The organism is Lelliottia sp. AC1, from assembly GCF_023278595.1.
Classification (GTDB): domain Bacteria; phylum Pseudomonadota; class Gammaproteobacteria; order Enterobacterales; family Enterobacteriaceae; genus Enterobacter; species Enterobacter nimipressuralis.
The window spans coordinates 1766187-1821991 of record NZ_CP025699.1 but is presented as its reverse complement, the minus strand read 5'-3'; the positions used below and the strand labels follow the sequence as shown (position 1 = coordinate 1821991).

Genomic DNA, 55805 nt, shown 5'->3' with positions numbered 1-55805 from the left:
GCTTGACGATCAGCGGCTCGATATTCGCCCGGTTGAAAAACGCGGGATCGGCATTTTGTTCCAGGACGCGCTCTTGTTCGATCACTTTAGCGTCGGACAGAACCTGATGCTGGCGCTTCCCGCGCAGATCCGCACGGCGCGCCGCGAGCGGGTTGAACAGGCGCTTGCCAGCGCCGGTCTGGCCGGATTTTATGCCAGCGATCCGGCCACGCTGTCGGGCGGTGAACGCAGTCGCGTCAGTTTGCTGCGCGCCCTGCTGGCGCAGCCGCGCGCGCTGTTGCTGGATGAGCCTTTTAGTCGTCTGGATAAATCCCTGCGCGTGACGTTTCGGGAGTGGGTATTCGCTGAGGTTCGTGCCCTGAATATTCCGGTAGTGCTGGTTACGCACGATGAAGAGGACATTCCGGCGGGCGGACGTGTGATTCAGCTGTCCGACTGGCAGTAAACCCTGTGCTAACGCAAAGAATTCTGTTTAGGGGAAGACGAAAATGACGCACCTTTTATATGATGTCAGGTTTTTCGATGAAACGTGTTTCTCAACTGACCGTGCTGGCGCTCTGTCTTGCCAGTGTTTCCACTTTTGCCGCTAATATGGCCCCTTCTCTGACGCTTGCACAGCTGCAACAGCAGCACGGCGCGGTGATCGATACCCGCGCCAGCGCATTTTTTAACGGCTGGCCGCAAACCCTGTCTGGCACCTCCGGGCATGAGCCCGCCGCGCTGAATCTGTCAGCCAGCTGGCTGAAGGTGATGAGCGATGAGCAGCTCAGTGACTGGGCAAAACAGCATAACCTCACCCCGACATCCGCTATCGCCCTGTACGGCAGCGATAACGACAACCAGGCCGTGAAAGCGCGCCTTGCCAAAGCCGGTTATCAACACATTTCAGTGCTTGGCGATGCGCTGCAAAGTGCCGAACGTCTGCAACGTCTTCCTCATTTCGAGCAACTGGTTTATCCCGAATGGCTGCATCAGATGATGCAGGGAAAAAAGGTCGCGGCGGCGCCTGCGGGCGATTATAAAATTATCGAAGCCGCCTGGGGCGCACCGAAATTTTATCTGTTGAATCACATTCCGGGTGCGGGTTATATCGATACCAACGACGTCGAAAGCGAGCCGCTGTGGAATAAAGTCTCCGACGACAAACTGAAAGCGCTGCTGGCAAAACAGGGCATTCGCCACGACACCACCGTGATCCTCTACGGTCGCGACGTCTATGCGGCGGCGCGCGTCGCGCAGATCATGCTCTACGCAGGTGTGAAAGCTGTGCGTCTGCTGAATGGCGGCTGGAAAACCTGGTCCGACGCCGGTCTGCCGGTCGAGCGCGGATTGCCTGCGAAAGTGACGCCTGCGGATGATTTCGGCGCACCGATCCCGGGGCAGCCGCAGCTGATGGTGGATATGGAACAGGCGCGCGGGATGGTGCATCGCCAGGATGCCTCGCTGGTGAGTATTCGTTCCTGGCCGGAATTCACCGGCGAAACCAGCGGCTACAGCTACATCAAGCCAAAAGGTGAAATCGCAGGCGCGCGCTGGGGCCATGCGGGCAGCGATGCGACGCATATGGAAGATTTCCACAACCCGGACGGCACCATGCGCAGCGCCGAGGATATCGCTGCGATGTGGAAAGCCTGGAACATCCTGCCGGATCAGCACGTCGCCTTTTACTGCGGCACCGGCTGGCGCGCGTCAGAAACCTTTATGTACGCCCGCGCCATGGGCTGGAAAAACGTCTCGGTTTACGACGGCGGCTGGTACGAGTGGAGCAGCCATCCACAAAATCCGATCACCACGGGTCCGCTGACGCCGGAAAGCACGCTTTAAGATTTCAGGGTTTTCAGCGTCTGATACCCGCTCCAGATGCGCGTTGTGGTGGTGAGCCAGCACAACGCGCCAAAGATCCAGGCAAACAGCGCAAAGTGCGCCGGGAACAGGCAGCAGAGCACAAACAGCGCGATGGTCTCCGTCCCCTCCGTTAATCCCCCGATGTAATAAAACGACTTGTGCGCATAGCCTGGGTTGTCGATATTGTGTTTCGCCGCCAGCGCCGCAAACGCCAGAAAACTGCTCCCGGTGCCGATAAACGCAAACAGCAGCCAGGCGGCGGCGAGCGCGTTTTCCATCGGTGCCGCCAGCGCAAAGCCAAAAGGGACCAGGGCATAGAACAGAAAATCGAGGGCGATATCGAGAAAACCGCCCGCGTCCGTCAGGCCGCGACGCCGCGCCAGTGCGCCGTCCAGCCCGTCGAACAGGCGGTTCAGCACAATTGCGACCAGCGCCGCCGGGTACCAGCCGAGGGCCAGAAATGGCAGTGCCAGTACGCCGAGGGCAAAGCCCGCAAGCGTCACGCCATCCGGCGTGATAAAAGGCTTATCGATGACCGCCACCAGGCGGTTGAGCGCAGGTTTAACGCGCGGATGCAGATGTCTGTCAAGCATGAGGCTGACCTTTGAAGGCGTCACAAAGCCCTTGTGACGGGATCTCCAGCGCAGCGTTAAAACGCGCCGAGAGATTCTGAAACGCAATCAGGGCCGTCATTTCGGTAATGGTTTCGTCGTTGTAAAAGCGCTTTAGTTCGGATTTTATCGCTTCCGTCACCTGCGGCGGCGTGGCCGTCGTCGCCTCGGCATAGTCCAGCGCGGCACGCTCTTCTGCCGTGAATAACGCGGATGTACGCCACTCGCTGACCGCCTGGACTTTATCCAGCGCGCCGCAGCGCTCGGCGAGGCGCAGGCTGTTAGCGTCGATACAAAATGCGCAGTGGCAGAGCTGCGAAATGCGGGTCATCAGCAGCGCGCGCAGGGCTGGGTTCAGGCGCGCTTTTTTTCTCTCCAGAAAACCGACAAACAGCGCCACCAGCCAGAAAAGACGCGGCATTCTTCCCCACCAGCGGGTGGGATTGAGCACCACGCCAAAATGTTTTTTTTGCATGGCGGCGATGGGTTTCAGACTGGCGGGAAGGGATTCTACGGGCTGGACCCAGGCGGATGTTTCTTTCACCGGACTCTCCTGATGGCTGGACTCTTTGAAAGGCGACGATAATATGTCGTTTTTCAACTGTAATTATTGACGACCATGCTGAAAACTCTCGATGTTGTTGCCGCTATCCTTGAAAAGGATGGCAAAATTCTCCTCGCGCAACGCCCCGCGCAGGCCGATCAAGCGGGAATGTGGGAGTTCGCCGGAGGTAAAGTCGAAGCCGGTGAGACGCAGCCCGAGGCGCTGATCCGCGAGCTGCGCGAAGAGCTGGGGATTGAGGCACTCCCTGTGCAGTATGTTGCCAGCCACCAGCGCGAAGTGTCCGGGCGGCTGATTCATCTCCACGCGTGGCACGTTCCGTCCTTTAGGGGCGACGTGGTCGCGCACTATCACAGCCGTCTGGTGTGGTGTACGCCGCAGGAGGCGTTCGCCTATGATTTAGCGCCCGCCGATATTCCCCTGCTGGAAGCCTTTATCCTTTTACGCGCCGCCACACCAGCGGGTTCGTGCTGATGGTTTTTTCATCGCGCTGACACTGCAGCAGCACGCCGTCGGCCTTCACCACCGCACCTTCCGAATAGTTTTGATCCTGATAGATGCAGCACTGATTGCAGGGCTGCGCGCGCTGACCGCCGGAGCTGAACACCTCTGGCGGCACATTGACCTCCACGTCCGGGCGAATACGATCAGCCTGGGCCCCTGTGGATAACAGAGCAAACAGAGCGGTTACTAGGTAGCGGTTCATAAAGATTCCTTTTATCTGCTGATCATGACTATACACAAAATCATTCAAGTTGCATCAAGCCAGCAAACCGGAGCATACCCAGGGCTGACTCGTGTAGGTGCCTGAAGGATGATCTGTATATAACGGTTGTTTGCCGCTGAATCTTTAGCGCATCATCGTTTTTAGTTATGACACAAGGCCGCTGATTAATTTCACTTTCCCGGTAAATTTTCCCTTGCCACGCAAAGCGGTACGGGTGGTATAGTCGAAAACGACCACAAATCACCCACACAACACACAAAATTAAAAAAATCGTCATAAGAGGCTCTTATCGCTATGGAACAGACACGCTCTCTGGAATCATTTCTTACCCATGTTCAACAACGCGACCCGCATCAGAGCGAGTTTGCACAGGCCGTTCGTGAAGTCATGACCACCCTGTGGCCATTCCTCGAAGAAAACCCGCGTTACCGTCAGATGTCTCTGCTCGAGCGTCTGGTTGAACCTGAACGTGTGATTCAGTTCCGCGTGGTGTGGGTGGATGACAAAAATCAGGTGCAGGTGAACCGCGCGTGGCGCGTACAGTTCAACTCCGCCATCGGCCCGTTCAAAGGCGGAATGCGTTTCCACCCTTCCGTGAACCTGTCGATCCTGAAGTTCCTCGGCTTTGAGCAGACCTTCAAAAACGCCCTCACCACCTTGCCGATGGGCGGTGGCAAAGGCGGCAGCGATTTTGATCCGAAAGGCAAAAGCGAAGGCGAAGTGATGCGTTTCTGCCAGGCGCTGATGACGGAACTGTATCGTCACCTTGGCCCTGATACGGATGTGCCTGCGGGCGATATCGGTGTGGGCGGGCGCGAAGTGGGCTTTATGGCCGGGATGATGAAAAAACTGTCCAACAACAGCGCCTGCGTGTTTACCGGCAAAGGGCTGTCCTTTGGCGGGAGTTTGATTCGCCCGGAAGCGACGGGTTACGGGCTGGTTTACTTCACTGAAGCGATGCTCAAACGCCACGGTCTGAGCTTTGAAGGGATGCGCGTGGCGGTGTCCGGCTCCGGTAACGTCGCGCAGTATGCCATTGAAAAAGCGATGCAGTTTGGCGCGCGCGTGGTGACAGCCTCGGACTCAAGCGGCACGGTGGTGGATGAAGCCGGTTTCACGGCGGAAAAACTGGCGCGTCTATGCGAAATTAAAGCCAGCCGCGACGGTCGCGTCGCCGATTACGCCCGCGAGTTTGGCCTGACCTATCTGGAAGGCAAGCAGCCGTGGTCGGTGCCGGTGGACATTGCCCTGCCGTGCGCCACGCAGAACGAACTGGATGTGGACGCCGCCCGCACGCTTATCAAAAACGGCGTGAAAGCCGTGGCGGAAGGCGCGAATATGCCGACGACCATCGAAGCGACCGATCTGTTCCTGGAAGCCGGTGTGCTGTTTGCGCCAGGTAAAGCGGCCAACGCCGGTGGCGTGGCGACGTCTGGCCTGGAGATGGCGCAGAACGCCGCGCGTATGGGCTGGAAAGCCGAAAAAGTGGACGCCCGTCTGCATCACATCATGCTGGATATTCACCACGCCTGCGTGGAGTATGGCGGAGAAGCGGAGCAGACCAACTATGTACGCGGCGCGAATATCGCCGGGTTTGTGAAGGTCGCCGATGCAATGATCGGGCAAGGGGTGATTTAAACCGTTACTGGTCTGGTTGATAAAAGCAAAACGGCAACAGAGTTGCCGTTTTTTATATCTTCGCCCGCGCCTTGTGAGAGGGCGTCAGGCCGCACTCTTCTTCTTAAACTTTTTCTTCGCGTCCCCACCGCCCGGCGCCACCATTCCTCTGAAAGATTTCACCGGCGTATTGCGCGCCTGATTGATCAGCTCAAACAGCGTGCCGACCAGCGGCTGCATAAAGTCCTGATAGCGGCACTGCTTCTCGCTGATTTGGGTCAGGATAGATTCCCAGTGCGCCGTCATATCCGGTCGCGCAGCCAGCTCAGGCAGCGAGTGAATCAGCGCCCGGCCCGGATCCGTCGAGTGGATATAGCGCCCTTTTTTGACTAGGAAACCGCGCTTGAACAGCAGCTCAATAATCCCAGCGCGCGTCGCTTCTGTGCCTAATCCATCGGTCGCACGCAGGATCTTTTTCAGATCTTTATCCTGCACAAAGCGGGCAATCCCGGTCATAGCAGAGAGCAGCGTGGCGTCCGTAAAGTGGCGCGGCGGCTGCGTTTGTCGCTCAATCACTTCGCCCTTTTCGCACAGCAGTTCGTCGTCTTTTGCGACCACGGGCAGCGGCGTGCCGTCGTTCTCTTCATCGCGCTCTTTATTGCCGAGCAGTGTGCGCCAGCCCGCTTCCGCCAGAAAACGCGCTTTGGCGACGAACTTACCTTTGGCGATCTCCAGCTCAATTACGCATTTGCGGAACACCGCGTCCGGGCAAAATTGCATCAGATACTGGCGCGCCACGAGGTTATACACCTTCGCTTCGTTCTCGCTCAGATTGACGTTGCTGGCGCGCGCCGTCGGGATAATCGCGTGGTGCGCGTCGACTTTTTTATCATCCCAGCAGCGGTTGCGCGTTTCCGGGTTCACGGCGGGTTGCGGGAGCAGATCCGGGGCGTGAACGCCGATGGCATTCAGCACCGCATGTCGCCCGGCAAAATGCTCTTCCGGCAGGTAGCGGCTGTCTGAACGCGGATAGGTAATCAGCTTGTGGGTTTCATACAGCTTCTGGCAGATATCGAGCACGTTCTGCGCGCTCATACCAAAGCGTTTAGCCGCTTCAATCTGTAACGACGACAGCGAAAACGGCAGCGGCGCGGGTTCTGATTCCCGTTTATCGTTATAGCTGGTGACCATCGCTGGCTGGCCGCTGATGCGGTTGACCACGTGATCCGCCAGCGGACGATGCAGTAACCGCCCCTCTTCGTCCTGGTAAGATTCACAGGCGTCGCTCGGCTGCCAGGTCGCGGTAAAACGTTCATCCTTCGGGGTGACAATATGCGCTTTCACCTCGAAGAAATCTTTGGCGACGAAGTTTTCGATCTCTTCATCGCGACGCACCACCAGGCCCAGCACCGGCGTCTGAACGCGCCCGACTGAGAGCACGCCCTGATACCCGGCGTTACGCCCGAGAATGGTGTAGGCGCGCGTCATGTTGATCCCATACAGCCAGTCGGCGCGGGCACGCGCCAGGGCAGATACGCACAGCGGGATGAACTCGCTGTTGGCGCGCAGACGCGTAATGGCGCGCTCCACCGCCTGCGGGTTAAGATCGTTAATCAGACAACGCTGCACCTGCTGACGTTTTTCCGGCGCCAGCTCAAGGTAGTCGAGCACTTCGTCCACCAGCAGTTGCCCTTCCCTGTCCGGGTCACCCGCGTGAACCACTTCTTCTGCGTCATGCAGAAAACGTTTGATGACGTTAAGCTGTTTGGTGACCGAAGGACGTGGCTGCAGTTTCCACTTCTCCGGCACGATCGGCAGATCGTTGAGATTCCAGCGCGCATAGCGGCTGTCGTAGACATCCGGCTGCGCTTGTTCCAGCAGGTGACCGATACACCAGGTGACCACCTGCCCGTTACCGCATTCGATAAAGCCGTCGCCCTTGCGATGCGGCTTGGGCAGCACATCGGCAATGGCTCGGGCGAGACTCGGCTTTTCCGCAATAAACAAACGCATCGAATTAACGGATCTCAATCATCGGACGGCCGCCGCGCGCGCTGACCAGCTCGCCGATGGCGCTCAGGGTAATGCCAAACTCTGCGGCGGTAGCTTTGACCTCGGCTTCCGCCTCAGGCGTGACTGCCAGCAGCAGGCCGCCGGAGGTTTGTGGATCGCACAGCAGATCGCGCCACTCCGTCGGCATATCGCCCATCAGATGACCGTAGCTGGCAAAGTTACGCTGCGTACCGCCCGGCACCGCCCCCTGTGCGATGTACTCCTCCACACCAGGCAGTTTTGGAATGTCCTGATACCAGAGCTGCGCCTGCACGCCCGCGCCCTGGCAAACTTCGCTCAGGTGGCCGAGCAGGCCAAAACCGGTGACGTCGGTCATCGCTTTTACGCCGTCGATATTCGCGAACGCCGCACCCGCCAGGTTCATCTGACACATCACGTCGGTGGCAAGACCGATATGCTCGGGCTTGAGCAGGGATTTTTTCTCAGCGGTGGTGAGCACGCCAATGCCCAACGGCTTAGTGAGGAACAGTTTGCACCCTTCCTGCGCGGTGCTGTTGCGCTTCACGCGTTCGGTCGGTACGACGCCGGTGACGGCGAGGCCGAAGATCGGTTCTGGCGCATCGATGGAGTGCCCACCCGCCAAAGCGATCCCCGCCTGCTGGCAGGCAAAGCGGCCACCCTCGATGACGTCGCGGGCAATTTCCGGCGCCAGGGTGTTGATCGGCCAGCCGAGAATAGCAATCGCCATGATCGGTTTACCGCCCATCGCGAAGATGTCGCTGATGGCGTTGGTCGCCGCGATGCGCCCGAAATCAAACGGGTTATCGACAATCGGCATAAAGAAGTCGGTGGTGCTAATAATGCTGGTGCCGTTTCCTAAATCGTATACCGCTGCATCGTCACGCGTTTCGTTGCCGACAAGCAGGTTCGGGTCGACAAACTTCGCCTGTTCGCTGTGCAGAATGGTTTCCAGCACTTTCGGGGAAATTTTACAACCGCAACCCGCTCCGTGGCTGTATTGCGTTAAACGAATGGTTTGCTCGCTCATGGACATCTCCTGTCATTGCAATCGCGCTATGGTAGCGCTCATTCCGTGATGAGGTAAGTATGACTGTCTGAATTATGCGACGCTTGCTCATAATCCAGACAGTTTAGTGCGATTATCAGAAACGGGTGACGAACGGGGCGGTATCGGGTGCTGTAATGGTGGTCGAGGCTTTCAGCTGCGGCGTACCTAAGTAGAGGAAGCCAACGATTTTATCGTGCTGGGCGCAGGAGAGCCCTTCGCGCACCACCGGACTGTCGGTCAGCGGGCCGGTGCGCCAGATGCCGTTAAAGCCCTGTGCCACAGCCGCCATTTGCATCGCCATCACCGCGCAGCCTGCAGACATCTCCTGCTCCCAGACCGGCACTTTATGTTCCGGCTGACATTTCGCCACCACCGCGATGATCATCGGCGCGCGAAACGGCGCATTGCGCGCTTTATCAATCGCTTTTTCATCCTGCTCGGCGGCCATCGCCCCATTCTCAAGCAAGGTGCTGAAACGGTCGCGCCCTTCGCCTTCAATGATGAAGAAGTGCCACGGCGAGAGCGTACCGTGATCCGGGGCGCGCATACCGGCGCGCAGAATGTTTTCCAGCTGTTCGCCCGCAGGCGCAGGTTCCGCCAGGCGAGAAGCGCTACGACGGTTAACCAGCAGTTCAAGTGCGTCCATTGATTCACTCCTGTCTTCAAATTTGCTCACAAAATTAACACGACAGCAGAATTTGTTACAGCGCAGTGGGCGATTCCTGCTGACAAGTGACGGTTGGGTCATTACGATAACCTCACATTGCCGTCCAGTCGCGACGGAAACGGTCATTATCTGGTTTGGGAGAATACATGCGAACCCTTTGGCGAATTTTTGCCGGTTTCTTTAAATGGACGTGGCGGTTGCTCAATTTTGTCCGCGAACTGGTGATGAATATCTTCTTCATCTTCCTGATTCTGGTGTGTGTGGGCCTGTGGATGCACATCAGCAGCAGTAACCAGGCGCAGCATTCCGAGCGCGGCGCCCTGCTGCTCGACATCACCGGTGTGATTGTCGATAAGCCGTCCACCAGCAATCGTCTGGGCGTGATTGGCCGCCAGCTGCTTGGCTCCACCTCCGATCGTATGCAGGAAAACTCCCTGTTTGATATCGTCGACGCTATTCGTCAGGCGAAAGACGATCGCAATATTACCGGCATCGTGCTGGACCTGAAAAACTTCGCCGGGGGCGACCAGCCGTCGATGCAGTACATCGGTAAAGCGCTGCGTGAATTCCGCGACAGCGGTAAACCGGTGATTGCCGTGGGCGACAGCTACAGCCAGGGGCAATATTATCTGGCGAGCTTTGCCAACAAGATTTGGCTCTCCCCGCAGGGCACCGTCGATCTGCACGGTTTTGCCACCAACGGGCTGTACTACAAATCGCTGCTGGATAAGCTGAAAGTCACCACGCACGTGTTCCGCGTCGGGACCTATAAATCGGCCGTTGAGCCGTTTATTCGCGATGATATGTCCCCTGCCGCCCGTGAAGCGGACAGCCGCTGGATCGGTGAGCTGTGGCAGAACTATCTCGCCACCGTCGCTGCGAACCGTCAGATTACCCCTGAGCAGGTCTTCCCGGGTGCTCAGGCGATGCTGGATGGCCTGACTAAGGTCGGCGGCGATACGGCGAAATACGCGCTCGATAACAAACTGGTCGACACCCTCGGCTCCAGCGCAGAGATCGAAAAAGCGCTGACCAAACAGTTTGGCTGGAGCAAAGAAGACAAGAACTACAGCGCCATCAGCCTCTACGATTACACGCCGAAAAAACCGAGCGAGACGGGTGACAGCGTGGCCGTGGTCTTTGCCAACGGTGCGATCATGGACGGTGAAGAGACGCCGGGGAACGTGGGCGGTGACACGACCGCGTCGCAGATCCGCGATGCGCGTCTGGACCCGAAAGTGAAAGCCATTGTCCTGCGCGTCAACAGCCCTGGCGGCAGCGTCAGCGCTTCGGAAGTGATCCGTGCGGAACTGGCCGCCGCGCGTGCTGCAGGCAAACCGGTGGTGGTGTCGATGGGCGGTATGGCGGCATCCGGCGGTTACTGGATCTCCACACCAGCGAACTACATCGTGGCGAACCCGAGTACGTTAACCGGCTCTATCGGTATCTTCGGCGTCATTAATACCGTTGAAAACAGCCTTGATTATCTGGGTGTGCATACGGATGGCGTTGCGACGTCACCACTCGCGGATGTGGCCGTGACCAAATCCCTGCCACCGGAAGTGTCGCAGATGATGCAGCTCAGCATTGAGAACGGTTATAAGCGCTTTATCACGCTGGTGGCGGATTCCCGTAAATCCACGCCGGAGCAGGTGGATAAAATCGCGCAGGGCCATGTCTGGACCGGCCAGGATGCGAAGAACAATGGGCTGGTCGACAGCCTGGGCGACTTTGATGACGCCGTCGCGAAAGCCGCCGAACTGGCAAAACTGAAACAGTGGCACATTGCGTATTATCAGGATGAGCCGACGTTTGTGGATATGGTGATGAACAGCATGTCCGGCTCGGTGCGCGCGATGCTGCCTGCTGCGATTCAGGCCTATCTGCCTGCACCAGTGACGAGCGCTGCAAGCGTTGTAAAAGCCGAGAGCGATAAGCTCGCCGCCTTTAACGATCCGCAAAACCGTTACGCGTTCTGCCTCACCTGCGCTAACGTTCGCTAAAAACCCTGTCCCCTCTTCTCGCGAAGGGGGGATTTTTCTTTGAAGCACAAGAACACACTATCATGCAGAAGAAATCGATTTATGTGGCGTATACCGGCGGGACCATCGGTATGCAGCGCTCTGAAAATGGCTATATTCCTGTCTCCGGTCATCTTCAGCGCCAGCTCGCGCTGATGCCCGAGTTCCACCGCCAGGAGATGCCAGACTTCACCATCCACGAGTACGATCCGCTGATGGACTCCTCAGATATGACGCCGGAAGACTGGCAGCATATCGCAGAAGATATCAAAGCCCATTACGACGAGTACGATGGCTTTGTGATCCTGCACGGCACCGACACCATGGCGTTTACGGCCTCTGCGCTCTCCTTCATGCTGGAGAACCTCGGCAAGCCGGTGATCGTGACCGGCTCGCAGATCCCGCTGGCGGAGCTGCGCTCCGACGGGCAGATCAATCTGCTCAACTCCCTGTATGTCGCCGCCAATTACCCGATCAATGAAGTGTCGCTGTTCTTCAACAACCGACTTTATCGCGGGAACCGTACCACCAAAGCACATGCCGACGGTTTTGATGCCTTTGCGTCGCCAAACCTGCAGCCGTTGCTGGAGGCGGGTATTCATATTCGTCGTCTGGGCACACCACCGGCACCGCACACCGCGGGCGAGCTGATTGTTCACCCGATCACCCCACAGCCGATTGGCGTGGTGACGATTTATCCGGGGATTTCTGCCGACGTGGTGCGCAACTTCCTGCGACAGCCGGTGAAAGCGCTGATCCTGCGCTCCTACGGCGTGGGCAATGCGCCGCAGAACGGCGAGTTCCTGAAAGAGCTGCAGGAAGCGAGCGATCGCGGCATTCTGGTGGTTAACCTCACCCAGTGCATGTCCGGCAAAGTGAATATGGGGGGGTATGCCACGGGCAACGCGCTGGCGCATGCCGGGGTGATCAGCGGGTTCGATATGACGGTCGAGGCCACCCTGACTAAACTTCATTACTTACTCAGTCAGGATCTGGACGTGCAGTCGATGCGTACCGCGATGATGCAAAACCTGCGCGGCGAACTGACGCCGGACGAATAAGGAGAGTGTTATGAAGCAACGTGCCCTGCTGCTGGTCGATCTGCAAAATGATTTTTGCGCCGGTGGCGCGCTGGCGGTAGCCGGTGGTGATAGCACCGTGGATGTTGCCAATACGCTGATTGCGTGGTGTAAAGCGCGCGGTGAGGCGGTGGTGGCAAGCCAGGACTGGCATCCGGCGGATCACGGCAGCTTTGCCAGCCAGCACAATGTCGAGCCGTTTACCCAGGGCGAGCTGGACGGTCTGGCGCAAACCTTTTGGCCCGATCACTGCATTCAGCAGACCGAAGGGGCTGAATTGCATCCGCTGCTAAATCAAGCGGCCATCGACGCGGTGTTTCATAAAGGCGAAAATCCGAATATCGACAGTTACAGCGCCTTTTTCGACAACGGTCATCGGCAGAAAACCGCGCTCGATGAGTGGCTGCGCCATCATGAGATCGGCGAGCTGATCGTGATGGGGCTGGCGACGGATTACTGTGTGAAGTTCACCGTCCTCGATGCGCTAAAACTGGGGTATAACGTCAGCGTCATCACCGATGGCTGTCGCGGCGTGAATATTCAGGCGCAGGATAGCGCGCTGGCGTTTATGGAGATGTCGACTGCTGGTGCGACGCTGTACACCCTCTCCGACTGGCAAGAGACGCAGGCGTAAGCGCGGTTCCCATTTTTTATCTTATTCAGGAGGGCCACTCTTATGGCTTTTATCCCAAAAAACTATGCCCGGCTTGAAGTCGGTTACCGTGAAAAGGCACTGAAGCTTTTTCCGTGGGTATGCGGTCGCTGTAGCCGCGAATTTGTCTATTCCAACCTGCGTGAGCTGACGGTTCACCATATCGATCACGATCACTCCAATAACCCGGAAGACGGCAGCAACTGGGAGATGTTATGCCTGTTCTGCCACGATCATGAGCATTCCAAATACACGGAAGCCGACCTGTACGGTTCCACCGTCGTCGCGGGTGAAGATGCGCAGAAGAGCGTCGGGGAAGCGAAATACAACCCGTTTGCCAATCTGAAAGCGATGATTGATAAGAAGTAATCCTGCATTCCTGGCCGGGTATGACAATGCTGCCCGGCCAAATTTTTGACGCCTCACCGTTTTTCCCAAGCCTCACTCTAGCTTTGGGCTCGCCATTTCCGCTTCCGGACAGTTACGCGCTGCGTTTCCTGTCGTTAACAGCCTTTTGTTTCCGGTATAACAAAAATTCAACCTCTCTCGCAGATTCAACGAAGCGGCACTGCTATCCTCATTTGGCTATTTTTTGTCACATCCCTGATGTGACGTACTTTTTTTTAGTCAAAGAGGATACGTTATGAATCTATTGCCTGTGATGGCAGCCTTACCCCTGCTCTGCGCTCCTGCCCTTTTTGCGGCTGACCTGATGTCCGTCGGCTACTTCAACGGTGGCGGCGATGTGACTGCCGGGCCGGGAGGTGACATCGATAAGCTGGATGTTCGCCAGATTACCCACCTCAATTACTCGTTTGGTCTTATCTATAACAACGAAGCGGGTGAAACCAACGCCGCGCTGAAAGACGCCAGTAAGCTGCACCAAATCTGGCTCTCGCCGAAGGTAACCGCCGATCTGCATAAAATCCCTGAACTGCGTAAGCAAAACCCACAGCTTAAAGTCTTGCTCTCTGTTGGCGGCTGGGGCGCGCGCGGATTCTCCGGCGCCGCGGATAGTAAAGAGAGCCGTGCCGTGTTTATTCGCTCCGTGCAGGCGATCGTCACGACCTACGGACTTGATGGCATCGATCTCGACTGGGAGTACCCGGTGAACGGTGCGTGGGGTCTGGTAGATAAGCAGCCCGCCGATAAAGACAACTTCACTGCCCTGCTGAAGGAGATCCGCGAAGCGCTGCCGAAAGAGAAGCTGGTGACTGTCGCCCTGGGGGCGAATGCGGAAAGCCCAAAAAGCTGGGTCGACGTCAAAGCGATCGCGCCGTATCTGAACTACATCAATCTGATGACCTACGATATGGCCTACGGCACGCAGTATTTTAACTCGAATTTGTATGACTCCACTAAGTGGCCGACTGTGGCCGCAGCGGACAAATACAGCGCTGATTTTGTGGTCAACAACTACCTCGCTGCCGGGCTGAAACCTGAGCAGATGAATTTAGGGATTGGTTTTTACGGGCGCGTGCCAAAACGCAGCGTGGAGCCAGGCATCGACTGGACAAAAACAGATGCTGAGAAAAACCCGGTGACACAGCCGTACTTCGGTGCGCAGGAGATCGGATTGTTCAAGGCGTTGGGCTATGACCTCACCAAAGATACCTACGTGAAGTACAACGATATTGTCAGCAAGCTGATTAACGATCCGCAAAAACGCTTTACCGAGCACTGGGACGATCAGGCGAAAGTGCCGTGGCTGTCGGTGAAATCGGCGGAGGGCAAGGAACTGTTCGCTCTGTCGTACGAAAACCCGCGTTCGGTCGACCTGAAGGCGCAGTACATCAAAGAGAAAGGTCTGGGTGGCGCGATGTTCTGGGAGTATGGCGCGGACGACCACAACCAGCTGGCGAAGCAGTTAGCAACGTCGTTAGGGATTAAGCACTAACTCCATTGCCGGGCAGCGTTAGCGCTTGCCCGGCCTGTGGTCACTGCATTTTCATCGTCGCAATCGGTTTTGGCGTGATGCCAAAATCTTCCTTCAGCTCGCGCTTACTCTTCATCACCATCTGGCCTTTCGTGTCGATGGTCATGTGCTGTGCGTCGCTGTTATTGCGCGCCTGCCACAGCATCACCAATTGCAGGCTGTTCTCTTTTTGCTCTGCCGTCAGCGCCACGCCATCTGGCCATTTCCCCAGTTCTACGGCTGTCACCAGACGCTGATACACGTCCGGCGTCATACTGTTAATCATGTCATCAATATTCATGAGAAATCCGCTGTGATGGAATAATTTGCTGAATCGGTTTTTCAACCTTTGGTCTGGTCGCCATTTTCGTCATCAGAGAAGCTCATCGACGCCGAATTTACACAGAAACGCTCACCCGTAGGCTGTGGTCCATCCGGGAAAACGTGTCCGAGATGAGCATCGCAGTTTCCGCAGCGGATTTCTGTGCGCTGCATACCGTGTGAAGAGTCCGTTAAATAGCGGATGGCCTCGTCGCTGACAGGCTCGTAAAAGCTCGGCCAGCCGCAGCCAGAATCATATTTTGACTGGGAATTAAACAGCGGTGCATCGCACACCAGACAGTGATAGACGCCATCGCGCTTATTGTGCAGCAAACGCCCGGTGAATGGGGGTTCAGTTCCGTGGTTCTGCGTCACGTAGAACTGCATTTCTGTTAGATTTTTTTTGAGTTCGTCAGGGTTACGTTGATTCGACATATGCTCAGATCTCGCTGTAGAAACAGATACCTTTCATCGCGAATTCTAACAAAACATTAACACTGAAGTGTGAACTTTTGTTCTAAACTTATGCGTTGCGGTACGGCAGTCAGGCAATTGTGATCTTGCTCACATATTTATCCTGATAGCCCTTTAAAATCCCGGGCGCAGCCCCCATGTGGTTGCTAGCTCAAAGGGAAAGTGAGGCTGTCAGTCGCACAAAGGTTATGCGCAGGATTGATTTGTCGCAATGATTGACACGATTCCGCTTGACGCTGCGTAAGGTTTTTGTAATTTTACAGGCAACCTTTTATTCACTAACAAATAGCTGGTGGAATATATGACTATCAAAGTAGGTATCAACGGTTTTGGCCGTATCGGCCGTATTGTTTTCCGTGCTGCTCAGGAACGTTCTGACATCGAAATCGTTGGTATCAACGATCTGTTGGACGCTGAATACATGGCGTACATGCTGAAGTACGACTCAACTCACGGTCGTTTCAATGGCACCGTTGAAGTGAAAGACGGCCACCTGGTTGTTAACGGCAAAACCATCCGTGTTACTGCTGAAAAAGATCCAGCTAACCTGAAGTGGAACGAAATCGGTGTTGATGTTGTTGCTGAAGCAACGGGTATCTTCCTGACCGACGAAACTGCGCGTAAACACATCACCGCTGGTGCGAAGAAAGTTGTTCTGACTGGTCCTTCCAAAGACAACACGCCTATGTTCGTTAAAGGCGCTAACTTTGACAAATACGAAGGCCAGGACATCGTTTCTAACGCATCCTGCACCACCAACTGCCTGGCTCCGCTGGCAAAAGTTATCAACGACAACTTCGGCATCATCGAAGGTCTGATGACCACTGTTCACGCGACCACCGCAACTCAGAAAACCGTTGATGGCCCGTCTCACAAAGACTGGCGCGGCGGTCGCGGCGCAGCTCAGAACATCATCCCATCCTCTACCGGTGCTGCTAAAGCAGTAGGTAAAGTACTGCCAGAACTGAATGGCAAACTGACTGGTATGGCGTTCCGCGTTCCTACTCCAAACGTATCCGTTGTTGACCTGACCGTTCGTCTGGAAAAAGCAGCGTCTTACGAAGAAATCAAGAAAGCTATCAAAGCTGCTTCTGAAGGCGCAATGAAAGGCGTTCTGGGTTACACCGAAGACGACGTTGTTTCTACCGACTTCAACGGCGAAGTGTGCACTTCTGTGTTCGATGCTAAAGCAGGTATCGCACTGAACGACAACTTCGTGAAACTGGTTTCCTGGTACGACAACGAAACTGGCTACTCTAACAAAGTACTGGACCTGATCGCTCACATCTCCAAATAAGTTGAGATGAGATACTGATCCAAAAAGGCGACCTCGGTCGCCTTTTTTTATGCTTAAAGACAGAGGATTGCGTAATGATTCACAAAATTTTTGCACTTCCAGTAGTCGAACAACTTACCCCTGTACTCTCCCGCCGCCAGATTGATGGCGCGGATATTATTGTCGTCGATCACCCGCGCGTGAAAGCCTCTGTGGCCCTCAATGGCGCCCACCTGCTCTCGTGGAAACCAGAAGGCGAAGAAGAAGGCCTGTGGCTGAGCGCGGCGACCTCTTTCAAAAAAGGGGCGGCGATTCGCGGTGGGGTTCCTATCTGCTGGCCGTGGTTTGGCCCTGCCGCTGAAGCAGGCCTGCCAGCGCACGGTTTTGCCCGTAACCAACAGTGGACGCTGAAAGCGCACAACGAAGATGATAATGGCGCCGTGCTGACCTTCGAACTGCAAAGCAACGACGAAACTCGCGCGCTGTGGCCGCATGACTTCACGCTGTATGCCCGCTTCAAACTGGGTCAAACCTGTGAAATTGAGCTGGAAGCGCACGGTGAGTTTGAAACCACCTCTGCACTGCACACCTATTTCAACGTCGGTGACATTGCGGATGTGAAAGTGAGCGGCTTTGGCGATCGCTTTATCGATAAAGTGGATAACGCGAAAGAAGGTAAACTGAGCGACGGCGTGCAGACCTTCCCGGATCGTACCGACCGCGTCTATCTGAACCCGGAAGCCTGCAGCGTGATACACGATGCGGCGCTCAACCGTGGTATTGAAGTGGTTCACCACCATCACAGCAATGTGGTGGGCTGGAACCCAGGCCCGGCGCTCTCTGTGAGCATGGCTGACGTACCGGACGACGGGTATAAAACCTTTGTCTGCGTCGAAACCGCGTGCGTCACCGCACCGCAGAAAACCAGCGCGGATAAACCTTCCCGCCTGGGTCAGACCATCAAAATCGTTAAACGCTAATCCTGTTTCCCCTCTCTGCGCGGAGCGGGGAAATTTCGTTACACCACGTCCAGTGCTGTTTTACGCCCCGGTGCCGGGAACGCTGCATCCAGCCGCGCAAGTTCTTCCGCCGAAAGCGTTAACGCCAACGCGCCTGCATTCTCTTTCACATGTTCAATCGACGCCGCTTTTGGAATGGCGATAACACCCTGGTGGCTAATCACCCACGCCAGAAGCACCTGTGCGGCGCTGGCATGATGATGTTGCGCGATGTCATTCACAGCGGGATGATTGAGCAAGCCAGAGCGTAACCGTCCGGCTTGCGCCAGCGGGCAATAGGCCATCACCGGCATCGACTGCTGCTGACACCAGGGAAGCAGATCGTATTCAATGCCACGCGAGGCCAGATGATAAAGCACCTGATTGGCGGCACACTCCGCACCGCCGTCGACGCCCCACAGCTCCTGCATATCGTCATGGTCGAAATTGGACACACCCCAGCGGCCAATTTTGCCCTGCTGTTGCAATGTCTGCATCAGCTCAACGGTCTCGTCCAGACCGTAGTTTCCCCGCCAGTGGAGTAGGTAAAGGTCGATGTAGTCGGTGCCGAGACGACGAAGGCTGGCCTCGCAGGCCGCTATCCCCTTTTTCCCGCCCGCATTCCACGGATAGATCTTGGAGACCAGAAAGACGCGATCGCGCTGGCCTTTGATCGCCTCGCCCACCACCTCCTCGGCTCGGCCATCTGCATACATTTCGGCGGTATCGATGAGCGTCAGCCCCATATCGATGCCCGCTCGCAGTGCAGCCACTTCGTTTTGCCGCTGACCGGCGTTTTCACCCATATACCAGGTTCCCTGCCCCATCGCCGGCAAGGTAAAACGGTCAGCAAAAGTCACGGTTTTATCTGACATGTTTCTCTCCTGTTTTCCTCCGCACCACCATAAAGCAAACGGGGCGCAAGCGCCCCGTTGTCATGCACAGAATGCACCGTAAAAGTGCACAATCAGAAACTGTAGGTCACGCCCGCAGAGAAAAGACCGGCCCAGGATTTATCAACCATCGGGCTGTCTTTCACTTCATCGCTAAGACGGGTGTAACGGGTAGAGGCGTACAGGTTCCAGTCGCTTGCAAACTTGTAGCTTGCGGTCAGTTCCAGGTACGGGTTCCAGCCGTCATCCGCGTCATAGCTGTTCAGGCCACTACGTTTAGACTCTTTATGGGACACCCCATAATAGTAGTCGTTGTAGTTTTCGCTGCTGTACTCCACACCGATACCCGGCGTCAGCGTGATGCCGCCGTTGGTGTAGCGGTACAACCAGGCCAGATCCCAGATAAACCCGTTGCTGTTGTCCAGCGTATCGCCCGCAAGCGCAGTGCGCAGGAAGCCATACTGGGTGTTGTGAACATAGGAAAGCCCCGCCATTACGGTGCTTCTGCGTTTATCGAGCTGACGCAGCGCATGGCTGTCACTGTCACCCGGTTTGAAGTGCATCGGGTTGTAGTACGCCATGATGGAGAGCTTATCTGTGTTGTCATTCCACAGGTAGTAACCACCACCCAGGCCGCGGAACCAGAAGTTATCGCCTTCATAAGTGATCACTGGCACCGGATAAACGTCGCGATCGTACTGTTTATACGGGCTGTTGATAACGCCGACGCCTGCGCCAACGGACCACTGATCGGCCGCGTGAGCGGTGCTAACGGACGTGGCGACAAGTACGCCCAATGCCAGAAGTTTGAGTTTGGTCACAATCCATTCTTTCCTGTAGTCAAATAATCAGCGAGTGAAGTGTAACCGCCCTGCCCACACATCCCAAAATTTTTTGCCCGCTAATGAGTTTAATTAACCGATTATTTTCATCATTTAAGATGACCGGAGGCTTTCATTTATGTGACGAGGCAGTGAAAGTCGACGTTTTATCCTGAATCTCGCCGCAGATTTTTTGGATGAGTTATTGATATGTCATTGAAATTAGATTCTGGAGGCATGCAAGTTTTGCAAATGCCATCTACGCTTAATTTTAGGAAGATGAATTGCTGTACGCCCGGCGGTTGAGAGCACAAGACCTGGCACACGGGTTGCTGCTCTGGTACTGAGGTGCGGGGGTGAAGACGCTTCCAGGAGCCTCCACTATTCATACGAACGGCTCTTTTCCTGTGCTAAAAAACGAAAGGACGGCATGCCATGAATATATTCGATCACTATCGCCAGCGCTATGAAGCTGCCAAGGACGAAGAGTTCACACTGCAGGAGTTTCTTGCTGTCTGTAAGCAAGATCGCAGTGCCTATGCCAATGCGGCAGAACGGCTATTGATGGCTATCGGTGAGCCAAACATGGTCGACACTGCCCTCGAACCACGGCTCTCCCGTCTCTTTTCGAATCGTGTGGTTGCACGATACCCCGCTTTTGAAGAATTTTATGGCATGGAAGACGCCATCGAGCAGATTGTTTCGTACCTGAAACACGCGGCTCAGGGTCTGGAAGAGAAGAAACAGATCCTTTACTTATTAGGCCCGGTCGGTGGCGGTAAATCGTCCCTGGCAGAGCGCCTGAAATCACTGATGCAGCGCGTGCCGATCTATGTTCTTAGCGCCAACGGAGAACGCAGCCCGGTTAATGATCATCCGCTCTGCCTGTTCAATCCTCAGGAAGATGCCCAAATTCTGGACAAAGAGTTTGGCATCCCGAACCGCTATCTCGGCACGATCATGTCGCCGTGGGCGGCGAAGCGCCTGCATGAGTTTGGCGGCGACATCACCAAATTCCGCGTGGTAAAAGTCTGGCCATCCATTTTGCAGCAGATTGCGATTGCCAAGACCGAGCCGGGCGATGAGAACAACCAGGATATCTCCGCGCTGGTCGGTAAGGTCGATATCCGTAAACTGGAACACCACGCGCAAAACGATCCGGATGCCTATGGCTATTCCGGCGCGCTGTGCCGTGCCAACCAGGGTGTGATGGAGTTCGTGGAGATGTTTAAAGCGCCAATTAAGGTGCTGCATCCGCTGCTGACCGCCACCCAGGAAGGGAACTACAACGGGACGGAAGGTATTTCCGCCCTGCCGTTCAACGGGATCATTCTGGCGCACTCGAACGAATCAGAGTGGGTCACCTTCCGTAATAACAAAAACAACGAGGCGTTCCTTGACCGTGTGTACATCGTCAAAGTGCCTTATTGCCTGCGGATCTCCGAAGAGATCAAAATTTACGAAAAACTGCTTAACAACAGTGAGCTGGTGCATGCCCCTTGCGCGCCGGGAACCCTGGAAACGCTGTCGCGCTTCTCGATTCTGTCGCGTCTGAAAGAGCCAGAAAACTCCAGCATCTATTCGAAGATGCGCGTCTACGATGGCGAAAGTCTGAAAGATACCGATCCGAAAGCGAAGTCCTATCAGGAGTATCGCGATTACGCCGGTGTCGACGAAGGGATGAACGGCTTGTCCACGCGGTTCGCGTTTAAAATCCTCTCCCGCGTGTTCAACTTCGATCACGCCGAAGTGGCGGCCAACCCGGTACATCTGTTCTACGTTCTGGAGCAGCAGATTGAGCGCGAGCAGTTCCCGCAGGATCTGGCGGAACGGTATCTTGAGTTCCTCAAAGGCTATCTGATTCCGAAATACGCCGAGTTTATCGGCAAAGAGATCCAGACCGCCTACCTGGAATCCTATTCCGAATACGGACAGAACATTTTCGACCGTTATGTCACCTATGCGGACTTCTGGATCCAGGATCAGGAATACCGCGACCCGGATACCGGCCAGCTGTTTGACCGTGAATCCCTGAACGCGGAACTGGAAAAAATTGAGAAACCGGCCGGGATCAGTAATCCGAAAGACTTCCGTAACGAGATCGTGAACTTCGTGCTGCGCGCCAGAGCGCATAACAGCGGACGTAACCCGAACTGGACCAGCTACGAAAAACTGCGCACGGTTATTGAGAAGAAAATGTTCTCGAATACCGAAGAGCTGTTGCCGGTCATTTCGTTTAATGCCAAAACCTCAACCGACGAGCAGAAAAAGCACGACGATTTTGTCGACCGCATGATGGAGAAAGGCTATACCCGCAAGCAGGTTCGACTGCTGTGCGAATGGTATTTGCGCGTACGTAAATCGTCTTAACAAAAGTGCCCGGTGGCTTCTCGCCATCGGGCCGACAACGACAACCTTCCGTTAGCCGAATAAGCGCAGCGCATCCGGCAAACAGGGAGTGCGAAAGTTGGCAATGCAGTACGGGGGGCATATGACCTGGTTTATTGACCGGCGTCTTAACGGCAAAAACAAGAGCACGGTGAACCGCCAGCGCTTCTTGCGCCGTTATAAAGCGCAAATTAAACAGTCGATCTCCGAGGCCATCAACAAACGTTCGGTGACCGATGTGGATAGCGGCGAGTCCGTCTCTATCCCGACGGATGATATTAGCGAACCGATGTTCCATCAGGGACGGGGCGGCTTGCGCCATCGCGTACACCCAGGTAACGACCATTTTGTGCAGAACGATCGCATTGAACGCCCGCAGGGCGGCGGCGGTTCAGGAAGCGGTCAGGGGCAAGCAAGTCAGGACGGTGAAGGCCAGGATGAGTTCGTCTTCCAGATTTCCAAAGATGAGTATCTCGATCTGCTGTTCGAGGATTTGGCGCTGCCAAACCTGAAAAAAAATCAGCACCGTCAGCTTAACGAGTACAAAACCCACCGCGCCGGTTATACCGCCAACGGCGTTCCGGCAAATATTAGCGTAGTGCGTTCCCTGCAAAACTCGCTGGCCCGACGCACCGCGATGACGGCGGGTAAACGTCGTGAACTGCGCGAGCTGGAGGTCAGCCTTAAGACCGTTGAAAACAGCGAGCCTGCGCAACTGCTGGAGGAAGAACGGCTGCGCAAAGAGATAGCAGAACTACGGGCAAAAATCGAGCGTGTGCCGTTTATTGACACCTTTGACCTGCGTTATAAGAACTACGAGAAACGTCCGGAACCTTCCAGCCAGGCGGTGATGTTCTGCCTGATGGACGTCTCCGGCTCGATGGATCAAGCCACCAAAGATATGGCGAAGCGCTTTTATATTCTGCTCTACCTGTTCCTGAGCAGAACCTATAAGAACGTGGATGTCGTCTATATCCGCCACCACACGCAGGCTAAAGAGGTGGATGAGCACGAGTTCTTCTACTCTCAGGAAACCGGCGGGACCATTGTCTCCAGCGCCCTGAAGCTGATGGATGAAGTGGTGAAAGAGCGCTATGACCCGGCGCAGTGGAATATTTATGCCGCGCAGGCGTCCGATGGCGATAACTGGGCGGATGACTCCCCGCTCTGTCACGAAATTCTGGCGAAGAAAATTTTGCCGGTGGTACGGTATTACAGCTACATCGAAATTACCCGGCGCGCGCATCAAACGCTCTGGCGGGAATATGAACACCTGCAGGCGATGTTCGATAACTTTGCCATGCAGCATATCCGCGATCAGGATGATATTTATCCGGTCTTCCGCGAACTGTTCCACACGCAAAGTACCAGTAACGCATAAACCCACAGCCAGCGCCCAAACGCTGGCTGTTTTATTTACTGGCTCACATTGATACAGTCGAGATTTTTACCTCTCGGCATAATGCACACCATTATTCCCGCGATAAGCGTCCTATCCGCCCTCTCACTCATGCATAGCCTGTTAAATGTCCGTATCTGTCATGTCCCTGGTAAATATCGCGCAGGCGTAAAAATAGCCCACGCGTGGGCATTATCGGTTTCTTGAAATTAATGCTCTTAAAATACACTGTGCTAATGTAGTCGCACGACTTAACAACCCGAGGGAAATATCGATCATGTCAGACGAGATAAAAGGCTCCGCCACCCACCAGCAGCTGATCGCACTGTTATCTGACCAGGGCGCGCAATATCGCGTGGTGGAACATGCGGCGGTAGGAAAATGCGAAGCGGTGAGCGAGATTCGCGGCACGGCGCTTGGCCAGGGGGCGAAAGCGCTGGTCTGTAAAGTTAAGGGTAACGGGGTGAAAAAACATGTGCTGGCGATTCTGGCGGCGGATCAGCAGGCCGATTTGAGTCAATTAGCCAGCCATTTTGGCGGGAGCAAAGCTTCGCTTGCAAGCCCGGCGGAAGTGGACGTTTTAACCGCCTGCGCCTTCGGGGCAATTCCCCCGTTCAGCTTTCATCCGGACCTGACGCTGGTTGCCGATCCCCTGCTGTTCGAGCGTTACGATGAGATTGCCTTTAACGCCGGTCTGCTGGAAAAATCGGTCATTATGAATACCCATGACTACCTGCGCATCGCCCAGCCTGAGCTGGTGGCGTTTCGCCGCGCCTGAGCTTCCCGGCTGGCAGTTCTGTCAGCCGCCTTTTTCCAGAAACATCACTGAGGCCACCAGTATTATCGCAATGGTAAAAAACGACGACGAGATAATCAGCGTTTCAACAAACATGTGATCGTTCATGTTGATTCCCCTTTTGCTACGTTCATCTCTTTTTAATCCCCACAGATGACAATGATATGACAGATTCAGGTCAGCCCGATGAATACGAATAAGCTGAAACGATTCTGGTGAAAATAATCCCCTCGCGATAAATACAACCCATATCACAATAATTTGTTACCGGTATCACGAAAAAGGATTTCCATAAGTCCATTGCCAAATCTCGTAATTGTTAACCCCCCCGGCCTGCTTAACACTGCATACAAGAACACCCGCAAATAAACCTTACACTGGCAAGGTGAATAACATGAGCAATACAATTTCCCGTAAAGAGAAAATCAGTTATGGGTTAGGTGATATGGCGAGCCATATTGGGCTGGATAACGTTATTATCTTTCTGACCTTTTATTATACGGATGTCGTCGGTCTGCCCGCCGCCTTTGTGGGAACCATGTTTCTGCTGGCAAGAACGGCAGATGCGATTATCGATCCGGCGATGGGCTATATTGCCGATCGCACCCGTACCCGCTGGGGTAAATTCCGCCCGTGGATGCTGTGGCTGGCCCTGCCGTTTGGTGCCAGCTGTCTGCTCACCTACGCCGTGCCGGAGTCGCTGGATCTTCACGGCAAAATGATTTTTGCCACCATCAGCTACACGGTGATGATGCTGATGTATACCGCCATTAATATCCCCTATTGCTCGATGGGCGCAGTGATTACCCCGGACAACGAAGCGCGTATTTCCCTTCAATCGTATCGCTTTTTCCTCGCCACCCTCGGCGGTGCGTTATCCACCTTCTTTATGATGCCCCTGGCTGAATTTCTCGGCGGCGACGATAAATTACTCGGTTATCGCTGGGCGATGGCAATAATGGCGACGATTGCGGTCATTATGTTCTGGATCTGTTTTGCTAATACTCGCGAGCGTATTAACGCCCCCGCGACGCACAATAATTATCTGGCTGAATTACGCGATTTATTGCGCAACGATCAGTGGCGCGTGGTTGCCGTTCTGGTATTAACCAATATTGGTTTTGGGGTTATTCGTCTAGGGGCGATGATGTATTTCGTCACCTATTATCTCGGCAGCGCCAGCTATTTTATGTGGATGCTCGGCGCGCATATTCTCGGTAAAGCGGCGGGCAGCGCGCTGGCAAAACGCCTGACGCGAAACTACAGCAAAGTACAGATGTTTGGCTACTGCGCGGTGCTGGCGGGCGTGCTGAGTATTGCCCTGTTCTTCGCGCCGAAAATGGTCGTCGTACTGGTACCGCTCACCTTCATTATTTCCACCCTATATCAGGCCACCACCACCTTAATGTGGGTGATGATGGCTGACGTCGCCGATTACGGCGAATGGAAACAGGGCAAACGCATGGACGGCGTGATCTTCTCGACCTTCCTCGCTGTGCTCAAACTGGGAATGGCCATCAGCGGTGCCATCGTCGGCTGGACGCTGGGCTTCAGCGGCTATGTGGCTAACGCGCCGGAGCAAACCTCCACCGCCATGTACTGCATCATCGCCCTCTTTACCGTGGTGCCGGGCATTCTCTCCCTGTGCGCATTTGCCACCCTGCGCTGGTACAAGCTCGACGACCGCACCATGCAATCCATCAACCTTGCCAAACACAGTCTTTCGTAAAAGGACGCATTAACCATGAGTGAACTCATTCAACATACCAACAGTATCGAGTGGCGCTTTGAGCGGCAGATCCTGCGCATCGAGCCGTGGGGTAAAAACAGCCTGCGCGTGAGGGCCACCTGCTCGCCGGACTTCAGCGAAGCGTTACAGGCACTCCTGCCAGCGGCCCCTTGCACCGCGGAGATCACCGCGGAGAACGAAAGCCTGACGCTGCGCAACGGCAACATCACCGCCACCCTGAATCTGAAAGGCCAGCTGGCATTCTATAACCAGCGCGGTGAGCTGCTGCTGGAGGAGATGTGGCGTCAGCGCTCAACGGTGGGGATTGGAGCCAGCGAAAAGAGCCAGGATAAATATGTCAGCGCCCTGAAACTCGACGGTCGCGAATTCAAACCGCTGGCGGGCGGCAAGTATCAGCTCACCGTGCGCTTTGAATCGCGCCCTGAGGAGCGTATTTACGGTATGGGTCAGTATCAGCAGCCCTGGCTGGATCTGAAAGGCTGTACCCTCGAACTGGCCCAGCGCAACTCTCAGGCCAGCGTGCCTTTTATGCAGTCGAATCTGGGCTACGGCGTGCTGTGGAATAATCCGGCGATTGGGGAAGTCAGCTTTGCCAAAAACCAGACCGAATGGCGCGCCCGCGTCACGGGGGAGATGGACTACTGGATCACCGCAGGCGACAGCATCGCGGAGATCACCCGCCAGTATGTCACCGCCACCGGCACTCCGCCGCCTGCCCCGGCCTTTATCAGCGGCCTGTGGCAGTGCAAATTGCGCTACCGCACCCAGCAGGAGGTACTGGAAGTGGCGCGCGAATATCGCCGTCGCAACCTGCCGCTCGCTGTGATGGTGATTGATTTCTTCCACTGGCCGAATCAGGGCACCTGGTGTTTCGACCCGGTCGACTGGCCCGATCCCAAAGCGATGGTGGATGAACTCACTGAAATGGGCATCGAGCTGATGGTCTCCGTCTGGCCGACCGTTGAAGCGCGCAGCCCACTGTTCCCGCAGATGAAAGCCAAAGGCTGGCTGGTCAGCAGCGAGCGCGGCGTGCAGGTGAATCTCGACTTTATGGGCAACACCACCTTTTTCGACGCGACCCATCCGCAGGCACGTGAGTTTGTCTGGGAGACCGTCAAGAAAAACTACTACGATCTGGGCATCAAACTGTTCTGGCTGGATGAAGCCGAGCCAGAATACCGCGCCTACGATTTTGATAATTACCGCTATCACGCCGGCCCGGTGCTGGAGGTGGGCAACCGCTATCCGCGCGATTTTGCGCAGGGCTTCTATGACGGCTTAACCGCTAACGGCGAGCGCGATATCGTCAATCTGGTGCGGTGTTCCTGGGCGGGCAGTCAGCGCTATGGTGTGCTGGCGTGGTCCGGCGATGTGCATTCATCCTTCCACGCGTTTCGCAACCAGCTGGCCGCCGGCCTGAATATGGGGCTGGCGGGCATTCCATGGTGGACCACGGACATCGGTGGATTCCAGGGCGGAAACGTCACCGATCCGGCATTCCACGAGCTGCTGATTCGCTGGTTCCAGTGGGCGGTCTTCTGTCCGGTACTGCGCATGCACGGCTATCGTGAGCCGCAAATCCAGCCGCCAGAGCGCTATCGCGACGGCATTCCTCAGTGCAACAGCGGCTCGCCCAACGAGCTGTGGAGCTACGGCGAAGCGAACTTCGCTATCATGCAGCACTGGCTGTCAGTGCGTGAAAAACTGCGCCCGTACATTGATGCTCTGTATGAGAATGCCCATCAGCACGGCGACCCGCTGATGCGCCCCCTGTTCTGGCACTATCCGCAGGAAAAACAGAGCTGGGAGACGGAAGATCAGTATCTGTTCGGTGAAGATCTGCTGGTTGCACCTGTGATGCACGCCGGGCAGCGCCAGCGTGACGTCTGGCTTCCCGCTGGAAATCACTGGATCGCTTTAAACGGCGAGCGATATCGCGGCGGCGAACGCGTGACGGTCGACGCGGCGCTGGAGACGATTCCGGTGTTTATTCGCGACGGTAGCCCGCTGGTGAAGGTGTTAGTGAGCTAGCCTCGGGCAGCTGCCCAAAAATGGGGGATTTGTCGATAAAAGCCTGTTTACGTTCGCCTTTGAGGGTAAAGTAAGCAGGCTTACTTTTTTCTGGCAAGGATACCCCTCATGTTTGACCCTACCCTGCTGATCCTGCTGGCGCTGGCTGCGCTGGGCTTTGTCAGCCACAACACCACGGTGGCCATTTCGATCCTGGTGTTAATTATCGTACGCGTAACCCCGCTCAACACCTTCTTCCCGTGGATAGAAAAACAGGGCCTGACCATCGGGATCATCATTCTGACCATCGGGGTGATGGCTCCCATCGCCAGCGGTACGCTCCCGGCCTCGACGCTTCTACACTCCTTTGTGAACTGGAAATCGCTGGTGGCCATCGCCGTGGGGGTGTTTGTCTCCTGGCTCGGTGGGCGCGGGGTAACGCTGATGAGTTCGCAACCCTCTCTCGTCGCCGGTCTGCTGGTCGGGACGGTGCTCGGCGTGGCGCTGTTCCGCGGCGTGCCGGTCGGCCCGCTGATCGCCGCCGGGCTGGTGTCCCTGTTTATTGGGAAGTCGTAGACAGGCTGGCGATATAGCGCGCGGGGGTCTGCCCCAACCCTTTTTTGAACATCGTAATAAACGCGGTGGTGGAGTCATATCCCAGTGACTGCGCCGCCTGCTGGACCGATTTGCCGCCGATCAACAGCTGTAGCGCGACGATTAACTGCAGCTGATGACGCCAGCGGCGAAAACTCAGGCCCGTCTCCTTCACCACCAGCCGCGCCAGATTGCGCTCGCTCATGGCAAAGTGGCTCGCCCACTGGGCCAGCGTCTGCCACTCGGCGGGTTGCTCAGCCATGGTTTCGCTCATCATGCGGATTTTAGGGTGCGGCGAAACCGGCAGCTGAAGCTGCTCCTGCGGCTGCTGCGGGACTTCATCAAACAGCACATCAACCAGCCGGGAAGTGGACGGGAGCAACAGCTGCTCGCGGGATTTGCTCGCCAGCGTCAGGATCAGCTCGCGCACCAGCGGGGAGATTTTTAGCGTACAGCAGCGTTCCGGAAGCGTCACCGCGCCCGGCTCAATAAACAGAAAACAGAGCTGCGCGCCGGGCGTAGCTTTGTTGCTGTGAGGGATTTGGCCTGGGATCCACACCGCGTACTGCGGGGGCACCATCCACATGGCGTTTTCCACTTCGCAGGTGATGGCCCCGCGCAGGGCAAGGATCAACTGACCTTTACGGTGCTGGTGGCGCGGAATGCGCTGTTCGTCTTCCACCACGCGGATGCGAAACGCCACGGCCGCATCGTGCTGGCTGTCGGGATCGTAGCCGTCAAGTCCGAGACCTTGCATAAAGTTGTCCGATATTAGCGATAAAGTGTCATTTTAGCTTGATTTAAACAGGGTGGAAAACGGGTATTGTGTGCCCTCGTTACGTTGTCAGAGAAAACCATGACTACTGCTATTCCCTCTTCCGGCAAAGATCGCCTGCTGTTGATTGCCGGTATTTTGATGATTGCCACCACTTTGCGCGTCACCTTTACCGGTGCGGCCCCTTTACTGGACATGATTCGTCACGACTACGGCCTGACGACTGCCCAGACTGGCCTGCTGACCACTCTGCCGCTGCTGGCATTTGCGCTGATTTCCCCTCTCGCCGCCGGTGTGGCGCGGAAGATCGGCATGGAGCGCAGCCTGTTTTTCGCTATGCTGCTCATCTGCGTGGGCATTGGCCTTCGTTCGCTGCCCTCCGCTGCGCTGCTGTTTATCGGCACCGGGGTGATCGGCTGCGGAATTGCGCTGGGTAACGTTCTGCTCCCCGGCCTGATTAAGCGTGATTTTCCAGGCCAGGTGGCAAAGCTTACCGGTGCCTACTCCCTGACCATGGGCGCGGCGGCGGCGCTGGGTTCAGCGATGATCGTTCCGCTGGCCCTGAGCGGCGCGGGCTGGCACGGCGCGCTGCTGATGCTGATGGTGTTCCCGCTGTTAGCCACGCTTCTGTGGCTGCCCCAGTGGCGACAAAAACATACCGCCTCCTTAAGCAATGCGCGGGCGCTGCACAACCGTGGCATCTGGCGCTCGGCCCTGGCCTGGCAGGTGACACTGTTTCTCGGCATTAACTCGCTGATTTACTATGTGATTATCGGCTGGCTGCCGGCAATTCTGCTCAGCCACGGCTACAGCGAAACCGAGGCCGGATCGATGCACGGTTTGCTGCAGCTGGCGACCGCAGCGCCGGGGCTTGCCGTGCCGCTGCTGCTGCATAAACTGAAAGACCAGCGCGGTATCGCCGGGTTATCGGCGCTGATGTGCGCGGTGAGTCTCGCCGGGTTCTGGTTTGTGCCGGATCAGGCCGTGCTCTGGACGATTGTCTATGGATTTGGTTCCGGCGCGACGATGATTCTTGGCCTGACCTTTATCGGACTGCGTGCCAGCTCGGCGCACCAGGCTGCGGCACTTTCCGGAATGGCGCAGTCGGTCGGGTATCTGCTGGCGGCCTGTGGTCCACCGCTGATGGGGAAAATTCACGACACCGCGGGTGACTGGCGGATCCCGCTTATCGCCTGTGCGCTGGCTGGCGTGGTGATGGCGGTCTGCGGTGTGCTTGCCGGGCGCGACCGCGAGATCACGCCCCACTGAGTCTGACGGCAGGCCGAATGGCCTGCCCGTTTAGCTGCGAGCGGCGTGCAGCATGGCTTGTACCAGCGGTACAGGACGCCCCGCCAGCGCACCGCGCTCGTGCTGGAACAGCGTGGCAACGAAGAACGGATGCGTCACCAGTTCTACCGCGCGTATCTCGCCCTGTTCATCCCAGCCCGTTACGCGCATATCGCCGCTTTCCAGCTCTTTCGCGAACGCCGGAGAGACGCCGTAGTTGCAGTGATACCCCTCTTCGATCTCTTCCCGGCCATAGGCTTTGGCGATAATCGTGTTAGCACGAAGTTCGATGGTATCGGTTTTTTCCACCAGCGAGCAGGTCAGAGGGGCAATCACCATTCTGCCGTCGGTATCGGTTTCCGCATGCGCCGCATCGCTCCAGCCCAGCACGTTTCGCGCATATTCAATAAGCGCATGCTGGAACCCGCCGCAGGTTCCTAGAAACGGAATACTATTTTCACGCGCAAAACGCGCAGCAATAAACGCCCCGTCGACATTTTTATACGGACTTGCCGGCACCAGCCAGATCGCGTCGTAGCCCACTAAATCTTCAGGGCTGGTCAGCTCGGTGGTGGCGATCCAGTCGTAATCCGCCGTTAAATCCAGCACGGCCGCCGCATCATCGATGGATAACGGAATGGCCTGGTGAGCAATGACATCAGGGTTGTAGTCACCAACAAGTGCAATGCGAAGTGTGTCTTTTACCGGGGAGAGTTCCATGAGAGGTTCCATATGCCAAAGAATTATCAGATAACATAAGGAACCTCAGCCTACCGATCTTTTGCAGGGTTCACAATACCTTAAATTGGAGGGGCAAAAATTCAGGTGGTATAGTGATAGCGTATTATCCCCTGATTTCGGGTAGTCTGAAACCTCATGAAAACCAAAATTCTGGTCAGCGCGTGTCTGATGGGCTACAAGGTTCGCTATAACGGCAGCGAGAAAGCGGCTATTTCTGACACCCTCAGGCGCTGGCAGCAAGAGCAACGACTGGTGACGCACTGCCCGGAGCTGGCAGCAGGTCTGTCGATCCCGCGTTTACCCGCAGAGATTGTCTCAGGCGGCGGAAATGAGGTGATGGCGGGCCGCGCGCGCATTCTGGAAAGTGACGGTCGCGATGTGACTGCGCATTATCAGCTTGCCGCCTGGCTTGCGCTACGTGCAGCCCAGGAGGGGAACTGCCGCGCCGCCCTGCTGACCGACGGCAGCCCTACCTGCGGCAGCGAGCTGATTTACGACGGCAGCTTTCGCGGGCAAAAACGCGCAGGGATGGGCGTCGCCGCCGCACTGTTACGTGAACACGGTATTCAGGTATTTTCCGATAACCAGCTTGCTGAGCTGATCGCCTGGGTTGAGGAGAGAGACAATGATTCAGTGTAAACGGGTGTATGACGCACCAGCCGAAAACGACGGCTATCGCATTCTGGTCGACCGGCTCTGGCCGCGCGGCGTCAAGAAAGAGGCGCTGGCTTTTGATGAGTGGTGTAAAGCCCTGACGCCCTCCGGCGAGTTACGCAAAGCCTTTCACAGCGAAACCATTGATTTCGCCGCTTTTCGCGAGGCCTATCTGCAGGAGCTGGCGCAGCATCAGGACGAAGGGCAACGCGTGGCTGCCCTTGGGAAAAACCAGACCCTGACGCTGCTCTACGGCGCGAAGAACACGCGGCAGAACCACGCTCAGGTTCTGGCCGACTGGCTGCACCAGTTAGCTGAAGGTTAGTTCGTCGAGGATGTGTGACGCATCATCAGGCGTCAGCGGCAGCAGATGTTCCGGGCGCACAAAGGCAAAACCATGCTGATTATCAACGGCGTAAACATCGCCGGTGACCAGCCACAGAGCGCGATCGGCGCTGGCAGGCAGCTCGGTCATCACGCCGTTAACGGGGTTCAGGAAACGCAGGCCTGGCTTGCAGAGCGCAAAAAGCTCCACGGATTTGCCGATATTGCGCCGCCCGGCGGCAGTGCGGGCGCCGATGACCATGCACAGGCTGCCCGGTTTTAACTGAAACATACTTCTCTCGCGGTCTCTGTTATCAGCCACACGGACTGAGATAATTCTTAAAGAGAAGTGTATCGCAGTCGCTCCTGCCCTGTCACGCAGCAGGCGTTGGGTGATCGCGGCGGAACAACTCCCACTCATCAATCACTTCGCCGCCCGGCAGTTTGCACTCGGTGCGCACGCCCTGCGGACTTTGTACCGGAACGCGCTCTCCGCCCTTCTTCACACAGTACACGGCAGCAGGATTAGCCATACCGATTTGCGGAGGTTTCGGCGCGTCGGGCGGGGTCGAACAGGCGGCCAATGGCAGAGCCATCGCCAGCAGCAGGTATCGCATGGGGTTGTCCTTTCTGTTTGCAAAGTCTAAAGCGTACCGGGACTTCGCCGTTTTCTCCATGATTTCTCCATTAAACCTGCACTTTTTCACCCTATAGTGGCTGCGTTCTCAATGACCAGAGAACATCATTCCGTAATCAAGATGTCTTTGCCCCGCACGCCTGTGCGGGGCTTTTTTTCGCCTGCCCTGCCACGCGTACCGCGACAATATATAAAATTTCCTGTATTCGTGTTTTACTATGCCCCAGCCGAAAAATTCAGCACAACATGCAGATACTGGCGTCTTCTGCATGGGAGTTTACCCACGTCATGTCGGATATTATTCTTGCCCGTGTTTCAGAAACCCTTGCAACAGAACAATCCCTTGAAAGCCTGGTTCGACAGCTCCTGGAAATGCTGGAGATTGTCACCGAGATGGAATCGACCTATCTGACGAAAGTCGATATCAATGCGCGTTTGCAGCATATTCTTTACGCCCGCAACAGTAAGCAGATGCAGATCCCAGAAGGGCTGAGCGTGCCGTGGGGCGATACGCTGTGTAAGCGCGCCATCGATAGCAACTCTTTTTTCAGTAATGAGGTCGCGGAACGCTGGGCCGACTGCGACGCCGCCAAAGCGCTGGGCATCACAACCTACGTGAGTATTCCTATTCATCTTGCAGATGGTTCGCTGTACGGCACCCTCTGTGCGGCCAGCACGCAAAAACAGACCTTAAGCGACCGGGCCGAGCAGGTTCTGCAGCTTTTTGCCGGGCTGATTGCGCAGTACATTCAAAAAGAGTCGCTGGTTATTCAGCTGCGCGAGGCGAACGCGGCGCTGATCGCGCATTCCTATACGGATGCGTTAACCGGTTTACCCAACCGCCGGGCGATTTTTGATAATCTCAATACCCTGTTCTCGCTGGCGCGCCACCTCAAGCGCAATGCCATCATCGCCTACATCGATCTTGATGATTTTAAGCTCATCAACGATCGCTACGGCCATGAGACGGGCGATCAGTTTTTGGTTGAGGTCGGTAAGCGATTGATCGACGGCCAAACCGAAGACGACATCGTCGGGCGGCTCGGCGGCGATGAGTTTTTAGTGGCCTGCCTGAGTAAGGGTGAAAAAGCGGTCGATAATACGCAAATCAATATTCTGCGCACGCAGCTTGGCGCGTCGATTGCCGGAGAGTACTGGCTTGGAAACGTACACCTGGTCTACCCTGGCGCGAGCCTGGGCGTGGTGGCGGTGGATCCTGCCAGTACCGATGCAGACAGCGCGTTGCGCGCGGCGGATACGGCCATGTACCTGGATAAAAAAGGCAAAAGCAAAACACGCTTTCTCCCGGATGAGTAACCCCGTACACTCTGCGGGCAAGGAAACCTTAGAGGTGATGTGATGAGGATCGGAATTGTTTTCCCGGTCGTTATTTTTATAACGGCAGTGGTATTTTTAACGTGGTTTTTTGTCGGCGGTTACGCCGCGCCGGGGGCATAAATGCGTAAGACAACCATCATTATGTTGATCGTCGCGGTCGTGGCGGTGGCGGGTACCCAGCTTGGCTGGTGGTGAACCCGGAAAACTAAAAAGGCTGCCCTTTGGCAGCCTTTTTTGATGGTGAACGCTGTTAGCTTTTGATTTTTCTGTAGATAAACAGAACCACCAGCGCACCCACTACCGCAACAGCAAAGCTGCCGATATTGAAGCCATCGACTTTACCAAAACCGAACAGGGTGCTGATCCAGCCGCCGACCACGGCGCCCACGACCCCCAGTATTACTGTCACGAAGAACCCACCGCCATCTTTGCCCGGCATGATCCACTTCGCCAGAATCCCCGCAATAAGCCCAAAGATAATCCAGGATAAAATTCCCATAGCTTTCCTCTCTGTATGGTTTTTTGTCATTAAATCAACGACACAGAAAAGGATAGCACAGGATCACCAAAATGATATTTGTGATAGGGATCACGCTGCCTGTTTGCACATTTTATCAGCACTTAAAAAAATCACGCACCACACAAAAGATGGGGTTGCAACTTTAGTTGAGAAAGATTATCTTTCTCAACACTGAATAGTTGAGCAAATCACTCAGGTATTCAGTACGACATTGCTCACATTGCTTCCAGTATTTCTTGCCCACTTTTTAGTGGGCTTTTTTTTGCGCCGTTGCCCCCCTCGCCCGGGATACGCATCCGGATCATCAAGTTTAAATATTGCGTTTCCCCTCAGAAAAAACAGTAAACATCATATTTTGGTTTTGGACTGATTTTGATGTTTCTCTCAATCAAGCCCCTTTTACCCCTGCCGATAACCCTTCCAACATTAATGGTATTTCGTTACAGGTTATAAAGGGGTTTACTGTGAAAAATATTAAAATCAGAGTCGGGCTGTTGATCGTTCTGACGACTTTTACGCTTATGCTCATTCTTTCCAGCGGGCTGGGACTCTATTTCCTCCACCGCAGCAATAATGATATTCAGACATTAAGTTATAACGCCGGAGAACAAAAAGCGCTCAACAACGTGCGTAATGCCATATTGCGCGCGCGGGTGATTATTGACTCGGCCTCGCAAGCGAAAACCCACGGCGATGATATTGATGAACCTGCTATTCAGGCCAGTATCCGCAGAGAGATGCAGACCGCCGCTGAGCAATTCCAGCTGTTTGTGCAAATCCCGGGGCTTTCCACCATTCATCCGGAAGTGGGCGCAAGAATGAAAGACCGTTACGACCAGCAAATAGCCGTCATTGCTCACAACTCCGGCCTGCTGATTAATATTAATGATCCGCAGGAACTGAAACTGGCGCTCGCCAAATATCTCGACACCACCCTGCAGGTGCGTCAGGCCTGGGATGATGAATATCACTCTTATATTGATACCACGCAGCGTAATCTGGATGGCGTCATTAGTTACAGCAACAGTTCTTATCAATTTGCCCTGTACGTGATGATCGCCTTACTGATTCTTGCCGCCGTGTTGTTCTTTGTTATCAACGCCTGGATGCGGAAAATGTTAATCCTGCCGCTGCAGGAAGTGGCTGAGCATTTTGAATTTATCGGTAAAGGCGATCTGACCGGAGATATTCACGTCGCTAACAATAATGAAATTGGCTTGCTGTTCGCCTCCTTACAAACCATGCAGGCTGAACTGAACTCGACGGTGGTCTCTATCCGTCAGGGCGTTGAGTCCATCAATATTGGCACGCAGGAGATTTCATCCGGCAACAACGATCTTTCTCGGCGTACCGAAGAGCAGGCCGCAGCCGTAGTCGAAACCGCGGCGAGCATGGAACAGATCACCTCCACGGTGAAAATGAATACCGATAATGCCCTTGAGGCGGCACAGATGGTGCAAAACGCCGCCGGAATTGCCAACGAAGGCGAAGAGCAGATGCGCGGCATGATGAAAAAGATGGACGCCATCAGTCAGAGCGCTCAAAAGATGGTTGAGATCATCAGCGTTATCGACAGCATTGCCTTCCAGACCAACATTCTGGCCCTGAACGCCGCCGTAGAAGCAGCGCGTGCAGGCCAGTCCGGGCGCGGTTTTGCCGTGGTCGCAGGCGAAGTCAGAAACCTCGCCCGTCGCTGTACGGACTCTGCAAAAGAGATCACCACGCTCATCAACGAATCGCGCCTGTATATTGAAGAAGGGGCTGAACTGGCCAATAAAACCAGCCAGACCATGCTGGATATCAGCGGAGCCGTCAGTAAGGTCAATGTGATGATGGAAAACATCGCGCTGGCGTCGGAAGAGCAAAGCCGTGGGGTGGAGCAAATTCGTATCGCAATCACCCAGATGGATCACGTCACGCAACAAAACGCCGCGTTAGTGGAAGAAGTGGCCACCACCGCGTCGGGGGTCAACGAGCAGGCAAACTTGCTGTCACACTCTGTGTCGCTTTTCAAAGTGAAAGAGGTTTACTAAGACGGGCTGTCCGGGAGCGGAAGCTCCCGGATCCAGCAAGAGACATCATGATGGATGATACGATGAGCAGAATATTGAAGCTCAGTGATGGTGAATTTCGCCATTGCTGTGCTTAGGCCCTATTCGTCCTGCTTCAATTAAGATTTCCTCAATTAACTCCTCAAGACACTCTCGCCCGTGATGATCGCAGACCAGGTGTACCTGTCGGGAAATCTCGTCAGTATTCATACCATCGCATAATGCCGATTTCAGCATTATCGATGCCCACCGTTTGGCTTCAGAATGAGTCAGCATAACCCCTCCCGATATCGGTTACCTGTTTAAGCGTAGCTAGCCGGGAGTGATTCACCAGGGTTTTTGATCAGTAAAATGCAACACGTTTTTACAGAGGGCTGGATGCAAGTCATTAACAGAGATATCGCCTAAAAACGGGGAGAAAAGAGAGGAATATGGCGATCGTTTTGGGGCAGATTTTACGGTGAATAAAAAAACGGGAGCCCATCGGCTCCCGCTTTCTTTTAACCCAGAATCTGGATTACATGTTCGCGATAATCGCGTCGCCAAACTCTGAACATTTCAGCAGCTTAGCGCCTTCCATCAGACGTTCGAAGTCATAGGTGACGGTTTTGGCGTTGATTGCGCCTTCCATACCTTTAACGATCAGGTCTGCGGCTTCGAACCATTCCATATGACGCAGCATCATTTCTGCGGAAAGGATGATGGAACCTGGGTTCACTTTATCCTGGCCTGCATACTTAGGTGCTGTACCGTGGGTTGCTTCGAACAGTGCGCACACGTCACCGATGTTTGCGCCTGGGGCGATACCGATACCGCCAACCTGGGCTGCCAGGGCGTCGGAGATGTAGTCACCGTTCAGGTTCATACAAGCGATTACGTCGTATTCAGCTGGACGCAGCAGGATCTGCTGCAGGAACGCATCGGCGATCACGTCTTTGACCACGATCTCTTTGCCGGTATTTGGGTTTTTGATTTTCACCCATGGGCCGCCGTCGATCAGCTCACCGCCGAACTCTTCACGCGCTAACTGGTAACCCCAGTCTTTGAAAGCGCCTTCGGTGAACTTCATGATGTTGCCTTTGTGAACCAGGGTCACGGAATCACGATCGTTGGTGATAGCGTATTCGATGGCTGCACGAACCAGGCGTTTAGTGCCTTCTTCGGAGCACGGCTTGATGCCGATGCCGCAATGTTCAGGGAAACGAATCTTCGTCACGCCCATCTCATCACGCAGGAATTTGATCACTTTTTCAGCTTCGGCGCTGTCGGCTTTCCACTCGATGCCCGCATAGATGTCTTCGGAGTTTTCACGGAAGATAACCATGTTGGTCAGTTCAGGGTGTTTCACCGGGCTTGGCGTGCCTGCGTAGTAGCGCACCGGGCGCAAACATACGTACAGGTCAAGTTGCTGGCGCAGTGCCACGTTCAGGGAACGAATACCGCCACCGACCGGGGTAGTCAGCGGGCCTTTGATGGCAACGCGGTAATCACGAATCAGGTCCAGCGTTTCTTCTGGCAGCCAGACATCCTGGCCATACAGTTGGGTAGATTTTTCGCCGGTATAGATTTCCATCCAGGAAATTTTCCGCTCGCCCTTATAGGCTTTCTGTACGGCGGCATCCACCACTTTAATCATGGCTGGCGTCACATCCACACCGATACCATCACCTTCAATGAAAGGAATGATTGGGTTGTGAGGGATGTTCAGTTTGCCATCTTGTAGGGTGATCTTCTTACCTTCCGCCGGAACGACTACTTTGCTTTCCATTAACCTCTCCTTCGAGCGCTTCTGGTTTTTTGTTAATGAGTTGTAATATGCGACCTCATACTACTCGAATATCTGGCTCGCGCCAATCACTCATGAATTTCCGTTATAATGCGTGAATACATTCATTCTGAAAACACTATGAACAAAACTTCTTTTAGAAATCACCAAGTTGAACGATTCAGCACCCGACGCAACGCCAAAAAAAAGCCTGACACTGGACCGAAGCGGCTGGTTATCTTCAATAAACCCTACGATGTGCTGCCGCAGTTCACAGACGAGGCGGGACGCAGCACGCTAAAAGATTACATCCCGTTACAAGGAATTTACGCCGCAGGCCGTCTGGACCGCGACAGCGAAGGGCTGCTGGTGCTCACCAATGACGGTCAGCTCCAGGCGCAGCTGACTCAGCCTGGCAAACGTACCGGCAAAATTTACTACGTGCAGGTGGAAGGCGAGCCGACGCAGGATGCGGTAGAGGCTTTGCGCAATGGCGTTACGCTTAATGACGGCCCCACCCTGCCCGCAGGTGTTGAACGGGTCGAGGAACCGCAGTGGCTGTGGCCGCGCAATCCGCCCGTTCGCGAGCGCAAAACTATCCCCACCAGCTGGTTGAAAATCACCTTATACGAAGGACGGAATCGACAGGTGCGACGCATGACAGCGCATGTCGGTTTCCCAACCTTGCGTCTGATACGCTATGCGATGGGTTCCCTGACGCTGGACACGCTGGCGTCCGGTGAGTGGCGAGAGATTCCGATCGATTCAATCTAAGGAGAACAGATGTTTAAACCACACGTTACCGTCGCCTGCGTAGTTCACGCCGAAGGAAAATTTCTGGTCGTAGAAGAGACCATCAACGGGAAAGCGCTGTGGAACCAGCCTGCAGGCCATCTCGAAGCCGACGAAACGCTGGTGCAGGCCGCCCGCCGTGAGCTGTGGGAAGAGACCGGCATTCATGCCGAGCCGCAACACTTTGTTCGTCTGCATCAGTGGATCGCCCCCGATCGCACCCCCTTCCTGCGCTTTTTGTTCGTCGTCGAACTTAACGAAATGTGCGCCACTGAACCGCACGATGACGACATCGATCGTTGCCTGTGGGTCACTGCTGAGGAGATCCTGAATGCCCCAAACCTCCGCTCACCGCTGGTTGCCGAAAGTATTCGTTGCTACCAGTCTGGCAGCCGCTTGCCGCTTGAGGTGATCGCGGAATTTAACTGGCCGTTTACAGAGGGTGCCAACACCGGGGGCGCGTGATAGAATACGCCGCCTTTAAGTTCAATGTCGTGAGTATTCCATGTCAGATAACAGCCAGAAAAAAGTAATCGTCGGCATGTCCGGCGGTGTCGATTCCTCCGTTTCCGCCTACCTGTTGCAACAGCAGGGTTATAAGGTGGAAGGCCTGTTCATGAAGAACTGGGAGGAAGATGATGGCGAGGAATATTGCACGGCTGCGGCGGATCTTGCGGATGCGCAGGCCGTGTGCGACAAACTCGGCATTGAGCTGCATACCGTAAACTTTGCTGCAGAGTACTGGGACAACGTGTTCGAACTCTTCCTCGAAGAGTACAAAGCGGGCCGCACTCCGAACCCGGATATCCTCTGCAACAAAGAGATCAAATTCAAGGCGTTCCTCGAATTCGCCGCCGAAGATCTGGGCGCGGACTTTATCGCGACCGGCCACTACGTGCGTCGCGCCGATGTGGATGGCAAAAGCCAGCTGCTGCGCGGTCTCGACGGTAACAAAGATCAGAGCTACTTCCTTTACACCCTGGGCCACGAGCAGATTGCGCAAAGCCTGTTCCCGGTCGGTGAACTGGAAAAACCGGAAGTGCGTAAAATCGCTGAAGATCTGGATCTGATTACCGCGAAGAAAAAAGACTCTACCGGCATCTGCTTTATCGGCGAACGTAAATTCCGCGAATTCCTCGGCCGCTATCTGCCTGCGCAGCCGGGCAAAATTATCACCGTGGACGGCGATGACGTCGGCGAGCATCAGGGTCTGATGTATCACACCCTCGGCCAGCGTAAAGGGCTGGGCATCGGCGGCACCAAAGACGGCAGCGAAGAGCCGTGGTACGTGGTCGATAAAGACGTTGAAAACAATATTCTGGTTGTGGCTCAGGGGCACGAACATCCGCGTCTGATGTCCGTCGGCCTTATTGCCCAGCAGCTGCACTGGGTCGATCGCGAACCGTTCACCGGCACCCTGCGCTGCACGGTGAAAACCCGCTATCGTCAGACTGATATCCCCTGCACCGTAACGGCCATTGATGACGAACGCATCGAAGTGCGTTTCGACGAGCCTGTCTCTGCCGTTACGCCTGGTCAGTCCGCCGTCTTCTACAGCGGCGAAATCTGCCTCGGCGGCGGGATCATTGAACAGCGTCTCCCGCTGGCCGCTGTTTAAACCGATTGCACACCAAAAGGAGCCTGTGTGGCGAAGAATTATTATGACATCACCCTGGCACTGGCAGGAATTTGCCAGTCAGCCCGTCTGGTGCAACAGCTGGCGCATCAGGGTCATTGCGATGCTGACGCGCTGCACGTTTCGCTCAACAGCGTTATCGACCTTAACCCCGGCTCTACGCTCGGGGTGTTCGGTGGCAGTGAAACGAATCTTCGCCTCGGTCTCGAAACCCTGCTCGGCGTGCTCAATGCCAGCAACCGCCAGGGGCTGAATGCAGAACTGACCCGCTACACGTTGAGCCTGATGGTGCTGGAGCGTAAGCTCAACAGCGCGAAAGGTGCGATGGATACGCTCGGCAACCGCATCGCCGGGCTGCAGCGTCAGCTCGACCATTTTGATTTGCAGTCCGAAACCCTGCTGAGTGCGATGGCCGCGATTTATGTCGATGTCATCAGCCCGCTTGGGCCACGCATCCAGGTCACCGGCTCCCCTGCCGTGCTGCAAAGCCCGCAGGTACAGGCGAAAGTTCGCGCCTCACTGCTGGCCGGGATTCGTGCCGCCGTGCTGTGGCAACAGGTTGGCGGTGGCCGACTGCAGTTAATGTTCTCTCGTAATCGCCTGACGACTCAGGCAAAACAAATTCTTGCTCATTGTTAACCTCCCGGAGTTGCGAATTATGGAATTATCCTCACTGACCGCCGTTTCCCCTGTCGATGGACGTTACGGCGATAAAGTCAGCGCGCTGCGCGGGATCTTCAGCGAATATGGTCTGCTGAAGTTCCGTGTACAGGTTGAAGTGCGCTGGCTGCAAAAGTTAGCTACCCAGGCAGCAATCAAGGAAGTTCCTGCTTTTGACGCCCAGGCAAACGATTACCTTGATAAAATCGTCGCGGAGTTCAGCGAAGAAGACGCGGCGCGTATTAAAACCATCGAGCGCACCACCAACCACGACGTAAAAGCGGTTGAATACTTCCTGAAAGAGAAAGTAGAAAGCGTTCCGGCGCTGCACGCGGTGTCTGAGTTCATCCACTTCGCCTGCACCTCAGAAGATATCAACAACCTGTCTCACGCGCTGATGCTCTCTACCGCGCGCCAGGACGTGGTGCTGCCTTACTGGCGCAAAATCATCGACGCGGTGAAAGACCTGGCCGTGCAATACCGTGATATTCCACTGCTCTCCCGTACCCACGGTCAGCCAGCCACACCGTCGACGATGGGTAAAGAGATGGCAAACGTGGCCTACCGCATGGAGCGCCAGTATCGTCAGCTGGAGCAGGTTGAGATCCTCGGTAAAATCAACGGCGCGGTTGGCAACTACAACGCCCACATCGCCGCGTACCCGGAAGTGGACTGGCACCAGTTCAGCGAAGAGTTCGTGACCTCTCTGGGCATTCAGTGGAACCCGTACACCACCCAGATCGAGCCGCACGACTACATCGCCGAGCTGTTTGACTGCATCGCGCGCTTCAACACCATCCTGATCGACTTCGATCGCGATGTGTGGGGCTACGTGGCGCTGAACCACTTCAAACAGAAAACCATCGCGGGCGAAATCGGCTCTTCCACCATGCCGCATAAAGTGAACCCGATTGACTTCGAAAACTCCGAAGGCAACCTGGGTCTGGCGAACGCCCTGCTGCAACACATGGCGAGCAAACTGCCGGTTTCCCGCTGGCAGCGTGACCTGACGGACTCCACCGTGCTGCGTAACCTCGGTGTCGGCATCGGCTATGCGCTGATCGCCTACCAGTCCACCCTGAAAGGTGTGAGCAAACTGGAAGTGAACCGTGACCGTCTGCTGGACGAACTGGATCACAACTGGGAAGTGCTGGCAGAGCCGATTCAGACCGTGATGCGTCGTTACGGCATTGAAAAACCTTACGAAAAACTGAAAGAGCTGACCCGCGGCAAGCGCGTGGACGCCGAAGGCATGAAGCAGTTTATCGACGGTCTGGATGTGCCAGAAGAAGAGAAAACGCGTCTGAAAGCAATGACGCCGGCGAACTACATCGGTCGCGCCATTGCTATGGTTGATGAGCTGAAGTAATTCCCCTCACCCTCTTTCCGCCCGGAAAGAGGGTTCCTTCCTCTGCGGTTTACTCAATGTTTATCCCCACAACAACATAATCAGCGTTAAACTATTCATACCATTAATTTTAGGGAGAAGAGATGATGCGCGTATTGGTTGTTGAGGATAATGCATTGCTACGTCATCACCTGAAAGTTCAGCTTCAGGAAATGGGGCATCAGGTCGACGACGCGGAAGACGCAAAAGAGGCGGATTATTATCTCAATGAACACCTGCCTGATATTGCCATCGTCGATCTGGGGCTGCCGGACGAAGATGGTCTGTCGCTGATCCGCCGCTGGCGCAGCCATGATGTCTCCCTTCCGGTGCTGGTCTTAACCGCCCGCGAAGGCTGGCAGGACAAGGTCGAAGTGCTCAGCGCGGGTGCCGACGATTACGTGACCAAGCCGTTCCATATCGAAGAAGTGTCTGCCCGTATGCAGGCCCTGATGCGCCGTAACAGCGGTCTGGCGTCACAGGTGATCTCTCTTCCTCCGTTCCAGGTCGATCTCTCGCGTCGCGAATTCTCCATCAATGACGAAGTCATTAAGCTGACAGCGTTTGAATACACCATTATGGAAACGCTGATCCGCAACAGCGGCAAAGTGGTGAGCAAAGATTCTTTAATGCTCCAGCTCTATCCTGACGCCGAACTGCGCGAGAGCCACACCATTGATGTGCTGATGGGGCGTTTACGTAAAAAAATCCAGGCGCAATATCCGCAGGATGTCATCACCACGGTCAGGGGTCAGGGATACCTGTTTGAACTACGCTAAATGAAGAAAATCCTTCGCCATTTACTGCCGCTGTCGCTGCGGGTCCGCTTTTTACTGGCTACCGCCGCGGTGGTGCTGATCCTCTCCCTCGCCTACGGCATGGTGGCGCTGGTTGGCTACAGCGTCAGCTTTGATAAAACCACCTTCCGCCTGCTGCGCGGCGAGAGCAATCTCTTCTACACTCTGGCCAAATGGGAAAATAATCGCATCAGCGTGGAGATGCCGGAAAACCTGGACCGGCAAAGCCCGACGATGGCGCTGATCTACGACGAGAAAGGCAAACTGCTGTGGGCGCAACGACATGTCCCGTGGCTGGAAAAAAGTATTCGTCCAGAGTGGCTAAAAACCAACGGCTTCCACGAAATTGAGGCCGACCTGAATTCCACCAGCTCCCTGCTCGGCAACGATGCCTCCATGCAGCGTCAGCTCGACGAAATCCGCGCGGATGACGACGATACAGAGATGACGCACTCGGTGGCGATCAATCTCTATCCGGCGACCATGGATATGCCGCAGCTCACGATTGTGGTGATCGACACCATTCCCGTTGAGCTGAAACGATCCTATATGGTCTGGAGCTGGTTCGTGTATGTTCTGGCAGCTAACCTGCTGCTGGTGATCCCGCTGCTGTGGATCGCCGCCTGGTGGAGCCTGCGCCCTATCGAATCGCTGGCGAAAGAGGTTCGCGAACTCGAAGAGCACAACCGGGATAAACTCAATCCGCAGACCACCCGCGAGTTGACAAGCCTTGTGCGCAACCTTAACCGCCTCTTGAAAAGTGAGCGTGAGCGTTACGATAAATACCGCACCACGCTGACGGATCTCACTCACAGTCTGAAAACGCCCCTTGCGGTGATGCAGAGCACGCTGCGATCCATGCGCAGCTCAAAGCTCAGCGTGGACGACGCCGAGCCGGTGATGCTGGAACAGATCAGCCGCATCTCCCAGCAGATTGGTTACTACCTGCACCGCGCCAGTATGCGCTCGGGCAGCCCGTTGCTCAGCCGAGAACTGCACCCCGTCGCCCCCCTGCTGGACAGCCTGACGTCAGCGCTGAATAAGGTCTATCAACGTAAAGGGGTGAACATTAGCCTCGATATTTCGCCTGAGATCAGTTTCGTCGGCGAGAAGAATGACTTTATGGAAGTGATGGGCAATCTGCTGGATAACGCCTGCAAATATTGCCTGGAGTTTGTCGAAGTTTCCGCCCATCAGACCGATGACGAGCTGCACATTATCGTCGAAGATGACGGCCCCGGCATTCCGCAGAACAAACGCGACGTGGTTTTTGATCGTGGCCAACGCGCCGACACGCTGCGTCCTGGTCAGGGCGTGGGGCTATCCGTCGCGCAGGAGATTGTCGATCAGTATGCCGGGCGCATCGAAACCAGCGATAGCCTGCTGGGCGGCGCGCGGATGGTGGCGATTTTTGGGCGTCAGCACCCCTCTTCTGACGATAGTTAGTACTGAATGTGAAAAAAGCGAGATTCTCGCGCGCAGGCTCTTACGCTTCCGTTATAATCCGAGTCAGTAAGAGCCTGCGGAAATATAATTATGGATTATCACTTAACACTAAACTGGCCCGAGTTTATCGAACGCTACTGGCAAAAACGCCCTGTCGTTCTGAAACGCGGGATCAGCAATTTTGTCGACCCCATCTCCCCGGATGAACTGGCCGGACTGGCCATGGAAAACGAAGTCGACAGCCGCCTGGTGAGCCACCAGGATGGAAAATGGCAGGTCAGCCACGGTCCTTTTGAGAGCTACGATCACCTCGGCGAGACCAACTGGTCACTGCTGGTACAGGCCGTGAACCACTGGCATGAGCCGACCGCAGCCCTGATGCATCCGTTCCGCGCCCTGCCCGACTGGCGCATGGACGATCTGATGATCTCCTTCTCTGTACCAGGCGGTGGCGTTGGCCCGCACCTCGATCAGTACGATGTGTTTATCATTCAGGGAACCGGCCGCCGTCGCTGGCGCGTGGGCGAGAAAGTGCCGATGAAACAGCACTGCCCGCACCCGGACCTGCTCCAGGTCGACCCGTTTGAAGGTATTATCGACGAAGAGATGGAGCCGGGCGATATCCTCTATATCCCGCCAGGATTCCCGCACGAAGGGTATTCCCTGGAAAACTCCCTTAACTACTCAGTGGGTTTCCGTGCGCCGAGCGGGCGCGAGATGATCAGCGGTTTTGCTGATTATGTCCTGCAGCGCGAGCTGGGCAGCCATCGCTACAGCGATCCGGACGTTCCTGCGCGCGAGCACCCTGCCGACATTCTGCCGCAGGAGCTGGATAAACTGCGCGAAATGATGCTGGGCCTGATTAACGAGCCGGAGCATTTCCGTCAGTGGTTTGGGGAGTTTGTCAGCCAGTCGCGTCACGAGCTGGATGTCGCTCCTGCCGAGCCGCCTTATCAGCCAGATGAGATTTATGATGCCCTGCAACAGGGTGATTCGCTGGTCCGTCTGGGTGGGTTGCGCGTGTTGCGCATTGGCGACGATATCTTCGTCAATGGCGAGAAGCTCGATTCCCCGCACCGTCCTGCGTTGGAAGCGCTGGCGAGTCATATGGTTCTGAATGCTGAGACCTTCGGCGATGCGCTGGAAGATCCTTCATTCCTCGCCATGCTGGCGGCGCTGGTGAACAGCGGGTACTGGTTCTTCGAGGACTGAGTGCACAAGTGCCCGGTAGCACTTTGCTTACCGGGCACTGTTTCTCTCACTGCTTCGCTGTCAGCTCCGCAATTCGCACAATCACTTTTACCGCTTTCTCCATCCCTTCCAGCGTCACAAACTCGTGCTTGCCGTGGTAGTTATAGCCGCCGGTAAACAGGTTCGGGCACGGCAATCCCATGAAGGAGAGCTGCGAGCCGTCGGTGCCGCCGCGAATGGGTTTGAGCTGCGGTTCGATGTCGCAATCGCGCATCGCCTGCTGGGCGATATCCAGGATGTGCGCATGCTCCATCACCTTCTCGCGCATATTGTAGTAGCTGTCCTCGATGATCAGCTCAATGTAGCAATCCGGGTGCAGCCCTTTGCCGACCTTTTTGGCGATCTCCATCATCTTACGCTTACGCGCTTCGAACGCCTTGCGATCAAAATCGCGAACGATGTAGTGCATCTGCGCACTGTCCACCGTGCCTTTAATACTGGTGAGATGATAGAAGCCTTCATAGCCTTCGGTCTGCTCCGGACTCTCTTCAGCGGGGACTTCCGCATGAATTCGCGAGGCCAGCGAAAGCGCGTTGACCATCACCCCTTTCGCCGACCCCGGATGCACGTTGTTGCCGACAATTTTAATGGTCACCGAAGCCGCGTTAAAGTTTTCAAACTCCAGCTCTCCGACGCCGCCGCCGTCAACGGTGTAGGCCCACTTCGCGTTGAAAGCCTCAACGTCGAAATGTTTCGCCCCTTTGCCCACCTCTTCGTCTGGCGTGAAGGCCACACGGATATCACCGTGCGGAATGTTTTTGCCTTTCAGCACCGCCAGCGCCGTCATGATCTCCGCGACACCGGCTTTATCGTCGGCGCCCAGTAGCGTTTTACCGTCGGTGGTGATCAGCGTCTGGCCCAGCAGCTGATGGAGCACCGGGAACATCACCGGCGAGAGCACCTCATCACCGATACCAAGTGCGATATCGCCGCCACGGTAGTTTTCGACAATCTGCGGATTAACGTTCTTTCCGCTAAAATCAGGTGACGTATCGACGTGAGAAATAAAGCCAATCGCCGGAACCGAACCTTTTACGTTCGACGGCAGCGTCCCCATCACAGTGCCCTTTTCGCTTAAGGTCACATTGACCAGACCAAGCTCTTCCAGCTGATCCTTCAGCAGGTTTAAAAGCTTCCACTGGCCCTCGGTGCTCGGCACCTGTCGGACACCCGCTTTAGATTGGGTATCCAGCGAAACGTACTGTAAAAAACGCTCAAGTAATTTTTCCATGCAGTCACCCTCACTTTTTGTGACAACATTATCAGTAAGCATCAAAACCCAAATATTGCGTCAGGTCACTTTTATCCCGTAAACGAGAATATTTTCGATTTTGTCGTGATTCGTTAATAAATGTAGCTTATCAATCAGTCACAAGGATTGGTGATTTCAGTGGTTTGCCGTAGAATGACCGCCCTCATTAAGAGTCACCAAGGTGGTTACACACAAACCCCGCAGTCGGTAAACCCACCGACGCGTTTATATGGGACAGCGCCAAAAATTGAATACACAACCGGGAACACTGTCACCGCTGGTTCTTCTGTCGGGGATCAGCAAAAGTTTCGATGGTAAAACCGTCATTGACGATCTTAACCTGACTATCAATAACGGTGAGTTTCTCACGCTGCTAGGCCCCTCGGGCTGCGGCAAGACAACCGTTCTGCGCCTGATTGCCGGACTGGAAAGTGTCGACAACGGCCATATTCATCTCGAAAATCAGAACATCACCGATGTTCCCGCTGAACATCGTCACGTTAATACCGTCTTCCAGAGCTACGCCCTTTTCCCGCACATGACCGTGTTCGAAAACGTGGCATTCGGCCTGCGCATGCAGAAAACCCCTGCCGATCAGATTACCCCACGGGTGAACGACGCCCTGCGGATGGTTCAGCTCGACGAGTTCGCCCAGCGCAAACCGCATCAGCTCTCCGGCGGGCAGCAACAGCGCGTCGCCATTGCGCGCGCCGTGGTCAACAAACCCCGCCTGCTACTGCTGGATGAGTCCCTCTCCGCACTCGATTACAAGCTGCGCAAACAGATGCAAAACGAGCTGAAAGCGTTGCAGCGTAAGCTCGGCATTACCTTTGTATTCGTCACCCACGATCAGGAAGAGGCTCTGACCATGTCGGACCGTATCGTGGTGATGCGCGACGGCAAGATCGAGCAGGATGGCACGCCGCGTGAAATCTACGAGGAGCCAAAAAACCTGTTTGTGGCCAGCTTCATTGGCGAGATCAATATCTTCGACGCAACGGTCATTGAGCGTCTCGACGAGCAGCGCGTGCGCGCCAGCGTCGAAGGTCGCGAGTGCAATATTTACGTTAATTTTGCGGTCGAAAAGGGCCAGAAACTCAACGTGATGCTACGCCCGGAAGATCTGCGCGTCGATGAAATCCACGACACCGCCGAGGCGGAAGGCCTTATTGGCTACATCCGCGAGCGTAACTACAAAGGGATGACGCTGGAGTCGGTGGTTGAGCTGGAGAATGGCAAAATGGTGATGGTCAGCGAGTTCTTTAACGAGGACGATCCGGACTTTGACCATCCGCTCGATCAGAAAATGGTCGTTAACTGGGTAGAGAGCTGGGAGGTTGTGCTGGCCGATGAAGAACACCAGTAAATTCCAGAATGTGGTGATCGCCACGATCGTGGGTTGGCTTGTGTTGTTTGTTTTCCTCCCCAACCTGATGATCATTGGTACCAGTTTTTTGACCCGCGACGACGCCAGTTTCGTCAAGCTGGTCTTTACGCTGGATAACTACGCACGCCTGCTGGACCCGCTCTACTTTGAGGTCCTGCTGCATTCACTCAACATGGCGCTGATTGCGACTCTCGCCTGCCTGGTGCTGGGCTATCCCTTCGCCTGGTTTCTGGCCCGGCTGCCGCAAAAAGTCCGTCCGCTGCTGCTGTTTCTGCTGATTGTTCCCTTCTGGACCAATTCACTGATTCGCATCTACGGCCTGAAGATTTTCCTCAGTACCAAAGGCTATCTGAACGAGTTTCTGCTGTGGCTGGGGGTGATTGATACGCCGATCCGCATCATGTTTACCCCGAGCGCGGTGATTATCGGTCTGGTCTATATTCTGCTGCCGTTTATGGTGATGCCGCTCTACTCCAGTATCGAAAAGCTCGACAAACCGCTGCTCGAAGCGGCACGCGATCTGGGTGCCAGCAAACTGCAAACCTTCCTCAGGATAATCATTCCGCTGACCATGCCGGGTATTATTGCCGGCTGCCTGCTGGTGATGCTCCCGGCGATGGGGCTATTTTACGTCTCCGATCTGATGGGCGGTGCGAAAAATCTGCTGATCGGCAACGTGATAAAAAGTCAGTTCCTGAACATTCGCGACTGGCCTTTCGGCTCTGCCACCAGCATTACGCTGACGGTGGTGATGGGCCTGATGCTACTCGTCTACTGGCGCGCCTCCCGCTGGCTGAATAAACAGGGAGATCTCGAATGATCGGTCGTCTGCTGCGTGGCGGTTTCATGACCGCCATTTACGCCTATCTTTATATTCCAATTATCATTTTGATCGTGAACTCGTTTAACAGTTCACGTTTCGGGATCAACTGGCAGGGCTTTACCACCAACTGGTATAGCCTGCTGATGAACAACGACAGCCTGTTGCAGGCGGCACAGCACTCTCTGACGATGGCGATCGCGTCGGCGACCTTCGCCACGCTGATTGGCTCACTGACCGCCGTGGCGCTCTACCGCTACCGTTTTCGTGGTAAACCCTTCGTCAGCGGGATGCTGTTTGTGGTGATGATGTCGCCGGATATCGTGATGGCGATTTCACTGCTGGTGCTGTTTATGCTCATCGGCCTGCAGCTTGGCTTCTGGTCGCTGCTCTTTTCGCACATCACCTTCTGCCTGCCCTTTGTGGTGGTGACGGTTTACTCGCGACTGAAGGGCTTTGACGTGCGAATGCTCGAAGCGGCGAAGGATCTGGGGGCGAGTGAGATGACCATTCTGCGCAAAATCATTCTGCCGCTGGCAATGCCTGCGGTCGCTGCCGGATGGCTTTTGAGCTTCACGCTGTCGATGGACGACGTGGTGGTCTCTTCCTTCGTCACCGGGCCGAGCTATGAAATTCTGCCATTGAAAATCTACTCAATGGTGAAAGTCGGTGTGTCACCGGAGGTGAACGCGCTGGCGACGATTCTGTTGGTGTTATCGCTGGTGATGGTGATTGCCAGCCAGATTATTGCTCGTGATACAACGAAATCTCAGGGGACGTTAAAATGAAAAAATGGTCACGCCACCTGCTCGCGGCAGGTGCTCTCGCAATCGGCATGAGCGCCGCGCACGCGGACGACAGTAAGACGCTCTACTTCTACAACTGGACCGAGTATGTGCCGCCAGGCCTGCTTGAACAGTTCACCAAAGAGACGGGGATCAAGGTGATCTATTCGACCTACGAGTCGAATGAAACCATGTACGCCAAGCTCAAAACCTACAAAGACGGCGCCTATGATGTAGTGGTGCCCTCCACCTATTTCGTCGACAAAATGCGCAAAGAGGGCATGATCCAGAAGATCGACAAGACGAAATTAACCCACTTCGGCAACCTCGATCCGGAGATGCTGAACAAGCCGTTCGACCCGAATAATGATTACTCTATCCCCTACATCTGGGGCGCAACCGCCATCGGCGTGAACAGCGACGAGATCGACCCGAAAACCGTCACCAGCTGGGCTGACCTGTGGAAACCGGAGTACAAAGGCAGCCTGCTGCTGACGGACGATGCGCGCGAAGTGTTCCAGATGGCGCTGCGCAAACTGGGCTATTCCGGTAACAGCACCGACCCGAAAGAGATCGAAGCGGCCTATAACGAGCTGAAAAAGCTGATGCCAAACGTAGCAGCGTTTAACTCCGATAACCCGGCTAACCCGTATATGGAAGGCGAAGTGAATCTGGGGATGGTGTGGAACGGTTCTGCGTACGTCGCGCGTCAGGCCGGTACGCCGCTGCAGGTCGTCTGGCCGAAAGAAGGCGGGATCTTCTGGATGGACAGCCTTTCGATTCCGTCTAACGCCAAAAACGTCGACGGTGCGATGAAGCTGATTAACTTCCTGCTGCGCCCTGAGGTGGCAAAACAGGTGGCGGAAACCATTGGCTATCCGACGCCAAATCTGGCGGCACGCAAGCTGCTCAGCCCTGAGGTAGCGAACGATAAATCACTGTATCCGGATGCGGAAACCGTGAAGAAAGGCGAATGGCAAAACGATGTGGGCGACGCAAGCCGCATTTATGAAGAGTATTATCAGAAGTTAAAAGCAGGCCGATAGCGTTAACCGGCCCTCTTCCCTACGAAGAGGGCCGGGAAAATTACAATCCCTTCAAGAGCTTTTCGACAAAATCTGGCACCACAACGCTCGCCAGACCATACTGTTTCTCTTCAAACTCGCTGCCGACCTGGCTCGGTTCCAGATTCAGCTCAACCGTGTGCGCACCGTGCAGCCGTGCTTCATGCACAAAACCTGCCGCCGGATAGACATGCCCTGACGTGCCAATCGCAATAAACACATCTGCCATTGCCAGCGCGCTGTAGATCTCGTCCATACCCAGCGGCATTTCGCCGAACCACACCACGTGTGGACGCAGAGGTGACGGGAACTGGCAGCAATGGCACTTGTCATCGAGCGTGATATCACCGGTCCAGTCGAGGACCTGACCGCTCCACGCGCAGCGCACTTTCAGCAGCTCGCCGTGCATGTGGATGATATTGTGATTCCCGGCGCGTTCATGCAGGTTATCGATATTCTGCGTCACCAGCAGAAAGCGGTCGCCCAGTGCCTCTTCCAGCTTCGCCAGTGCCAGATGCGCTGCATTGGGCGCAATCTCCGGCGACTGTAGCTGACGGCGGCGGTCATTATAGAACGTCTGCACCAGCTCAGGATTACGGGCAAAGCCTTCCGGCGTTGCTACGTCTTCGACGCGATGTTCTTCCCACAATCCATCCGTGGCGCGAAACGTCCGGATCCCGGACTCGGCAGAAATCCCCGCCCCGGTCAGTACCACGACTCTTGGCTTTTCCATACCTTCTGGCATCACCCTGTCTCTGAAAAAAATCCGCTGGCGTAAGCGCTCACGCAGGCGGCGTTTATTTTTGCGAAAACGGCTCAGTCGACCTAACCGACGCGACAGCATAAAAACCTCGTATAACTAGCGGGTGAGATGAAGGAATGCCGCACCGCGCATGCCTCCGGCATCCCCATGACGCGCACGTTCAATACGCGGTACGCGGGCGACCGGCAGCAAATGTCGGGGCAGTCGCCCGGACAAATGCTCCGTGATCGCCGAAAAGTTGGATAACCCGCCACCGATCACCAGTAAATCGGGATCGACAATGGTCAGAATATTGCCCAGACACACCGCCAGCAGATCAAGATAGCGCTCAACGTGTTCGCGGGCCTGTTCATCGCCCTGCTCCCACAAGGTGATGATTTCCGGCGCTTCACGTTTCTGATGATAGAAGTGTTCGTAAAGCCATGCAAACCCGCGACCGGAAAGATAATTCTCAATGCAACCGTGCTGCCCACAGCCGCAGCGGGTCAGGGGAAAATCACGCCCGACCACCTCCAGCGCATCCACCGGCAGGCGGATATGGCCGAACTCACCGGTAATATAACTGCGACCGGTAATCGGCTTGCCGTTAATGATAATCCCGCCGCCGACGCCCGTCCCCAGAATCAGTCCCATGACTAAAGGGTACTGACGGAACTCATCGTCCCAGGCTTCGGAGAGGGCAAAGCAGTTGGCATCGTTGTCGAGACGCACATCGCGTTCAAGGAGAGCAGAGAGATCGGCGCGCAACGGTTTACCGCTGGCGGCTGGCACGTTGGCGGCGTAGAGCGTACCGTCGTCGGTTTCCGGCATCCCCGGAATACCAATCCCCACGGAGCCTTTCACACCAAAACGGGTGTCTGCGTCGGTCACCAGGGCGGCGATCGCGTTCAGAAAATCGTCGTAACTGTCGCGTGGCGTGGGTACACGGGTTTCCCACTGCAATTTGAGCTGTTCATCAAATACGCCGAGCGCAATTTTAGTGCCGCCAATATCAAATCCATAATACATAACGCATTCCTCTTTCTGATTTGGCGGCCCGAAAACCGCTAAATCATGACGTAATTACTGGCCACTTAGCACCCTCGCCGGATCAATTCGGCTTGCGCGACGCGCTGGATACCAGCTTGCCAGCAGACTCAGTAAAAGTGCTGTAACCAGCACATAAATAACGTCCAGCCAGTGCAACTCAGACGGCAGGAAGTCAATAAAATAGATGTCACCCGACAGGAATTGATGTCCAATCAGCTTTTCAATGCCGTTGATAATCGGCGTCAGCTGCAGAGAAACCACCACGCCGATCACCACGCCGCAGAGGCTGCCAAACAGACCCGCCAGCAGACCATACCAGACGAAAATGGCACGAATAAGACCGTCTTTAGCGCCCAGCGTGCGCAGAACGGCAATGTCGCTGCTCTTGTCTTTAACGGCCATCACCAGCGTCGAGACGATGTTAAAACAGGCCACGCCAATCACCAACACCATCGCCAGATACATAATGGCGCGGATCATCTGAATATCGCGATACATATAGCCGTAGGTGCCTATCCAGCTTTTGATATAGACATAGTTGTTGGTCACACCACCGGCGTCGCGCACCAGTTTATTCGCGTTGAAGACGTCGTTGACCTTAATGGCGATACCGGTGACGCTGTCGGCCATATCCAGGTACTGACGCGCATCGTCCAGCGGGACCATCGCAAAGCTATGATCGAGCTGACCGCTCAGGGCTAAAATCCCGGTCACGTGCAGACGCACGCGCTTCGGCTGCTGGAGTTTGTGATCGGCACTGGCGTTCGGGATCATGATCGACACCCAATCGCCCTGCTTCACCTTCAGCGCATCCGCGACACCTTTGCCGATGATAATCTGCTGCTCACCCGCTTTAAAGTTCGCCCACGCGCCGTTCTGCACAAACTGTGGCAGCGCACTCAAACGCGCTTCCTGCTGCGGATTCACCCCTTTCACCTGAATGGCGCGCAGATTCGCTCCGCTCTCCACCAGGCCGGTAAAGTTGATGTAAGGTGCTGCGGCCACAATGCCCGGCACGTTTTCCACTTTCGTGAGCGCCTCGCTCCAGTGGGTCCACGGCTGATTCACCGGTTCAATTTCGCCGTGCGGAACGACCGCCAGAATGCGGTTATTCAGCTCACGTTCAAAGCCGTTCATCGCGCTTAAGCCGACGATCAGCACCGCCACGCCGAGCGCGATACCCACGGTAGAGATCACGGAAATCAGCGACACCATGCCGCCGCGACGGCGGCCACGGCTAAAGCGCATACCGATCAATAAGGATAACGATGACGCCATTACTCGGCTCCCATCAGGGTCAGTTCCGCCGTCAGACGACCGTCACGCATCTCCAGCTGACGGCTCATGCGTCGCGCCAGCTGCAGATCGTGGGTCACCACCAGGAACGCCGTTCCCTGGGAGGCGTTCAGTTCGCCGAGGAGCTGGAAAATGCTGTCTGCGTTGCGCGCATCAAGGTTACCGGTCGGTTCGTCCGCCAGCACCAGACGCGGGTTATTCACCAGCGCACGGGCAATCGCCACACGCTGGCGTTCGCCACCGGAAAGTTCAGACGGACGATGGTTCCCGCGATGACCGAGGCCAACGGCTTTCAGCATGTCGCTGGCGCGGGTATTGATCTCTGCCGGTTTCTTTTTGCCAATCAGCAGCGGCATCGCGACGTTTTCCAGCGCGGTGAAATCAGGCAGCAGGTGGTGGAACTGGTAGATAAAGCCAAGAGACTGATTACGCAGATCGGCTTTCGCCGTCGACGTCATTTTGCTCATCGGCTGGCCGGAGAAGATCACATCGCCGGAGGTCGGCGTATCCAGCCCGCCCAGCAGGTGCAGCAAGGTACTTTTGCCCGAGCCGGAGCTACCGACAATCGCCATCATCTCGCCTTCGCCTACGCTGAAACTGACCTCATGCAGGACATCGGTCTGCACGGTGCCTTCCTGATAGCGTTTGGACAGGTTGTCGCATTGCAACAGGATCTTATTCATAACGTAAAGCCTCAGCGGGTTGAGTGGCGGCGGCGCGCCAGGAAGGATAAAGCGTAGAGAGCAGCGCAATGGCCATCGCGACCAGCGCAATACCCACGACCTGCAGCGGCTCGATCGCCACCGGCAGTGCGGCACCGTCGAGCAGAATGCCGATAATCGGCATCAAA

General features: G+C 55.5%; 59 protein-coding genes (2 of these 59 cut by a window edge). 36 read left to right on the top strand and 23 right to left on the bottom strand.

The annotated features are described in order from the left end of the window. Window positions 1-445: the 3' portion of an ATP-binding cassette domain-containing protein gene (locus C0560_RS08505; RefSeq protein WP_248859983.1), read on the top strand. The gene continues 173 nt to the left of window position 1, outside the view; only the last 445 of its 618 coding nucleotides appear in the window; its start codon lies off the left edge, out of view; it ends in the stop codon at window positions 443-445. A 77-nt stretch (window positions 446-522) separates the two neighbouring features. Next, the gene (locus tag C0560_RS08500) at window positions 523-1824 is read left to right on the top strand and encodes a sulfurtransferase (protein ID WP_248859982.1); all 1302 of its coding nucleotides are present in this window, start codon (window positions 523-525) and stop codon (window positions 1822-1824) included. On the opposite strand, the gene C0560_RS08495 is transcribed toward C0560_RS08500, so the two are convergent. Both C0560_RS08495 and C0560_RS08490 read right to left on the bottom strand, forming a co-directional pair. Continuing rightward, complete coding sequence (locus C0560_RS08495) at window positions 1821-2438, bottom strand: CDP-alcohol phosphatidyltransferase family protein (protein ID WP_107703807.1); 618 nt, start codon at window positions 2436-2438, stop codon at window positions 1821-1823. The two genes, C0560_RS08500 and C0560_RS08495, sit on opposite strands and share 4 nt — an antisense overlap. After that, window positions 2431-3000, bottom strand: a complete 570-nt coding sequence (locus tag C0560_RS08490; protein WP_100780513.1) for a carboxymuconolactone decarboxylase family protein — start codon at window positions 2998-3000, stop codon at window positions 2431-2433. The genes C0560_RS08495 and C0560_RS08490 overlap by 8 nt, the downstream gene beginning before the upstream one ends. Before the next feature lie 75 nt (window positions 3001-3075). Between C0560_RS08490 and C0560_RS08485 the strand changes: the two genes are divergently transcribed. After that, the gene (locus tag C0560_RS08485) at window positions 3076-3492 is read left to right on the top strand and encodes a pyrimidine (deoxy)nucleoside triphosphate diphosphatase (protein ID WP_269212051.1); all 417 of its coding nucleotides are present in this window, start codon (window positions 3076-3078) and stop codon (window positions 3490-3492) included. Here C0560_RS08485 and C0560_RS08480 read toward each other — a convergent pair. Then, window positions 3452-3724 (bottom strand): YnjH family protein, encoded by a 273-nt coding sequence (locus C0560_RS08480; RefSeq protein ID WP_100780514.1) that lies wholly within the window; start codon window positions 3722-3724, stop codon window positions 3452-3454. The genes C0560_RS08485 and C0560_RS08480 overlap by 41 nt on opposite strands. A 315-nt stretch (window positions 3725-4039) precedes the next feature. On the opposite strand from C0560_RS08480, the gene gdhA reads away from it, so the two are divergent. Beyond that, window positions 4040-5383 (top strand): NADP-specific glutamate dehydrogenase, encoded by a 1344-nt coding sequence (gene gdhA, locus C0560_RS08475; protein ID WP_123429072.1) that lies wholly within the window; start codon window positions 4040-4042, stop codon window positions 5381-5383. 84 nt (window positions 5384-5467) lie between these two features. Here gdhA and C0560_RS08470 read toward each other — a convergent pair whose 3' ends face one another. The 3 genes from C0560_RS08470 to C0560_RS08460 all read right to left on the bottom strand — a co-directional run bounded on the left by C0560_RS08470 (window position 5468) and on the right by C0560_RS08460 (window position 9090). Further along, window positions 5468-7375: a DNA topoisomerase III gene (locus C0560_RS08470; RefSeq protein ID WP_248859981.1), complete on the bottom strand. Its 1908-nt coding sequence runs from the start codon at window positions 7373-7375 to the stop codon at window positions 5468-5470. 4 nt (window positions 7376-7379) lie between these two features. Then, window positions 7380-8423, bottom strand: coding sequence for a selenide, water dikinase SelD (gene selD / locus C0560_RS08465; RefSeq protein WP_100780517.1), 1044 nt, complete (start codon window positions 8421-8423; stop codon window positions 7380-7382). Between the two features lie 115 nt (window positions 8424-8538). After that, the gene (locus C0560_RS08460) at window positions 8539-9090 is read right to left on the bottom strand and encodes an NAD(P)H nitroreductase (RefSeq protein ID WP_100780518.1); all 552 of its coding nucleotides are present in this window, start codon (window positions 9088-9090) and stop codon (window positions 8539-8541) included. Window positions 9091-9257: 167 nt separating this feature from the next. On the opposite strand from C0560_RS08460, the gene sppA reads away from it, so the two are divergent. The 5 genes from sppA to C0560_RS08435 all read left to right on the top strand — a co-directional run bounded on the left by sppA (window position 9258) and on the right by C0560_RS08435 (window position 14760). Beyond that, window positions 9258-11114, top strand: coding sequence for a signal peptide peptidase SppA (sppA, locus tag C0560_RS08455; protein WP_248859980.1), 1857 nt, complete (start codon window positions 9258-9260; stop codon window positions 11112-11114). Window positions 11115-11176: 62 nt separating this feature from the next. Continuing rightward, window positions 11177-12193 carry an asparaginase gene (ansA, locus tag C0560_RS08450; protein WP_100780520.1) on the top strand — a complete coding sequence of 339 codons (1017 nt, stop codon included), beginning with the start codon at window positions 11177-11179 and terminating at the stop codon, window positions 12191-12193. Between the two features lie 10 nt (window positions 12194-12203). Then, window positions 12204-12845, top strand: a complete 642-nt coding sequence (gene pncA / locus C0560_RS08445; RefSeq protein ID WP_100780521.1) for a bifunctional nicotinamidase/pyrazinamidase — start codon at window positions 12204-12206, stop codon at window positions 12843-12845. A 42-nt stretch (window positions 12846-12887) separates the two neighbouring features. Next, window positions 12888-13232 carry an HNH nuclease YajD gene (gene yajD / locus C0560_RS08440; RefSeq protein ID WP_100780522.1) on the top strand — a complete coding sequence of 115 codons (345 nt, stop codon included), beginning with the start codon at window positions 12888-12890 and terminating at the stop codon, window positions 13230-13232. Window positions 13233-13506: 274 nt separating this feature from the next. After that, window positions 13507-14760 carry a glycoside hydrolase family 18 protein gene (locus C0560_RS08435; RefSeq protein WP_248859979.1) on the top strand — a complete coding sequence of 418 codons (1254 nt, stop codon included), beginning with the start codon at window positions 13507-13509 and terminating at the stop codon, window positions 14758-14760. Between the two features lie 40 nt (window positions 14761-14800). Here the strand turns inward: C0560_RS08435 and C0560_RS08430 are convergent, their stop codons facing one another. Together C0560_RS08430 and msrB are read right to left on the bottom strand one after the other, a co-directional pair. Then, the gene (locus C0560_RS08430; protein ID WP_100780524.1) at window positions 14801-15079 is read right to left on the bottom strand and encodes a YeaC family protein; all 279 of its coding nucleotides are present in this window, start codon (window positions 15077-15079) and stop codon (window positions 14801-14803) included. 41 nt (window positions 15080-15120) lie between these two features. Beyond that, a complete protein-coding gene (gene msrB, locus C0560_RS08425) occupies window positions 15121-15534 on the bottom strand; it encodes a peptide-methionine (R)-S-oxide reductase MsrB (RefSeq protein WP_100780525.1) in 414 nt (137 codons plus the stop codon). A gap of 340 nt (window positions 15535-15874) precedes the next feature. Between msrB and gapA the strand changes: the two genes are divergently transcribed. Both gapA and C0560_RS08415 read left to right on the top strand, forming a co-directional pair. After that, window positions 15875-16870 carry a glyceraldehyde-3-phosphate dehydrogenase gene (gapA, locus tag C0560_RS08420; RefSeq protein WP_100780526.1) on the top strand — a complete coding sequence of 332 codons (996 nt, stop codon included), beginning with the start codon at window positions 15875-15877 and terminating at the stop codon, window positions 16868-16870. Between the two features lie 74 nt (window positions 16871-16944). Further along, window positions 16945-17829, top strand: a complete 885-nt coding sequence (locus tag C0560_RS08415) for a D-hexose-6-phosphate mutarotase (protein ID WP_100780527.1) — start codon at window positions 16945-16947, stop codon at window positions 17827-17829. A gap of 38 nt (window positions 17830-17867) precedes the next feature. Here the strand turns inward: C0560_RS08415 and C0560_RS08410 are convergent, their stop codons facing one another. Together C0560_RS08410 and C0560_RS08405 are read right to left on the bottom strand one after the other, a co-directional pair. Continuing rightward, entirely contained in the window at window positions 17868-18722 is an 855-nt protein-coding gene (locus C0560_RS08410) for an aldo/keto reductase (RefSeq protein ID WP_248859978.1), read from the bottom strand. Window positions 18723-18814: 92 nt separating this feature from the next. Next, on the bottom strand, window positions 18815-19561 hold the full coding sequence (locus C0560_RS08405; RefSeq protein ID WP_107703848.1) for a MipA/OmpV family protein: 747 nt from the start codon (window positions 19559-19561) through the stop codon (window positions 18815-18817). A 435-nt stretch (window positions 19562-19996) separates the two neighbouring features. Here C0560_RS08405 and yeaG point away from each other — a divergent pair, with 435 nt between their 5' ends. The 3 genes from yeaG to C0560_RS08390 all read left to right on the top strand — a co-directional run bounded on the left by yeaG (window position 19997) and on the right by C0560_RS08390 (window position 24126). Then, window positions 19997-21931: a protein kinase YeaG gene (yeaG, locus tag C0560_RS08400; RefSeq protein ID WP_100780530.1), complete on the top strand. Its 1935-nt coding sequence runs from the start codon at window positions 19997-19999 to the stop codon at window positions 21929-21931. Between the two features lie 121 nt (window positions 21932-22052). Then, the gene (locus tag C0560_RS08395; protein WP_248859977.1) at window positions 22053-23330 is read left to right on the top strand and encodes a YeaH/YhbH family protein; all 1278 of its coding nucleotides are present in this window, start codon (window positions 22053-22055) and stop codon (window positions 23328-23330) included. A gap of 295 nt (window positions 23331-23625) precedes the next feature. Further along, window positions 23626-24126 carry a YbaK/prolyl-tRNA synthetase associated domain-containing protein gene (locus C0560_RS08390; RefSeq protein ID WP_248859976.1) on the top strand — a complete coding sequence of 167 codons (501 nt, stop codon included), beginning with the start codon at window positions 23626-23628 and terminating at the stop codon, window positions 24124-24126. Window positions 24127-24147: 21 nt separating this feature from the next. Here C0560_RS08390 and yoaI read toward each other — a convergent pair whose 3' ends face one another. Further along, the gene (gene yoaI, locus C0560_RS08385) at window positions 24148-24252 is read right to left on the bottom strand and encodes a small membrane protein YoaI (protein WP_248859975.1); all 105 of its coding nucleotides are present in this window, start codon (window positions 24250-24252) and stop codon (window positions 24148-24150) included. 286 nt (window positions 24253-24538) lie between these two features. Here yoaI and C0560_RS08380 point away from each other — a divergent pair, with 286 nt between their 5' ends. The 3 genes from C0560_RS08380 to C0560_RS08370 all read left to right on the top strand — a co-directional run bounded on the left by C0560_RS08380 (window position 24539) and on the right by C0560_RS08370 (window position 28480). Next, window positions 24539-25873 (top strand): glycoside-pentoside-hexuronide (GPH):cation symporter, encoded by a 1335-nt coding sequence (locus C0560_RS08380; protein WP_107703850.1) that lies wholly within the window; start codon window positions 24539-24541, stop codon window positions 25871-25873. 15 nt (window positions 25874-25888) lie between these two features. After that, window positions 25889-27925, top strand: a complete 2037-nt coding sequence (locus C0560_RS08375) for a TIM-barrel domain-containing protein (RefSeq protein WP_248859974.1) — start codon at window positions 25889-25891, stop codon at window positions 27923-27925. A 108-nt stretch (window positions 27926-28033) separates the two neighbouring features. Further along, the gene (locus C0560_RS08370; protein ID WP_003857881.1) at window positions 28034-28480 is read left to right on the top strand and encodes a DUF441 domain-containing protein; all 447 of its coding nucleotides are present in this window, start codon (window positions 28034-28036) and stop codon (window positions 28478-28480) included. Here the strand turns inward: C0560_RS08370 and C0560_RS08365 are convergent. Then, entirely contained in the window at window positions 28464-29255 is a 792-nt protein-coding gene (locus C0560_RS08365; protein WP_123429084.1) for a helix-turn-helix transcriptional regulator, read from the bottom strand. The two genes, C0560_RS08370 and C0560_RS08365, sit on opposite strands and share 17 nt — an antisense overlap. 99 nt (window positions 29256-29354) lie before the next feature. On the opposite strand from C0560_RS08365, the gene C0560_RS08360 reads away from it, so the two are divergent. Continuing rightward, window positions 29355-30542: a CynX/NimT family MFS transporter gene (locus tag C0560_RS08360; protein ID WP_102103474.1), complete on the top strand. Its 1188-nt coding sequence runs from the start codon at window positions 29355-29357 to the stop codon at window positions 30540-30542. A gap of 30 nt (window positions 30543-30572) precedes the next feature. Here the strand turns inward: C0560_RS08360 and C0560_RS08355 are convergent, their stop codons facing one another. Then, window positions 30573-31280, bottom strand: coding sequence for a CTP synthase (locus C0560_RS08355; protein ID WP_123429086.1), 708 nt, complete (start codon window positions 31278-31280; stop codon window positions 30573-30575). 156 nt (window positions 31281-31436) lie between these two features. On the opposite strand from C0560_RS08355, the gene C0560_RS08350 reads away from it, so the two are divergent. After that, a complete protein-coding gene (locus C0560_RS08350; RefSeq protein ID WP_248859973.1) occupies window positions 31437-31940 on the top strand; it encodes a DUF523 domain-containing protein in 504 nt (167 codons plus the stop codon). Then, a complete protein-coding gene (locus tag C0560_RS08345) occupies window positions 31927-32280 on the top strand; it encodes a DUF488 domain-containing protein (RefSeq protein ID WP_248859971.1) in 354 nt (117 codons plus the stop codon). The genes C0560_RS08350 and C0560_RS08345 overlap by 14 nt, the downstream gene beginning before the upstream one ends. Here C0560_RS08345 and C0560_RS08340 read toward each other — a convergent pair. Further along, a complete protein-coding gene (locus tag C0560_RS08340; RefSeq protein WP_100780540.1) occupies window positions 32266-32571 on the bottom strand; it encodes a hypothetical protein in 306 nt (101 codons plus the stop codon). The genes C0560_RS08345 and C0560_RS08340 overlap by 15 nt on opposite strands. Window positions 32572-32653: 82 nt before the next feature. After that, a complete protein-coding gene (locus tag C0560_RS08335; protein WP_100780541.1) occupies window positions 32654-32896 on the bottom strand; it encodes a DUF333 domain-containing protein in 243 nt (80 codons plus the stop codon). Between the two features lie 308 nt (window positions 32897-33204). Here C0560_RS08335 and C0560_RS08330 point away from each other — a divergent pair, with 308 nt between their 5' ends. Genes C0560_RS08330 through yoaJ form a run of 3 tightly spaced genes read left to right on the top strand, consistent with a single transcriptional unit; the run spans window position 33205 to window position 34449 of the window. Then, on the top strand, window positions 33205-34233 hold the full coding sequence (locus C0560_RS08330; RefSeq protein WP_123429089.1) for a sensor domain-containing diguanylate cyclase: 1029 nt from the start codon (window positions 33205-33207) through the stop codon (window positions 34231-34233). Window positions 34234-34275: 42 nt separating this feature from the next. After that, window positions 34276-34374, top strand: a complete 99-nt coding sequence (locus tag C0560_RS08325) for a YoaK family small membrane protein (protein WP_041689378.1) — start codon at window positions 34276-34278, stop codon at window positions 34372-34374. Then, window positions 34375-34449 carry a protein YoaJ gene (gene yoaJ / locus C0560_RS21010; RefSeq protein WP_107704291.1) on the top strand — a complete coding sequence of 25 codons (75 nt, stop codon included), beginning with the start codon at window positions 34375-34377 and terminating at the stop codon, window positions 34447-34449. A 55-nt stretch (window positions 34450-34504) separates the two neighbouring features. Here yoaJ and C0560_RS08320 read toward each other — a convergent pair whose 3' ends face one another. After that, on the bottom strand, window positions 34505-34753 hold the full coding sequence (locus C0560_RS08320) for a GlsB/YeaQ/YmgE family stress response membrane protein (RefSeq protein ID WP_100780542.1): 249 nt from the start codon (window positions 34751-34753) through the stop codon (window positions 34505-34507). Between the two features lie 485 nt (window positions 34754-35238). On the opposite strand from C0560_RS08320, the gene C0560_RS08315 reads away from it, so the two are divergent. Further along, window positions 35239-36807 carry a methyl-accepting chemotaxis protein gene (locus C0560_RS08315; protein ID WP_248859970.1) on the top strand — a complete coding sequence of 523 codons (1569 nt, stop codon included), beginning with the start codon at window positions 35239-35241 and terminating at the stop codon, window positions 36805-36807. A gap of 535 nt (window positions 36808-37342) precedes the next feature. On the opposite strand, the gene icd is transcribed toward C0560_RS08315, so the two are convergent. Continuing rightward, window positions 37343-38593, bottom strand: coding sequence for an NADP-dependent isocitrate dehydrogenase (gene icd / locus C0560_RS08310; RefSeq protein ID WP_248859969.1), 1251 nt, complete (start codon window positions 38591-38593; stop codon window positions 37343-37345). A gap of 108 nt (window positions 38594-38701) precedes the next feature. Here icd and rluE point away from each other — a divergent pair, with 108 nt between their 5' ends. The 8 genes from rluE (at window position 38702) to C0560_RS08270 (ending at window position 46520) form a co-directional block, all read left to right on the top strand. Then, the gene (gene rluE, locus C0560_RS08305) at window positions 38702-39364 is read left to right on the top strand and encodes a 23S rRNA pseudouridine(2457) synthase RluE (RefSeq protein ID WP_100780545.1); all 663 of its coding nucleotides are present in this window, start codon (window positions 38702-38704) and stop codon (window positions 39362-39364) included. Window positions 39365-39373: 9 nt separating this feature from the next. After that, a complete protein-coding gene (locus tag C0560_RS08300; RefSeq protein ID WP_100780546.1) occupies window positions 39374-39847 on the top strand; it encodes an NUDIX hydrolase in 474 nt (157 codons plus the stop codon). A 40-nt stretch (window positions 39848-39887) separates the two neighbouring features. Then, on the top strand, window positions 39888-41000 hold the full coding sequence (gene mnmA, locus C0560_RS08295) for a tRNA 2-thiouridine(34) synthase MnmA (RefSeq protein WP_100780547.1): 1113 nt from the start codon (window positions 39888-39890) through the stop codon (window positions 40998-41000). 27 nt (window positions 41001-41027) lie between these two features. Continuing rightward, entirely contained in the window at window positions 41028-41657 is a 630-nt protein-coding gene (gene hflD, locus C0560_RS08290; protein ID WP_100780548.1) for a high frequency lysogenization protein HflD, read from the top strand. Window positions 41658-41676: 19 nt separating this feature from the next. Further along, window positions 41677-43047 (top strand): adenylosuccinate lyase, encoded by a 1371-nt coding sequence (gene purB, locus C0560_RS08285; protein ID WP_102103465.1) that lies wholly within the window; start codon window positions 41677-41679, stop codon window positions 43045-43047. Window positions 43048-43172: 125 nt separating this feature from the next. Next, window positions 43173-43844, top strand: a complete 672-nt coding sequence (phoP, locus tag C0560_RS08280) for a two-component system response regulator PhoP (protein WP_100780550.1) — start codon at window positions 43173-43175, stop codon at window positions 43842-43844. Continuing rightward, window positions 43845-45308, top strand: coding sequence for a two-component system sensor histidine kinase PhoQ (phoQ, locus tag C0560_RS08275; protein ID WP_102103464.1), 1464 nt, complete (start codon window positions 43845-43847; stop codon window positions 45306-45308). A gap of 90 nt (window positions 45309-45398) precedes the next feature. Continuing rightward, complete coding sequence (locus C0560_RS08270; RefSeq protein WP_100780552.1) at window positions 45399-46520, top strand: cupin domain-containing protein; 1122 nt, start codon at window positions 45399-45401, stop codon at window positions 46518-46520. 46 nt (window positions 46521-46566) lie between these two features. Here the strand turns inward: C0560_RS08270 and pepT are convergent, their stop codons facing one another. After that, window positions 46567-47790, bottom strand: a complete 1224-nt coding sequence (gene pepT / locus C0560_RS08265) for a peptidase T (protein WP_248859968.1) — start codon at window positions 47788-47790, stop codon at window positions 46567-46569. Between the two features lie 250 nt (window positions 47791-48040). Here pepT and potA point away from each other — a divergent pair, with 250 nt between their 5' ends. From potA to potD, 4 genes are read left to right on the top strand one after another with little or no spacing between them, the layout of a single operon-like run. Next, a complete protein-coding gene (gene potA, locus C0560_RS08260) occupies window positions 48041-49177 on the top strand; it encodes a spermidine/putrescine ABC transporter ATP-binding protein PotA (RefSeq protein ID WP_102103463.1) in 1137 nt (378 codons plus the stop codon). Beyond that, window positions 49161-50018 (top strand): spermidine/putrescine ABC transporter permease PotB, encoded by an 858-nt coding sequence (gene potB / locus C0560_RS08255; protein ID WP_102103462.1) that lies wholly within the window; start codon window positions 49161-49163, stop codon window positions 50016-50018. Before potA ends, potB begins: the two co-directional genes overlap by 17 nt. After that, the gene (gene potC, locus C0560_RS08250) at window positions 50015-50806 is read left to right on the top strand and encodes a spermidine/putrescine ABC transporter permease PotC (protein ID WP_100780556.1); all 792 of its coding nucleotides are present in this window, start codon (window positions 50015-50017) and stop codon (window positions 50804-50806) included. Before potB ends, potC begins: the two co-directional genes overlap by 4 nt. Further along, the gene (potD, locus tag C0560_RS08245) at window positions 50803-51849 is read left to right on the top strand and encodes a spermidine/putrescine ABC transporter substrate-binding protein PotD (protein WP_102103461.1); all 1047 of its coding nucleotides are present in this window, start codon (window positions 50803-50805) and stop codon (window positions 51847-51849) included. Before potC ends, potD begins: the two co-directional genes overlap by 4 nt. A 40-nt stretch (window positions 51850-51889) precedes the next feature. Here potD and cobB read toward each other — a convergent pair whose 3' ends face one another. The 5 genes in view from cobB to lolC are tightly spaced (at most 54 nt apart) and all read right to left on the bottom strand, a layout consistent with a single transcriptional unit that may run on beyond the window. Continuing rightward, window positions 51890-52711, bottom strand: coding sequence for a Sir2 family NAD+-dependent deacetylase (gene cobB / locus C0560_RS08240; protein ID WP_102103460.1), 822 nt, complete (start codon window positions 52709-52711; stop codon window positions 51890-51892). A 15-nt stretch (window positions 52712-52726) separates the two neighbouring features. Continuing rightward, window positions 52727-53638, bottom strand: a complete 912-nt coding sequence (nagK, locus tag C0560_RS08235) for an N-acetylglucosamine kinase (RefSeq protein WP_123429091.1) — start codon at window positions 53636-53638, stop codon at window positions 52727-52729. Between the two features lie 54 nt (window positions 53639-53692). Continuing rightward, the gene (gene lolE / locus C0560_RS08230) at window positions 53693-54937 is read right to left on the bottom strand and encodes a lipoprotein-releasing ABC transporter permease subunit LolE (protein WP_248859967.1); all 1245 of its coding nucleotides are present in this window, start codon (window positions 54935-54937) and stop codon (window positions 53693-53695) included. Beyond that, window positions 54937-55638 carry a lipoprotein-releasing ABC transporter ATP-binding protein LolD gene (gene lolD, locus C0560_RS08225; protein WP_100780561.1) on the bottom strand — a complete coding sequence of 234 codons (702 nt, stop codon included), beginning with the start codon at window positions 55636-55638 and terminating at the stop codon, window positions 54937-54939. The genes lolE and lolD overlap by 1 nt, the downstream gene beginning before the upstream one ends. After that, window positions 55631-55805: the 3' portion of a lipoprotein-releasing ABC transporter permease subunit LolC gene (gene lolC / locus C0560_RS08220; protein ID WP_100780562.1), read on the bottom strand. Its footprint extends 1025 nt past the window's final position; the window shows 175 of its 1200 coding nt (coding positions 1026-1200); the start codon falls outside the window, past its right edge — the gene reads right to left on this strand; the stop codon is at window positions 55631-55633. Before lolC ends, lolD begins: the two co-directional genes overlap by 8 nt.

Coding starts and splice junctions, on each gene's coding strand:
- C0560_RS08500 (WP_248859982.1), top strand. CDS start 523: ATGAAACGTGTTTCTCAACTGACCGTGCTGGCGCTCTGTCTTGCCAGT.
- C0560_RS08495 (WP_107703807.1), bottom strand. CDS start 2,438: ATGCTTGACAGACATCTGCATCCGCGCGTTAAACCTGCGCTCAACCGC.
- C0560_RS08485 (WP_269212051.1), top strand. CDS start 3,076: ATGCTGAAAACTCTCGATGTTGTTGCCGCTATCCTTGAAAAGGATGGC.
- C0560_RS08480 (WP_100780514.1), bottom strand. CDS start 3,724: ATGAACCGCTACCTAGTAACCGCTCTGTTTGCTCTGTTATCCACAGGG.
- gdhA (WP_123429072.1), top strand. CDS start 4,040: ATGGAACAGACACGCTCTCTGGAATCATTTCTTACCCATGTTCAACAA.
- C0560_RS08470 (WP_248859981.1), bottom strand. CDS start 7,375: ATGCGTTTGTTTATTGCGGAAAAGCCGAGTCTCGCCCGAGCCATTGCC.
- selD (WP_100780517.1), bottom strand. CDS start 8,423: ATGAGCGAGCAAACCATTCGTTTAACGCAATACAGCCACGGAGCGGGT.
- C0560_RS08460 (WP_100780518.1), bottom strand. CDS start 9,090: ATGGACGCACTTGAACTGCTGGTTAACCGTCGTAGCGCTTCTCGCCTG.
- sppA (WP_248859980.1), top strand. CDS start 9,258: ATGCGAACCCTTTGGCGAATTTTTGCCGGTTTCTTTAAATGGACGTGG.
- ansA (WP_100780520.1), top strand. CDS start 11,177: ATGCAGAAGAAATCGATTTATGTGGCGTATACCGGCGGGACCATCGGT.
- pncA (WP_100780521.1), top strand. CDS start 12,204: ATGAAGCAACGTGCCCTGCTGCTGGTCGATCTGCAAAATGATTTTTGC.
- yajD (WP_100780522.1), top strand. CDS start 12,888: ATGGCTTTTATCCCAAAAAACTATGCCCGGCTTGAAGTCGGTTACCGT.
- C0560_RS08435 (WP_248859979.1), top strand. CDS start 13,507: ATGAATCTATTGCCTGTGATGGCAGCCTTACCCCTGCTCTGCGCTCCT.
- C0560_RS08430 (WP_100780524.1), bottom strand. CDS start 15,079: ATGAATATTGATGACATGATTAACAGTATGACGCCGGACGTGTATCAG.
- msrB (WP_100780525.1), bottom strand. CDS start 15,534: ATGTCGAATCAACGTAACCCTGACGAACTCAAAAAAAATCTAACAGAA.
- gapA (WP_100780526.1), top strand. CDS start 15,875: ATGACTATCAAAGTAGGTATCAACGGTTTTGGCCGTATCGGCCGTATT.
- C0560_RS08415 (WP_100780527.1), top strand. CDS start 16,945: ATGATTCACAAAATTTTTGCACTTCCAGTAGTCGAACAACTTACCCCT.
- C0560_RS08410 (WP_248859978.1), bottom strand. CDS start 18,722: ATGTCAGATAAAACCGTGACTTTTGCTGACCGTTTTACCTTGCCGGCG.
- yeaG (WP_100780530.1), top strand. CDS start 19,997: ATGAATATATTCGATCACTATCGCCAGCGCTATGAAGCTGCCAAGGAC.
- C0560_RS08395 (WP_248859977.1), top strand. CDS start 22,053: ATGACCTGGTTTATTGACCGGCGTCTTAACGGCAAAAACAAGAGCACG.
- C0560_RS08390 (WP_248859976.1), top strand. CDS start 23,626: ATGTCAGACGAGATAAAAGGCTCCGCCACCCACCAGCAGCTGATCGCA.
- yoaI (WP_248859975.1), bottom strand. CDS start 24,252: ATGAACGATCACATGTTTGTTGAAACGCTGATTATCTCGTCGTCGTTT.
- C0560_RS08380 (WP_107703850.1), top strand. CDS start 24,539: ATGAGCAATACAATTTCCCGTAAAGAGAAAATCAGTTATGGGTTAGGT.
- C0560_RS08375 (WP_248859974.1), top strand. CDS start 25,889: ATGAGTGAACTCATTCAACATACCAACAGTATCGAGTGGCGCTTTGAG.
- C0560_RS08370 (WP_003857881.1), top strand. CDS start 28,034: ATGTTTGACCCTACCCTGCTGATCCTGCTGGCGCTGGCTGCGCTGGGC.
- C0560_RS08365 (WP_123429084.1), bottom strand. CDS start 29,255: ATGCAAGGTCTCGGACTTGACGGCTACGATCCCGACAGCCAGCACGAT.
- C0560_RS08360 (WP_102103474.1), top strand. CDS start 29,355: ATGACTACTGCTATTCCCTCTTCCGGCAAAGATCGCCTGCTGTTGATT.
- C0560_RS08355 (WP_123429086.1), bottom strand. CDS start 31,280: ATGGAACTCTCCCCGGTAAAAGACACACTTCGCATTGCACTTGTTGGT.
- C0560_RS08350 (WP_248859973.1), top strand. CDS start 31,437: ATGAAAACCAAAATTCTGGTCAGCGCGTGTCTGATGGGCTACAAGGTT.
- C0560_RS08345 (WP_248859971.1), top strand. CDS start 31,927: ATGATTCAGTGTAAACGGGTGTATGACGCACCAGCCGAAAACGACGGC.
- C0560_RS08340 (WP_100780540.1), bottom strand. CDS start 32,571: ATGTTTCAGTTAAAACCGGGCAGCCTGTGCATGGTCATCGGCGCCCGC.
- C0560_RS08335 (WP_100780541.1), bottom strand. CDS start 32,896: ATGCGATACCTGCTGCTGGCGATGGCTCTGCCATTGGCCGCCTGTTCG.
- C0560_RS08330 (WP_123429089.1), top strand. CDS start 33,205: ATGTCGGATATTATTCTTGCCCGTGTTTCAGAAACCCTTGCAACAGAA.
- C0560_RS08325 (WP_041689378.1), top strand. CDS start 34,276: ATGAGGATCGGAATTGTTTTCCCGGTCGTTATTTTTATAACGGCAGTG.
- C0560_RS08320 (WP_100780542.1), bottom strand. CDS start 34,753: ATGGGAATTTTATCCTGGATTATCTTTGGGCTTATTGCGGGGATTCTG.
- icd (WP_248859969.1), bottom strand. CDS start 38,593: ATGGAAAGCAAAGTAGTCGTTCCGGCGGAAGGTAAGAAGATCACCCTA.
- rluE (WP_100780545.1), top strand. CDS start 38,702: ATGCGTGAATACATTCATTCTGAAAACACTATGAACAAAACTTCTTTT.
- C0560_RS08300 (WP_100780546.1), top strand. CDS start 39,374: ATGTTTAAACCACACGTTACCGTCGCCTGCGTAGTTCACGCCGAAGGA.
- mnmA (WP_100780547.1), top strand. CDS start 39,888: ATGTCAGATAACAGCCAGAAAAAAGTAATCGTCGGCATGTCCGGCGGT.
- purB (WP_102103465.1), top strand. CDS start 41,677: ATGGAATTATCCTCACTGACCGCCGTTTCCCCTGTCGATGGACGTTAC.
- phoP (WP_100780550.1), top strand. CDS start 43,173: ATGCGCGTATTGGTTGTTGAGGATAATGCATTGCTACGTCATCACCTG.
- phoQ (WP_102103464.1), top strand. CDS start 43,845: ATGAAGAAAATCCTTCGCCATTTACTGCCGCTGTCGCTGCGGGTCCGC.
- C0560_RS08270 (WP_100780552.1), top strand. CDS start 45,399: ATGGATTATCACTTAACACTAAACTGGCCCGAGTTTATCGAACGCTAC.
- pepT (WP_248859968.1), bottom strand. CDS start 47,790: ATGGAAAAATTACTTGAGCGTTTTTTACAGTACGTTTCGCTGGATACC.
- potA (WP_102103463.1), top strand. CDS start 48,041: ATGGGACAGCGCCAAAAATTGAATACACAACCGGGAACACTGTCACCG.
- potB (WP_102103462.1), top strand. CDS start 49,161: ATGAAGAACACCAGTAAATTCCAGAATGTGGTGATCGCCACGATCGTG.
- potC (WP_100780556.1), top strand. CDS start 50,015: ATGATCGGTCGTCTGCTGCGTGGCGGTTTCATGACCGCCATTTACGCC.
- potD (WP_102103461.1), top strand. CDS start 50,803: ATGAAAAAATGGTCACGCCACCTGCTCGCGGCAGGTGCTCTCGCAATC.
- cobB (WP_102103460.1), bottom strand. CDS start 52,711: ATGCTGTCGCGTCGGTTAGGTCGACTGAGCCGTTTTCGCAAAAATAAA.
- nagK (WP_123429091.1), bottom strand. CDS start 53,638: ATGTATTATGGATTTGATATTGGCGGCACTAAAATTGCGCTCGGCGTA.
- lolE (WP_248859967.1), bottom strand. CDS start 54,937: ATGGCGTCATCGTTATCCTTATTGATCGGTATGCGCTTTAGCCGTGGC.
- lolD (WP_100780561.1), bottom strand. CDS start 55,638: ATGAATAAGATCCTGTTGCAATGCGACAACCTGTCCAAACGCTATCAG.